Source organism: Streptomonospora mangrovi (assembly GCF_027604915.1).
GTDB classification, from domain to species: domain Bacteria; phylum Actinomycetota; class Actinomycetes; order Streptosporangiales; family Streptosporangiaceae; genus Streptomonospora; species Streptomonospora mangrovi.
Genome location: NZ_JAJAQC010000008.1, coordinates 57,672 through 114,986, shown reverse-complemented (window position 1 = coordinate 114,986; position 57,315 = coordinate 57,672). Strand labels below are relative to the sequence as shown.

49 protein-coding genes and 1 pseudogene (2 of these 50 running past the window's edge) are annotated in these 57,315 nt (G+C 74.3%); 23 read left to right on the top strand and 27 right to left on the bottom strand.

Translation table 11 applies throughout. The features are described 5' to 3' along the window. Positions 1–277: the final stretch of a PAQR family membrane homeostasis protein TrhA gene (trhA, locus tag LG943_RS06765; protein ID WP_270071409.1), read on the top strand. Its footprint begins 380 nt before the window's first position; 277 of the gene's 657 nt are visible here — the last part of the coding sequence; its start codon lies off the left edge, out of view; it ends in the stop codon at positions 275–277. Between the two features lie 388 nt (positions 278–665). Here the strand turns inward: trhA and LG943_RS06760 are convergent, their stop codons facing one another. From LG943_RS06760 to LG943_RS06750, 3 genes are all read right to left on the bottom strand, one after another. Continuing rightward, the gene (locus LG943_RS06760) at positions 666–2,057 is read right to left on the bottom strand and encodes a glycine--tRNA ligase (RefSeq protein ID WP_270071323.1); all 1,392 of its coding nucleotides are present in this window, start codon (positions 2,055–2,057) and stop codon (positions 666–668) included. Between the two features lie 191 nt (positions 2,058–2,248). Continuing rightward, the gene (locus LG943_RS06755) at positions 2,249–2,557 is read right to left on the bottom strand and encodes an antibiotic biosynthesis monooxygenase family protein (protein WP_270071322.1); all 309 of its coding nucleotides are present in this window, start codon (positions 2,555–2,557) and stop codon (positions 2,249–2,251) included. A 61-nt stretch (positions 2,558–2,618) separates the two neighbouring features. Further along, positions 2,619–6,386, bottom strand: coding sequence for a CDP-glycerol glycerophosphotransferase family protein (locus tag LG943_RS06750; protein ID WP_270071321.1), 3,768 nt, complete (start codon positions 6,384–6,386; stop codon positions 2,619–2,621). A gap of 295 nt (positions 6,387–6,681) precedes the next feature. On the opposite strand from LG943_RS06750, the gene LG943_RS06745 reads away from it, so the two are divergent. The 4 genes from LG943_RS06745 (at position 6,682) to LG943_RS06730 (ending at position 9,339) form a co-directional block, all read left to right on the top strand. Then, positions 6,682–7,071 (top strand): DUF6703 family protein, encoded by a 390-nt coding sequence (locus LG943_RS06745; RefSeq protein ID WP_408648553.1) that lies wholly within the window; start codon positions 6,682–6,684, stop codon positions 7,069–7,071. Between the two features lie 165 nt (positions 7,072–7,236). Then, a complete protein-coding gene (locus LG943_RS06740) occupies positions 7,237–8,067 on the top strand; it encodes a metal ABC transporter ATP-binding protein (protein WP_408648560.1) in 831 nt (276 codons plus the stop codon). Next, the gene (locus LG943_RS06735; protein ID WP_270071319.1) at positions 8,060–8,959 is read left to right on the top strand and encodes a metal ABC transporter permease; all 900 of its coding nucleotides are present in this window, start codon (positions 8,060–8,062) and stop codon (positions 8,957–8,959) included. Before LG943_RS06740 ends, LG943_RS06735 begins: the two co-directional genes overlap by 8 nt. Then, positions 8,956–9,339 (top strand): Fur family transcriptional regulator, encoded by a 384-nt coding sequence (locus LG943_RS06730; protein WP_270071318.1) that lies wholly within the window; start codon positions 8,956–8,958, stop codon positions 9,337–9,339. The genes LG943_RS06735 and LG943_RS06730 overlap by 4 nt, the downstream gene beginning before the upstream one ends. 45 nt (positions 9,340–9,384) lie before the next feature. Here the strand turns inward: LG943_RS06730 and LG943_RS06725 are convergent, their stop codons facing one another. The 4 genes from LG943_RS06725 to recO all read right to left on the bottom strand — a co-directional run bounded on the left by LG943_RS06725 (position 9,385) and on the right by recO (position 12,748). Beyond that, a complete protein-coding gene (locus LG943_RS06725) occupies positions 9,385–10,242 on the bottom strand; it encodes an SGNH/GDSL hydrolase family protein (protein WP_270071317.1) in 858 nt (285 codons plus the stop codon). Between the two features lie 75 nt (positions 10,243–10,317). Next, the gene (locus LG943_RS06720; RefSeq protein WP_270071316.1) at positions 10,318–11,184 is read right to left on the bottom strand and encodes an SGNH/GDSL hydrolase family protein; all 867 of its coding nucleotides are present in this window, start codon (positions 11,182–11,184) and stop codon (positions 10,318–10,320) included. Beyond that, positions 11,181–12,020, bottom strand: coding sequence for an isoprenyl transferase (locus LG943_RS06715; RefSeq protein ID WP_270071315.1), 840 nt, complete (start codon positions 12,018–12,020; stop codon positions 11,181–11,183). Before LG943_RS06715 ends, LG943_RS06720 begins: the two co-directional genes overlap by 4 nt. Beyond that, positions 12,017–12,748: a DNA repair protein RecO gene (gene recO, locus LG943_RS06710; protein ID WP_270071314.1), complete on the bottom strand. Its 732-nt coding sequence runs from the start codon at positions 12,746–12,748 to the stop codon at positions 12,017–12,019. The genes LG943_RS06715 and recO overlap by 4 nt, the downstream gene beginning before the upstream one ends. A gap of 277 nt (positions 12,749–13,025) precedes the next feature. On the opposite strand from recO, the gene LG943_RS06705 reads away from it, so the two are divergent. Next, positions 13,026–13,724 (top strand): CAP domain-containing protein, encoded by a 699-nt coding sequence (locus LG943_RS06705; RefSeq protein WP_270071313.1) that lies wholly within the window; start codon positions 13,026–13,028, stop codon positions 13,722–13,724. A 150-nt stretch (positions 13,725–13,874) separates the two neighbouring features. On the opposite strand, the gene leuA is transcribed toward LG943_RS06705, so the two are convergent. From leuA to LG943_RS06685, 4 genes are all read right to left on the bottom strand, one after another. Continuing rightward, on the bottom strand, positions 13,875–15,599 hold the full coding sequence (gene leuA, locus LG943_RS06700; RefSeq protein WP_270071312.1) for a 2-isopropylmalate synthase: 1,725 nt from the start codon (positions 15,597–15,599) through the stop codon (positions 13,875–13,877). 506 nt (positions 15,600–16,105) lie between these two features. Continuing rightward, positions 16,106–17,827 (bottom strand): glyoxylate carboligase, encoded by a 1,722-nt coding sequence (gcl, locus tag LG943_RS06695; protein WP_270071311.1) that lies wholly within the window; start codon positions 17,825–17,827, stop codon positions 16,106–16,108. 202 nt (positions 17,828–18,029) lie between these two features. Next, positions 18,030–18,917, bottom strand: a complete 888-nt coding sequence (locus LG943_RS06690) for a 2-hydroxy-3-oxopropionate reductase (protein ID WP_270071310.1) — start codon at positions 18,915–18,917, stop codon at positions 18,030–18,032. A gap of 212 nt (positions 18,918–19,129) precedes the next feature. Continuing rightward, positions 19,130–19,939, bottom strand: coding sequence for a hydroxypyruvate isomerase family protein (locus LG943_RS06685; protein ID WP_270071309.1), 810 nt, complete (start codon positions 19,937–19,939; stop codon positions 19,130–19,132). A 362-nt stretch (positions 19,940–20,301) separates the two neighbouring features. Here LG943_RS06685 and LG943_RS06680 point away from each other — a divergent pair, with 362 nt between their 5' ends. Next, positions 20,302–21,096: an IclR family transcriptional regulator gene (locus LG943_RS06680; RefSeq protein WP_270071308.1), complete on the top strand. Its 795-nt coding sequence runs from the start codon at positions 20,302–20,304 to the stop codon at positions 21,094–21,096. Positions 21,097–21,111: 15 nt separating this feature from the next. Here the strand turns inward: LG943_RS06680 and LG943_RS06675 are convergent, their stop codons facing one another. The 7 genes from LG943_RS06675 to LG943_RS06645 form a co-directional block, all read right to left on the bottom strand. Beyond that, entirely contained in the window at positions 21,112–21,858 is a 747-nt protein-coding gene (locus LG943_RS06675) for a hypothetical protein (RefSeq protein ID WP_270071307.1), read from the bottom strand. Positions 21,859–21,946: 88 nt separating this feature from the next. Further along, positions 21,947–22,915: a GTPase Era gene (era, locus tag LG943_RS06670; RefSeq protein WP_270071306.1), complete on the bottom strand. Its 969-nt coding sequence runs from the start codon at positions 22,913–22,915 to the stop codon at positions 21,947–21,949. 71 nt (positions 22,916–22,986) lie between these two features. Next, positions 22,987–23,337 (bottom strand): cytidine deaminase, encoded by a 351-nt coding sequence (locus LG943_RS06665; RefSeq protein WP_270071305.1) that lies wholly within the window; start codon positions 23,335–23,337, stop codon positions 22,987–22,989. Continuing rightward, entirely contained in the window at positions 23,334–24,752 is a 1,419-nt protein-coding gene (locus LG943_RS06660; protein ID WP_270071304.1) for a hemolysin family protein, read from the bottom strand. The genes LG943_RS06665 and LG943_RS06660 overlap by 4 nt, the downstream gene beginning before the upstream one ends. Next, positions 24,749–25,240 (bottom strand): rRNA maturation RNase YbeY, encoded by a 492-nt coding sequence (gene ybeY, locus LG943_RS06655; protein WP_270071303.1) that lies wholly within the window; start codon positions 25,238–25,240, stop codon positions 24,749–24,751. Before ybeY ends, LG943_RS06660 begins: the two co-directional genes overlap by 4 nt. 140 nt (positions 25,241–25,380) lie before the next feature. Next, on the bottom strand, positions 25,381–26,430 hold the full coding sequence (locus LG943_RS06650) for a PhoH family protein (protein ID WP_270071302.1): 1,050 nt from the start codon (positions 26,428–26,430) through the stop codon (positions 25,381–25,383). 194 nt (positions 26,431–26,624) lie between these two features. Further along, positions 26,625–26,981, bottom strand: coding sequence for a histidine triad nucleotide-binding protein (locus tag LG943_RS06645; protein WP_270071301.1), 357 nt, complete (start codon positions 26,979–26,981; stop codon positions 26,625–26,627). Between the two features lie 510 nt (positions 26,982–27,491). Here LG943_RS06645 and LG943_RS06640 point away from each other — a divergent pair. After that, complete coding sequence (locus LG943_RS06640) at positions 27,492–28,022, top strand: SigE family RNA polymerase sigma factor (RefSeq protein WP_179770492.1); 531 nt, start codon at positions 27,492–27,494, stop codon at positions 28,020–28,022. Next, a complete protein-coding gene (locus LG943_RS06635) occupies positions 28,019–28,759 on the top strand; it encodes a hypothetical protein (RefSeq protein WP_270071300.1) in 741 nt (246 codons plus the stop codon). Before LG943_RS06640 ends, LG943_RS06635 begins: the two co-directional genes overlap by 4 nt. Positions 28,760–28,837: 78 nt before the next feature. On the opposite strand, the gene LG943_RS06630 is transcribed toward LG943_RS06635, so the two are convergent. The 3 genes from LG943_RS06630 to hrcA form a co-directional block, all read right to left on the bottom strand. Further along, positions 28,838–29,590 carry a 16S rRNA (uracil(1498)-N(3))-methyltransferase gene (locus LG943_RS06630; protein ID WP_270071299.1) on the bottom strand — a complete coding sequence of 251 codons (753 nt, stop codon included), beginning with the start codon at positions 29,588–29,590 and terminating at the stop codon, positions 28,838–28,840. Positions 29,591–29,708: 118 nt separating this feature from the next. Continuing rightward, positions 29,709–30,851 carry a molecular chaperone DnaJ gene (gene dnaJ / locus LG943_RS06625; RefSeq protein ID WP_270071298.1) on the bottom strand — a complete coding sequence of 381 codons (1,143 nt, stop codon included), beginning with the start codon at positions 30,849–30,851 and terminating at the stop codon, positions 29,709–29,711. Beyond that, the gene (gene hrcA / locus LG943_RS06620) at positions 30,852–31,865 is read right to left on the bottom strand and encodes a heat-inducible transcriptional repressor HrcA (RefSeq protein WP_270071297.1); all 1,014 of its coding nucleotides are present in this window, start codon (positions 31,863–31,865) and stop codon (positions 30,852–30,854) included. 264 nt (positions 31,866–32,129) lie between these two features. Here hrcA and LG943_RS06615 point away from each other — a divergent pair, with 264 nt between their 5' ends. From LG943_RS06615 to LG943_RS06605, 3 genes are all read left to right on the top strand, one after another. After that, positions 32,130–32,978 carry a DUF3097 domain-containing protein gene (locus LG943_RS06615; RefSeq protein ID WP_270071296.1) on the top strand — a complete coding sequence of 283 codons (849 nt, stop codon included), beginning with the start codon at positions 32,130–32,132 and terminating at the stop codon, positions 32,976–32,978. A gap of 102 nt (positions 32,979–33,080) precedes the next feature. Beyond that, positions 33,081–34,421 carry a DUF4870 domain-containing protein gene (locus LG943_RS06610; protein ID WP_270071295.1) on the top strand — a complete coding sequence of 447 codons (1,341 nt, stop codon included), beginning with the start codon at positions 33,081–33,083 and terminating at the stop codon, positions 34,419–34,421. Between the two features lie 146 nt (positions 34,422–34,567). Continuing rightward, entirely contained in the window at positions 34,568–35,146 is a 579-nt protein-coding gene (locus LG943_RS06605; protein WP_270071294.1) for a DUF4870 domain-containing protein, read from the top strand. A 51-nt stretch (positions 35,147–35,197) separates the two neighbouring features. Here the strand turns inward: LG943_RS06605 and hemW are convergent, their stop codons facing one another. Genes hemW through LG943_RS06590 form a run of 3 tightly spaced genes read right to left on the bottom strand, consistent with a single transcriptional unit; the run spans position 35,198 to position 38,244 of the window. Then, entirely contained in the window at positions 35,198–36,430 is a 1,233-nt protein-coding gene (gene hemW, locus LG943_RS06600) for a radical SAM family heme chaperone HemW (protein WP_270071293.1), read from the bottom strand. A gap of 60 nt (positions 36,431–36,490) precedes the next feature. Further along, a complete protein-coding gene (locus LG943_RS06595; protein ID WP_270071292.1) occupies positions 36,491–37,150 on the bottom strand; it encodes an MOSC domain-containing protein in 660 nt (219 codons plus the stop codon). A 59-nt stretch (positions 37,151–37,209) separates the two neighbouring features. After that, entirely contained in the window at positions 37,210–38,244 is a 1,035-nt protein-coding gene (locus LG943_RS06590) for a LacI family DNA-binding transcriptional regulator (protein WP_270071291.1), read from the bottom strand. 170 nt (positions 38,245–38,414) lie between these two features. On the opposite strand from LG943_RS06590, the gene LG943_RS06585 reads away from it, so the two are divergent. From LG943_RS06585 to LG943_RS06570, 4 genes are all read left to right on the top strand, one after another. Then, positions 38,415–40,061, top strand: coding sequence for a glycoside hydrolase family 13 protein (locus LG943_RS06585; protein ID WP_270071290.1), 1,647 nt, complete (start codon positions 38,415–38,417; stop codon positions 40,059–40,061). 260 nt (positions 40,062–40,321) lie between these two features. Beyond that, positions 40,322–41,557: a sugar ABC transporter substrate-binding protein gene (locus LG943_RS06580; RefSeq protein ID WP_270071289.1), complete on the top strand. Its 1,236-nt coding sequence runs from the start codon at positions 40,322–40,324 to the stop codon at positions 41,555–41,557. Further along, a complete protein-coding gene (locus LG943_RS06575) occupies positions 41,554–43,176 on the top strand; it encodes an ABC transporter permease subunit (protein ID WP_270071407.1) in 1,623 nt (540 codons plus the stop codon). Before LG943_RS06580 ends, LG943_RS06575 begins: the two co-directional genes overlap by 4 nt. Next, the gene (locus tag LG943_RS06570) at positions 43,176–44,075 is read left to right on the top strand and encodes a sugar ABC transporter permease (RefSeq protein WP_270071288.1); all 900 of its coding nucleotides are present in this window, start codon (positions 43,176–43,178) and stop codon (positions 44,073–44,075) included. The genes LG943_RS06575 and LG943_RS06570 overlap by 1 nt, the downstream gene beginning before the upstream one ends. 63 nt (positions 44,076–44,138) lie before the next feature. Here the strand turns inward: LG943_RS06570 and LG943_RS06565 are convergent, their stop codons facing one another. After that, on the bottom strand, positions 44,139–44,654 hold the full coding sequence (locus LG943_RS06565) for a winged helix-turn-helix transcriptional regulator (RefSeq protein ID WP_270071287.1): 516 nt from the start codon (positions 44,652–44,654) through the stop codon (positions 44,139–44,141). Positions 44,655–44,748: 94 nt separating this feature from the next. Here LG943_RS06565 and LG943_RS06560 point away from each other — a divergent pair, with 94 nt between their 5' ends. After that, positions 44,749–46,161: an MFS transporter gene (locus LG943_RS06560; protein ID WP_270071286.1), complete on the top strand. Its 1,413-nt coding sequence runs from the start codon at positions 44,749–44,751 to the stop codon at positions 46,159–46,161. Positions 46,162–46,209: 48 nt separating this feature from the next. Here LG943_RS06560 and lepA read toward each other — a convergent pair whose 3' ends face one another. Further along, positions 46,210–48,051 (bottom strand): translation elongation factor 4, encoded by a 1,842-nt coding sequence (lepA, locus tag LG943_RS06555; protein ID WP_270071285.1) that lies wholly within the window; start codon positions 48,049–48,051, stop codon positions 46,210–46,212. 189 nt (positions 48,052–48,240) lie between these two features. On the opposite strand from lepA, the gene LG943_RS06550 reads away from it, so the two are divergent. From LG943_RS06550 to LG943_RS06540, 3 genes are all read left to right on the top strand, one after another. Further along, positions 48,241–49,248, top strand: a complete 1,008-nt coding sequence (locus tag LG943_RS06550) for a glycosyl hydrolase family 18 protein (protein WP_270071284.1) — start codon at positions 48,241–48,243, stop codon at positions 49,246–49,248. A 195-nt stretch (positions 49,249–49,443) separates the two neighbouring features. Further along, positions 49,444–49,713 (top strand): 30S ribosomal protein S20, encoded by a 270-nt coding sequence (gene rpsT / locus LG943_RS06545; protein WP_270071283.1) that lies wholly within the window; start codon positions 49,444–49,446, stop codon positions 49,711–49,713. 150 nt (positions 49,714–49,863) lie between these two features. Further along, positions 49,864–50,880, top strand: coding sequence for a phosphotransferase family protein (locus LG943_RS06540; RefSeq protein ID WP_270071282.1), 1,017 nt, complete (start codon positions 49,864–49,866; stop codon positions 50,878–50,880). A gap of 46 nt (positions 50,881–50,926) precedes the next feature. Here LG943_RS06540 and LG943_RS06535 read toward each other — a convergent pair whose 3' ends face one another. After that, positions 50,927–51,553 (bottom strand): TetR/AcrR family transcriptional regulator, encoded by a 627-nt coding sequence (locus LG943_RS06535; protein WP_270071281.1) that lies wholly within the window; start codon positions 51,551–51,553, stop codon positions 50,927–50,929. Positions 51,554–51,717: 164 nt separating this feature from the next. Here LG943_RS06535 and LG943_RS06530 point away from each other — a divergent pair, with 164 nt between their 5' ends. From LG943_RS06530 to LG943_RS06520, 3 genes and pseudogenes are all read left to right on the top strand, one after another. Further along, entirely contained in the window at positions 51,718–52,860 is a 1,143-nt protein-coding gene (locus LG943_RS06530; protein WP_270071280.1) for a hypothetical protein, read from the top strand. A 1,496-nt stretch (positions 52,861–54,356) separates the two neighbouring features. Continuing rightward, a complete protein-coding gene (locus tag LG943_RS06525) occupies positions 54,357–55,331 on the top strand; it encodes a ComEA family DNA-binding protein (protein WP_270071279.1) in 975 nt (324 codons plus the stop codon). Positions 55,332–55,446: 115 nt separating this feature from the next. After that, a pseudogene (locus LG943_RS06520) lies at positions 55,447–57,315 on the top strand (ComEC/Rec2 family competence protein) (its annotated part continues 243 nt past the right edge of the window); the annotation flags it as partial.

Genomic DNA, 57,315 nt, shown 5'->3' with positions numbered 1-57,315 from the left:
CGCCCCGCGCTGGCTGTCCACGGCGCTCTACCTGGCCATCGGCTGGGTGGCGGTGCTGTTCATCCCCCAGCTCGTCGGCGGCACCCACCCCGCGACCTGGATCCTGGTGCTGGTCGGCGGCGTGCTCTACAGCCTGGGCGCGGTCGTCTACGGCGCCAAGTGGCCCGACCCCGCGCCGCGCTGGTTCGGGTTCCACGAGGTGTTCCACTCGCTGACCATCGCCGCCTACATCTGCCACTACATCGCGGTGTCGTTCGTGGTCTACTCCGCGACCTGACGGCCCGGCCCCGGTGGGGGGCGGCCGGGGCGCTGGAACGCGTTCCGGGCGGCCCCGTCGCGGCGGGCGGCGGACGCCCGTGCGCGGGTGTCCCCGGAGTCACGATTGGCTTACGCGGTCGGACGTTTGGGTCGGAAACCCTCCCCCGGCCCGCCGCCCCCGACTACGGTGAGAACCGGTTCAACCGGAAGTGTGCGTCCGGTTGAACCAGTGAGGCGGCCGGAGACCATCCCCCCGGGTCCGGTCGCCTCTCCGCGTCTTCGGCCCCCCGCGCCCATGCCCCGGGCCGCCTCAGGCCGCCGCCGATGGTGCCGACCGCACCCAACGCGAAGGCCGGGGCGGGACTCCTCCCGCCCCGGCCGGGGCTCTGCTCTGCTCGGGGGCCGGATCAGCAGCCGGGCAGCCGCTCCACCAGGTACATCTCCACCTGGTCCAGCGACACCCGCTCCTGGGACATGGAGTCGCGCTCGCGCACGGTCACCGCGTGGTCCTCAAGGGTGTCGAAGTCGACGGTCACGCAGAACGGCGTGCCGATCTCGTCCTGGCGGCGGTAGCGGCGGCCGATCGCGCCGGCGTCGTCGAACTCCACGTTCCACCGCTTGCGCAGCCGCGCGGCGAGGTCGCGCGCCTTGGGCGAGAGGTCGGCGTTGCGCGACAGCGGCAGCACGGCGGCCTTGACCGGCGCGAGCCGGGGGTCCAGCCGCATCACGGCGCGCTTCTCCAGCTTGCCCTTGGCGTTGGGCGCCTCGTCGACGTTGTAGGCGTCGAGCATGAAGGTCAGCATGGCGCGGTCGACACCGGCCGCCGGCTCGATGACGTAGGGCACGTAGCGCTCGTTGTTCTCCTGGTCGAAGAACGACAGGTCGGTGCCCGACGCCTGGGAGTGGGTGGTCAGGTCGTAGTCGGTGCGGTTGGCGATGCCCTCCAGCTCGCCCCACTCCGAGCCCACGAAGTTGAACCGGTACTCGATGTCGACGGTGCGCTTGGAGTAGTGCGACAGCTTCTCCTGCGGGTGCTCGTAGAGCCGCAGGTTGTCCTTTGAGATGCCCAGGTCGACGTACCACTGCATGCGGGTGTCGATCCAGTACTGGTGCCATTCCTCGTCGTCGCCGGGGCGGACGAAGAACTCCATCTCCATCTGCTCGAACTCGCGGGTGCGGAAGATGAAGTTGCCCGGGGTGATCTCGTTGCGGAAGGACTTGCCGACCTGGCCGATGCCGAACGGGATCTTCTTGCGCGCGCTCTGCTGCACGTTGAGGTAGTTGATGAAGATGCCCTGGGCGGTCTCGGGGCGCAGGAACGCCAGCCCGGACTCGTCGTCCTGGACGGCGCCGAGGTAGGTCCGCAGCATGGCGTTGAACATGCGCGGCTCGGTGAACGACTTCTTCGCGCCGCAGTTGGGGCAGGCGAGGTCGTCCAGGCCGTTCTCGGGCGCGGCGCCGTGCTTCTCCTCGTACGCCTCCAGCAGGTGGTCGGGGCGGAAGCGCTTGTGGCAGGACTGGCACTCGGTGAGGGGGTCCACGAACGCCTTGACGTGGCCCGACGCCTCCCACACCTCGCGGGCCAGGATCACGCTGGAGTCGAGGCCGACGATGTCCTCGCGCTCCTGCACCATCGCGCGCCACCACTGGCGCTTGACGTTGCTCTTCAGCTCCACACCCAAGGGGCCGTAGTCCCAAGAGGCGCGCAGACCCCCGTAGATCTCGCTGGAGGGGTAGACCAGGCCCCGCCGCTTGGCGAGGTTGACCAGGGCGTCCATTGCCTCAGACTTGGCGGCCATAAGCTCTCTCGATTCTCCATCCGGCTGGCGGTCGGTGGATCGCGCAACGTTGTTGATCCGGTGAGTGCCCAGCTTAAGGGACTTCCCGAAGGGCGCGTGCACCATTGGCGATACCCGCGGCGGCCGGTGTCCGGGCGCCGTTTCGCCCTCGCCGCCGCCCCGCCGCACGGTCGGGGAGAGGGCCGGGGCGCTCAGCCCTGGGCCGGCCCCTCGGCGGTCCGGTGGGCGAGCACCTCGAAGGCGCTGGGCTCGTTGTGCGCCTGGGCCAGCAGGGGCACGGCGGCCACCCGCACGTCGAAGTTGGACAGCGCCCGGCGGTAGGCGCCCGCGCCCTCCCACTCGGTCACCACGGTCCACAGCCGCGGGTCGTCGGCGGCGCGCCCCACCCAGGAGCCGCGGAACCCCGGGCGGGCGGCCATGGCGGCCACGGCCGCCTCGGCGCGCGCGGTGAAGTCCTCGGCCTCGTCGGGGGCGACGGTGAAGCGGGTGATCACGACCACCGGGCCATCCTCTCACCTCCGGCCGGCGCGCCGGGCCGCCCGCGCCGGAGCCCCGGCGCGGCTAGTCGGCGCCGAAGACCCGGTCCACCACCCGCTTGGCGGCGCGGCCGTCGTCCAGGGGGCAGAACTGGTCGGTGAACGCCTTGTACTTGGCGCCGTAGGCGGCGGCGACCTCGTCGACGTCGCGCAGCGCGGCGATGACGTCGTCGGACTCCTCCAGCAGCGGCCCCGGCGCGGTCTCCTCGAAGTCGAAGTAGAAGCCGCGCAGGTTGTCGCGGTAGCTCTCGATGTCGTAGGTGAAGAACAGCATCGGGCGGCCGGTGTTGGCGAAGTCGAACATCATCGAGGAGTAGTCGGTGACGAGCACGTCGGTGATCAGGAACAGCTCCATGATCTCCGGGTACAGCGACACGTCGTAGACGAAGTCGCGGCCCACGATCGGCACGCTGTCGACCACCCGGGGGTGGCGGCGCACCAGCAGCACATGGTCGTCGCCCAGCTTGTCGTACATCCGCCGCAGGTCCAGGTGCAGGTCGAGCTTGTGCTTGCCGCGGGTGTAGTACTTGTCGTCGCGCCAGGTGGGCGCGTACAGCACGACCTTCTTGCCCTCGGGCAGGCCCAGCCGCTCGCGGGTGCGCCGGGCGATCGCCTCGCGCTCGGGCGAGAAGAAGATGTCGTTGCGCGGGTAGCCGGTCTCCAGGATCTCGCCGTCGAAGCGGAACGCCCGGCGCAGGATCGGGGTGGCCCAGGGGCTGGGCGAGACAAGGTAGTCCCACTGCTGGGTCTCCCACGCCAGCTTCTCGTGGTAGTCGCGGGACTTGCCGCGGATGTTCTCGATGTCGAACCCGATCCGCTTGAGCATCGAGCCGTGCCAGGTCTGCACCACGACCTGGCCGGGGCGGCGGGTGAACCACGCGGGCTGGCGGGAGTTGGTGACCAGGAAGGAGCTGCGCGCCAGCGACTCGTAGAAGTCGCGGCCGTTGTGCCGCACCCGCCGCAGGTCCTCGGGCAGGTTCACCTGGCCGTCCTTGACCAGCCAGGACATCGGGTAGTCGGCCCAGCGCCCGCCGCGCGCGCGCAGTTCGGCGTAGATGCTGTGCGGGCTGTCGGAGAACTGGCGCCCGGTGTAGCTGTCGAACAGGATCTCCTCGCGCCCGCCCTCCTCGCGCAGCGCGGGGTAGACGGTCTCGCGCAGCCGCTTCTGCGCGAAGGACCCCTGCTCCTCGGGGCGCAGGTCGCTGCCCACGCGCAGCACCGGGACCTCGCTGCCGGAGTCCTCGAAGGTGTAGGCGCGCTCGGCGGTCTCCATGCGCAGCGGCAGCCGGCGCAGCAGGTCGGGGGCGATCTCGGCGCTGATGTCGGTGAGGCCGCCGTCCTCGCGGCGGACCCGCGCCCACAACTGGTAGCCGCCGGCCGACAGCGGCAGGGTGCCCGAGAGGGTGGGGATGTCGGCGGGGGTGAAGACCGCGCGGAAGTCGGCGCCGTCGCGCTCCAGGGCGACCGGGTGCTCCTCGTCGCGGCCGCGCGCCTTGAACACCAGCTCGGCCTGGGCCTCGGCGGAGTAGCGCCCGCTGATCAGCAGGCGGCGGCCCGACCACTCCACGTCGCGCACCACCGGGTGCGCCCAGCCGCCGCGCAGCCGCAGCAGGCCGGTGGCGGTGCGCTGCACGGCGACCTCGTGGTAGCCGTCGCCGGTGCCGTAGGCGGCCGAGGCGACCTCGTCGGGCAGCACGACCTCGACGGCCTCGTCGTCGGGGGTGAGGAGGTGGGCGCGCCAGTGCTCCTGGCGCAGCAGCCGCGCGCCCTCGTCCACGGCGTTGTCGATGAGGTCGGCCACGGGCACCCGCGCGGTGAAGCGCGCGCCCACGACCTCCAGCGGGTAGGTCAGCCGGGCGGTGCCCGGGGAGCGGGTCAGCCGCAGGGTGCGGGTCTGGGCGGCGGGCGGCGCCACGAACTCGCCGCACAGCACCAGTTCGGGCCGGGCCCCGCCGAGGTTGACGCGGTGCTCGGTGACGCGGGCGCGCAGCGGCGCCACGGAGACGGTGAGCTGGCTGTCGCGGTTCCAGTAGGGCCGCACCCACACGTTGTCGGCGACCTGGTGGTAGGGCGGGCGCTCGGGCGGGCCGCCGACCGGGTTGCCGATGACGCGGCGCCGGACCAGGCCGCGGTTGACGACGATCAGCTCCAGCCGCCAGTCGGTGGAGCGCCACTGGCCCGACAGCCGCAGCCGGGCGGGGTCGACCGTGATCTCGAAGCCGCCGTAGTCGTGGCGGGCGGCGGTGAGCACGTCGGGCAGCCGGTACTCGGCGGCGCGGCGGACCTTCACCGGCACGGGGATGCGCCGGCCGGTCTCGGTGTTGACCGCGAAGGCCAGCAACTGCTGGTGCCAGCGCTTGGCGGCGCGCAGGTTGAGGATGCCCACGCGCCCGGCCACCACCAGCCGGCCCTCGCGCCACTCCACGCGCTCGGTCTTCTGGCGCACCTTCAGCTCGGAGTCCAGGCGGTAGACCTCGCGCGGCACCCCGACCTCGGGGTCCTCGAAGAACGGGTAGCGGATGAAGTAGTGCAGGCCGCGGCGGACCACGGGGGCCTTCTTCAGCTCCACGCTCTTCTGGAAGGTGATGGCCTCCAGCAGCCGGTCGTCCTGCCGCTTGCGCACCAGGTAGTAGTTGAGCCGGTGCAGCGGCGAGAGGCGGTCCAGGACCGGGCGGGCCACGGTGTCGAGGTAGGCGTTGGCCAGGTCGAGGAAGCGGGCGCGGGCGTCGTCGTCGGCGTCGTCCATGCGCAGCAGGACCACCCGCAGGTCGCCGCGCAGCACCCGGGAGTCCCACAGGTCGCGGTCGGCGCCGCTGAGGGCCGAGGCCAGCGCGGTGAGCGCGGTGAGGCGGCGGGTGAGGACCCCGATGCGGCTGCGGTCGTCGGCGGTGGTGCGGTCGCGGCGCAGGTAGACCGGCGCGGTGAGCACGTCGACGGACTTGGCGGCGAAGAGCGCGCGCACGACGTCGAGGTCGCCGTCGAGGTCGGGGTCGGGCGCGGCCGGGCCGGGCTCCCGGTCGGGCAGGTCGGCGACGTGGTGGGCGGGCAGTTGCGTCCAGAAGGAGCGCCGCCACAGCTTGTTGCCGTGCAGCCGGTCCGACAGCAGGGCGGGGGCGGCGTGGACGTCCACGCCGGTGCGGGTCTTGGTGAAGCACTTGCGGTGCGCCGAGGAGGGCCGGGTGCCCAGCTCGTTGAACCGGTAGACGTTGCCGGTGGCCAGGTCCGAGCCGGAGCGCTCCAGGCTGTCGGCGAGGTAGGCCAGGGCGTAGCCGGTGAGGGTGTCGCCGCCCTCGACGAACATCAGGTAGTCGCCGGCGGAGGCGGCGGCGCCGGCGTGCCGGGCGGCGCTGTGGGTGGGGCGGGTGTCCTCCACCAGCGCGGCGGACAGGCCGGCCGGCGGCGCGGCGGCGAACTCCCGCGCGATGGCCAGTCCCTCGGCGCGGGCGGTGTCGACCGACTCGTCGCCTTCGTCGGTCTCGGAGTCGCGCTCCTCGGCGGCGCCGGGTTCGGCGGAGTCCTCGGTGTCGTCGCCGTCGTCGGTGTCGGAGGCGCTCTCGGCGGCCTCGGCGTCGGCGGCCTGGCCGGAGGCGGGGTCGCCCTCGGCCGCCGACTCCCGCGCCAGTGCCTCCGCCCCGGCGGCGGCGCCGGCGGGTTCGGGGTGGGGGGCCACGGGCACCAGGACGACCTCGATGTCGCCGGGCGCGTGCTCCTGCTGGCGGGCCAGGGAGTCCAGGCTGTCCCGCAGGTGCGGCTCGGTGACGTCGAAGGTGACGATGACGCTGAACTTCGGCACGGAAAAACTACTCTCCCCGACGTGTCTGCATGCGGAGCGCGGGATCCGGACCGGCGGGGCCCGGCGCGACGGGGGGCCACCCTAGGTCACCTCGAGTAAGCGGCTGGTAAACCCGGATCCGGGAAGCGCGGCGCGACCGGCGGCCGTCCGCCCCTACAAAAATAACGGCATCGGCGAGTGCGCACCGCAAACGCCGCCAAACGCACCGCGCGCCGCGCCCGGCGCCGAAGGGCCTAAGCTTCGGGCAGGGGCACCGCAATGCCGCGCCGCGGCGGGATGAGGCCGGAGGAGACGCGTGTCAGCCAAGCCGAGGAAATCGCGCCCGAACCGATCCGCCGCCCCGGGCGGCGCGCCGCGCTCGCGCCCGCTGCCGGCGGGCGACTCCTTCTACACCCCGGGGGCCGGGCGGCTGCGCCGCGAGGTCGAGCGCCGCAGCGCGGTGCCGCTGGTGTGGCTGCACAACGCCCCCCGGCTGCTGCTGCCGGCGACCATGGCGGTGGTGCTGATCGCCGGGCTGGTGCTGCCGGGCGTCGCCGGCGCGCTGCTGCTGGCGCTGCTGGCGGCGTTCTTCGGCTGGCTGGCGTTTTTGGCGTGGCCCCGGCTGCGCGGCGGGGAGCGGGCCATGCGGGTGGGAGTCGTGGCGGTGCTGCTGGTGCTGGGCGTGCTCCAGAGCGGCCTGTTCTAGCCCGCCTGCTCCCGCCGGTCCGTCCGCGAACGGCGCTTGGCGGAGTGCGGGGGCGCGGGGTGCGGGGCGAGCCCGGTCACAGCGGGAATCCAGCCGCTGTCCTGGGTGTTTACGGATTTTGACAACCGTTTTCGTTATCCGCACACTTAAGAGGTGTCCACCTCCATGCTCGGCTCCCTCAGCGCCCGCGCCGCCGGTCACGGCGCCGCGGCGGGCGCGGCCCCCGCCGTCCGGGTCGCCGGCCTCACGGTGGCCTATGACCGCGCGCCCGTGCTGCGCGGCCTCGACCTGGACGTCCCGGTCGGCCAGACCCTCGCCGTCATGGGGCCCAACGGATCGGGCAAGTCCACGCTGGTGCGCGCCATGCTCGGCCTGGTGGCGCCCTCGGCCGGGCGCGTCGACCTCCACGGCGTCCCCCTGCGGCGCTTCCGCGACTGGGGCCGGGTGGGCTACGTCCCCCAGCGGCTGTCGGCGGGCGGCGGGGTGCCCGCCACCGTGCGCGAGGTCGTGGCCTCGGGCCAGGTGGCCCGGCGCCGGCGGCTGCGCCTGCCCACCGCCGCCGACCGCGCCGCCGTCGCCGAGGCGCTGGAGGCCGTGGGCCTCACCGACCGCGCCCGCGACTCCGTGCACGAACTCTCCGGCGGCCAGCAGCAGCGGGTACTCATCGCCCGCGCGCTGGCGGCCCGCCCCGACACCGTCTTCATGGACGAACCCATGGCCGGCGTCGACTCCGCCAGCCAGCACGCGCTGGCCGAGTCCATCACCCGGCTCAGCGCGCGCGGCGCGACGGTGGTGCTCGTCCTGCACGAGACCGGCCCGCTGGAGCCGCTGATCCAGCGCAGCGTGGTCCTCTCCGGCGGCACCGTGGTGCACGACGGCGCCCCTCCGGCGCCCGAGGGCGACTGCGCCCGCCCCGGCCACGACCACGTCCACCCGCACGCCGACCCCGCCCCGGCCACGGCAGTGCCCGACCTCGAGGTTCCCCGCCGTGGCTGAGATGCTCCAGCTCGACTTCATGCGGCGGGCGCTGCTGGCCGCCGTGCTGGTGGGCATGGTCGCCCCCGTGATCGGCACGTTCCTGGTACAGCGCCGCCTGGCGCTGCTGGGCGACGGCATCGGCCACGTGGCCCTGACCGGGGTGGCCATGGGCTTCCTCACCAGCACCTCGCCGATCATCACCGCCGCGATCGCCGCGGCGGCCGGCGCCGGGCTCATCGAGCTGATCCGGGCGCGCGCCCGCGCCAGCGGCGACATCGCCCTGGCGCTGCTGTTCTACGGCGGCATCGCCGGCGGCGTGGTGCTGATCGGCCTGGCCCCCGGCGGGGGTATCGCCACCCTCAACTCCTACCTGTTCGGGTCGGTCACCACCGTCAGCACCGAGGACATCGTGCTCGTGGTGCTGCTGGCCGTGCTGGTGCTGGGCGTGGTCGGCTACTTCGGCCGCGAACTGTTCGTGCTCTGCCAGGACGAGGAGGTCGCCCGCGCCCACGGCCTGCCGGTGCGGCTGCTGAGCCTGGTCATCGCCGTCACGGCGGCGCTGACCGTGGTGCTGGCCATGCGCGTGGTGGGGGTGCTGCTGGTCAGCGCGCTGATGGTGGTGCCCGTGGCCGCCGCCCAGCAGCTCACCCGCAGCTTCCGGGTCACCGTGGCGGTGGCCATGGCGGTCGGCACGGCCTCGGCCGTGGGCGGGCTGTCCACCGCCTACTACGTCGACGTCGCACCGGGCGCGGCCATCGTGCTGCTGACCCTGGCGGTGTTCGTCGCGGCGGTGGCGGGCGGCTACCTGCTGCGCGGCGCCCGGGGCGCGGCGCGCGCCGGCCGGGGAGGCGCGGAGGATCCCGCGCCGGGTACGATTCCCCAGACCGAGCAGGGGGGTGCAGCCACATGAGTACACGCCGCGAGACCGTCCGCCAGGCCCTCACCGAGAGCAGCGGGTTCCGCAGCGCCCAGGACCTCTACGCCGACCTTCGCTCTGAGGGCTCCAAGATCGGGTTGACCACCGTCTACCGCGCGCTCCAGGCGCTGAGCGACTCCGGTGAGGTCGACGTGCTGCGCACCGACGACGGCGAGGCCGTCTACCGCGCCTGCATCACCGACTCCCACCACCACCACCTGGTGTGTCGCGGCTGCGGCAAGGCCGTCGAGATCGAGGGCCCCATGGTGGAGCGCTGGGCCGACTCCGTCGGCACCCAGCACGGGTTCACCGACATCACGCACACCGTCGAGGTGTTCGGCACCTGCGCCGACTGCGCCGCCGCCAAGGGCTGACCCCGGCGGCGGCCCGCGCCGACGCGCCCGCGCCCGCCGCTCGGTTCACGCCCCGCGCTCGGTGTCGGCCGCCACGCGCCGCGCGGCGTCGCGCATGCGCTCCAGCGCCTCCACCCGCTCCAGGCGGGGACGCTTGGGCGCCAGGCCGTCCCCCGAGGACCGCCCGGTGAGCCGGCGGCCGATCCAGGGCACCAGGTACTCCCGCGCCCACGACAGGTCCTCCTGGCGGGCCGCCCGCCAGTCGCGGGGGTCGGCGGCCGGCCAGGGCTCGCGCCAGTCGCCGCCGCTCCGCACGCCCAGGGTCTCGCAGACCTTCAGCGCCACCCGGCGGTGGCCCTCGGGCGACAGGTGCAGCCGGTCGGCGCTCCAGGCGCGGCGATCCTGGAGCACCTTCATGCTCCACAGGTCCACCACGTCGCAGCCGTGGTCGTCGGCGATGGCGCGCAGGTGCATGTTGTAGGTGGCGATCTTGCCGCGCAGGTGGCGCATGACCGGCTGGAAGCCGGTGTCCATGCCGGTGAAGACGACGATGTGGGCGCCGGTGGCGCGCAGCCGGCGCACGGCGGCCTCGAACACCCGGGCCACCAGGTCGGGGTCGCCGCCGGGGCGGATGATGTCGTTGCCGCCGGCGCAGATGGTCACCAGGTCGGGCCGCCACTCCACCGCCAGCGGCACCTGCTCGTCCACGATCTGGCGGATGAGCTTGCCCCGCACGGCGAGGTTGGCGTAGCGGACCTCGGTGCCGTCGGAGCCGAGGTGCTCGGCGAGCCGGTCGGCCCAGCCGCGGTAGCGGCCGTGCGGCGTGCTCGCGGAGTCGGGGTAGGGGTCGTCCATTCCCTCGGTGAAGCTGTCGCCGAGGGCGACGTAGGAGATGATCTCGCGCCCGGTCTCAAAGCCGCTCATGGGTACCGATGATGCAACTCCACCCCTGGGTTACGCGACAGTAGGTTGTCGATTTCGTTGGTTTTGTAAGCCGGCTCACCCCGCACCCTGACCAGGTGCGGCGCCGTGCCGGCCGGCGTGGTCGGCGCCCTCGGCCGGCTCCTGGGGGCGCGGCGCGGCGAGGGGTTCCAGGCGCGGGCGCTTGGGTGTGACGTTGTCGCCCGAGGAGCGGCCGGTGAGGCGGCGCCCGATCCAGGGCACCAGGAACTCCCGGGCCCACCGGGCGTTGTCGCGGCGCTGGGCGCGGGGGTCGACGGGCGGCGGCGGAGGCCAGTCGCCGGGGCGGTCGGCCACCGGCACGCCCAGCACCTCGCACACCCGCACGGCCAGCCGGCGGTGGCCCTCGGGCGACATGTGCAGGCGGTCGAAGTCCCACGCGCGGGGGTCGAGCAGTTCGCGCATGGACCACTGGTCGACCAGGTGGCAGCCGGTGCGGTCGGCCACGGCGCGGATGTTGAGGTAGAAGCGGGCGAACAGGCCGATGCGCACCCGCATGTAGCCGGTGCTCCAGTTGACGCCGGTGAACAGCACGACCTCGGACCCGGCGCCGCGCAGCCGGCGCACCGCCTGCTCCAGGGTGGCGGCGAGCCGGTCGGGGTCGGCGCCGGGGCGCAGGAGGTCGTTGCCGCCGGCGGAGAAGGTGACGAGGTCGGGCGCCATGTCGAGGGCGGCCGGCAGTTGCTCGGCGACGACCTGGCGCAGCAGCTTGCCGCGCACGGCCAGGTTGGCGTAGTCCAGGCGGGGCACGCGCGCGGCCAGGTGCTCGGCGAAGCGGTCGGCCCAGCCCCGGTAGTGGCCGTGGGGGGTGCCGGCGGAGTCGGGGTAGGGGTCGCCGACGCCCTCGGTGAAGCTGTCGCCCAGGGCGGCGTAGGACAGCCGGTCGCGGGTGAGGTCGAGGCTCACCGGGGCTCCTCGGTGTGGGGAGCGGGTTCGACCGGGTTGGGCACGGCGCCGCCGTAGCGGCGGTCGCGGCTGGCGTAGATCTGGCAGGCGTGCCAGAGGTGGCGGCGGTCGAAGTCGGGCCAGAGGGTGTCGAGGAAGACCATCTCGGCGTAGGCCGACTGCCACAGCAGGAAGTTGGAGAACCGCTGCTCGCCCGAGGACCGCAGGAAGAGGTCGACGTCGGGGATGTCGGGTTCGTCGAGGTACTTGGCGAGCGTGGCCTCGGTGATGCGGTCGGGGTTGAGGCGGCCCTCGGCGGCGGCGCGGGCCATGGCCGCGGCGGCGTCGGTGATCTCGGCGCGTCCGCCGTAGTTGACGCAGAACTGGAGGGTGAGCGCGGTGTTGTGCTTGGTCATCTCCTCGGCGTCCTCAAGCTCGGAGATGACGCTCTTCCACAGCCGCCCGCGCCGGCCGGCCCAGCGCACCCGCACGCCCATGGCGTGCAGTTCGTCGCGGCGGCGGCGGATGACCTCGCGGTTGAAGCCCATGAGGAAGCGGACCTCGTCGGGCGAGCGCTTCCAGTTCTCGGTGGAGAACGCGTAGGCCGACAGGTAGCCCACGCCCAGCTCCAGCGCGCCCTCGACCACGTCGAACAGGGAGCTTTCGCCGGCCTTGTGGCCCTCGGTGCGCGGCAGGCCGCGCTGCTTGGCCCAGCGGCCGTTGCCGTCCATGACGACCGCGACGTGGCGCGGGACCAGCTCCTTGGGGAGTTCGGGCGGGCGGGCGCCGCTGGGGTGCCGCCCCGGCGGGCGGTAGCCCTGGATCGGGGCCGCGGGCGGGTTGTTGAACAGGCTCACGAGCGCTCCACAAGACGCAGGGATCGGATTCCGTTTTCCAGGTGCCACTGGAGGTAGGCGGCGACCAGCCCACTGCACTCGGCGCGGTGGCGGTCGGCGCTGGAGTCGGCCTCGGGCCAGTCGCCGCCGAGCAGCGCGACCATCAGCCGCAGGGTCTGGGGAGCGGGGTGGGCGCAGCCGTGGGGGCGGCACACCGAGCACACCGATCCGCCGGCGTGGACCGCGAAGGCGCGGTGCTCGCCGCGCGAGCCGCACTTGGCGCACTCCTCCAGCGCCGGCGCGTAGCCGGCCACGGCCAGCGAGCGCAGCAGGTAGGCGTCGAGGACCAGCCGGGGGTCGTGGGTGTCCTCGCCCAGGGTGCGCAGCGCGCCGATCAGCAGCAGGAACTGCCGCAGGGCGGGGTCCTTCTCGACCACGACGATCTTCTCGGCGGTTTCGAGCATGGCCGTGGCGGCGGTGTAGCGGGGGTAGTCGGTGACGATGGACTCGCCGTAGGCGCGCAGGGTCTCGGCCTGGGTGATGACGTCGAGCGTGCGGCCGGTGTAGAGCTGGAGGTCGACGTGGGTGAAGGGCTCCAGCCGCGCGCCGAAGCGGGACTTGGTGCGCCGCACGCCCTTGCCCACCGCCCGCACCAGGCCGGTGCGCCGGGTCAGGAGAGTGACGATGCGGTCGGCCTCGCCCAGTTTCTGGGTGCGCAGGACGACTCCTTCGTCGCGGTACAGGCTCACTCCCCCATTGTCGCGGATCGGCCGGGCCGCCGGTGCCGCCGTCCACAGCCCGTCTGCCTTGGGTGATGTGTCCGGCCCGTCCGAATCACGGTTGCTTTCTCCCCATGCGCCCCAATTTGCTCTACGATCGCCACCACCGAGACACCCGATGGGACAGGGGTTGGAGATGGCTCGCGGACAACGCAGGCGCGGGCGGCGGCGCGCCGGCACGCGCGCGCGGCGCCGTGCGGGCGCACCCCGCGGCGGTGCCTGGCGGCGCACCCTGGCGGGCGCCCTGGTGGCGGTGCCGGTCGGACTGGGCCTGGCCGCCGCCCTGATCGTGGCCGCCGGCGGCCCGGGCGCGGTGCCCTTCGCCGAGGACAGCGGCACCGGGGCCGCCGGGCTGCCCGACGACGCGCTGCCGCCCGCCGCCGACGACTTCTTCGACGACATCGGCGGCGCGGGCGGCGCACCCGCCGAGGCCGGCGCCGGAGCGGGCGCCGAGGACGCCGGCGGCGCCGGCGGCGGCACGGTCATCGAGGTCTCCCCCGAGCCCTCGGCGTCCGCCCCGCCCGAGGCCGGCCCCGAGCCCGAGGACCCCGGGCCGGACGGCGACGCCCCCGCCGAGCCCTCCTCCCTGGCCATGGCGGTCGTGGAGATCGCCAACGACGAGCGCGCCGACGCCGGCTGCGACCCGCTGCACGTGGACCCCCGGCTCACCGCCGCCTCCCAGGGCCACGCCGACGACATGGCCGCCCGCGACTACATGGCGCACGAGACGCCCGAGGGCGTGGGCCCCCAGGAGCGCGCCGCCGAGGCCGGGTACCAGGCGTGGTCGGGCGAGAACGTCGCGGCCGGGTACTCCTCGGCCGAGGCCGTCATGGACGGCTGGATGGACAGCCCCGGCCACCGCGCCAACATCCTCGACTGCGGCAACACCGAGATCGGCGTGGGCGTCACCGACGGCATGTGGGCGCAGAACTTCGGCGCCGAGTAGCACCGGGCGCGCCGGCGGCACCGGTGGGGGCAGCTCCCCCGCGCCGCCGCGCCCCCGCCGCTTCCCCCGCCCGCTCGCGCGGGCACCCCGCGAACGCGGCCGGGCCGCGCCGGCGTGCGGCGCGGCCCGGACCGGGCGGGACGGCGGGCCTCAGCCCTCCTGGGCGGCCTCGGCCTGGGCGCGGCCGATGGCGCTGCACACCGCCTTCAGCGACGCGGTGGTGATGCTGTGGTGGATGCCCACGCCCCACACGGTGCGGCCGTCGATCTCGGCCTCGACGTAGGCGGCGGCGCGGGCGTCGGAGCCGACGTCCAGGGAGTGCTCGACGTAGTCCAGCACCCGGACCTTGACGTCGACGTCGGTCAGCGCGTCGCAGAACGCCGAGATCGGGCCCTGCCCGGAGCCGGTGATCTCGCGGATCTCGCCGTGGGCGCGCACGTCGGCGCTGATGCGGTAGGTGCCGTCGGCGCCGGAGTCCGACCGGTGCGCCAGCACCGCCACCGGCCCGTTGTCGCGCAGGTAGGTGTCGGTGAAGATCTCCCAGATGCGCTCGCCGGTGAACTCACCGCCCTCGGCGTCGGTGCGGGCCTGCACCTTGTGGGAGAACTCGATCTGGAGGCGGCGCGGCGGGTCCAGGGAGTGGTCGCGCTGGAGGATGTAGGACACCCCGCCCTTGCCCGACTGGCTGTTGACCCGGATGACGGCCTCGTAGTTGCGGCCGACGTCCTTGGGGTCGATCGGCAGGTAGGGCACCTGCCAGGTGTACTCCGACACCGGTACGCCGGCCTCGGCGGCGTCGCGCTCCAGCGCGGCGAAGCCCTTCTTGATGGCGTCCTGGTGGGAGCCGGAGAAGGCGGTGTAGACCAGGTCGCCGCCGTAGGGGTGGCGCGGGGCGACCGGGAGCTGGGTGCAGTGCTCGACCACGCGGCGGATCTCGTCGAGGTCGGAGAAGTCGATCTGGGGGTCCACGCCCTGGCTGAACAGGTTCATGCCCAGGGTGACCAGGTCGACGTTGCCGGTGCGCTCGCCGTGGCCGAACAGGCAGCCCTCGACGCGGTCGGCGCCGGCCATGACGCCGAACTCGGCGGAGGCGATCCCGGTGCCGCGGTCGTTGTGCGGGTGAACCGACAGGCAGACGTGCTCGCGCCGGCTGAGGTTACGGCTCATCCACTCGATCTGGTCGGCGTAGACGTTGGGCGTGGCGCGCTCGACGGTGGCCGGCAGGTTGAGGATGATCTCGCGGCCGGGGCCGGGCCGCCACTCGTCCATGACCGCCTCGCAGACCTCCAGCGCGAAGTCCAGCTCGGTGTCGATGAAGATCTCGGGAGAGTACTCGTAGCCGACGTACTCGGAGTCGCCCAGGTAGCGCTCGATGCAGGCCATGACCTCGCGGGTGCCGTTGACGGCGATGGCCTTGCACGCCTCGCGGTCGACGTTGAAGACCACCCGGCGGAACTCCGGCGCGGTGGCGTTGTACAGGTGCACGGTGGCGCGCTTGGCGCCGACCAGGCTCTGCACGGTGCGGTCGATCAGCTCGGCGCGGGCCTGGGTCAGCACCGAGATCTGGACGTCGTCGGGGATCTTGTCGCCCTCGATCAGGCTGCGCACGAAGTCGAACTCGGTCTGGCTGGCGGCGGGGAACCCGACCTCGATCTCCTTGTAGCCCATGCGCACCAGCAGGTCGAACATCTCGTGCTTGCGCTGGGCGTCCATCGGCTCGATCAGCGACTGGTTTCCGTCGCGCAGGTCGGTGGAGAGCCAGCGGGGCGCGGTGGTGATGGTCTTGCCGGGCCACGTGCGGTCGGGCAGGTCCACGACCGGGAACGGGCGGTAGCGGTGTACGGGCATACCACTGGGTTGCTGCTGCGGCACCATGGAAAAGGCTCCTTGGGAGAAAGCTCGCGAATCACGGCCGACCGAGAACACGCCGAAGCCCCGCGGCGAGGGAGCCGACCTGGTTAACGACCCCCGCCGCGGCCGCTAAGGAGGAGCAGCTCGCGCAGCATAGTGGTTGCCACGTTAGCAGAGCCCGCCACCACCGCGCGCCAGTAGTCCCCCATCCGCGCCCCGCGCGGCCCTTCGCGCACGGCGCGCGGCGCGCCTCCGGTTCACCCGTTCGCAACCCGCCCACCCGCACAGACGCGGGCGCCCCGCGGCGGTTGCGGGCGCGGCCGGGCGCCCGGGCGCGGGTGCGGGTGAACGCGGGTTAACACTGGGCGAACGGCGGTGGGGGGGCGGGGGCGCCCCCCCGGGCGCCGCCCCCCCCCGGGCGCGGGGGGGCGCCCGGGTCACACCCGGGGCCGCCCGGCGGGCGCCCCCGGCGCCCCCCCCGGGCCCCCCACCGCACCCTGTTCGCCGGGGCGCCGGCCGGGACCGCGCGGCTAGGCGGCGGCCCCGGGCAGCGGCTCGAACTCCGCCACCGCGTCGATGGCCGGGCCGTGGGGGGTGTTGGCCTCGCGCTCGATCATGATCTCCACCAGCACCGGGCGGCTGGTGCGCTGGGCCTCCTTGCGCGCCCAGTCGATCGCCGGGCGGATGTCGCCGGGCTCGGTCACCCGGCGGCCCGCGCAGCCGTACGCCTCCATGATCTTGACGTTGTCGCTGCCGTACTCGTCGTAGTGGATGTCCACCTGGTAGTTGATGCCGTAGGGGATCTCGGCCTGGCGGATCAGCCCGAGGTACTCGTTGTTGAGCATGATGAGCACGAACGGGACCTCGTACTGCGCGGCCACCGCCAGCTCCTCCACGGTGTACTGGAAGCTGTAGTCGCCCACGATCCCCACCACCTCGGCGGCGGGGTCGGTGCGCTCCAGCGCCTTGCGCACGCCGATGGCCGCCGGGATCTCCCAGCCCAGCGGCCCCGCCTGGCCGCACACCTGGTAGTGGCGCGGCAGGTGGGCCTTCTGGTGCTGGCCGCCCCAGATCTGGTAGAGCCCGATGGCGGTGACGAAGTAGGTCTCGGGGCCGAACGCGGCGTTGACCTCCTTGTAGACGCGCGGCGCCTTGACGGGCACGGTGTCGAAGTCCTCGCGCCGGCCCAGCTCGGCCTTGAGCCGGTTGACGCGCGCCACCCACGGCCCGGGCGCGCGGGCGGGGCCGCGCCGGGCGGCGAGGTCGGCCAGCGCGCGCAGGAACAGCCGGGCGTCGGAGACGACGCCGAGGTCGGGCTCGAAGACCCTGCCGATCTGGGTGGGCTCGATGTCGACGTGGACGAACGCGCGCTCGCCCCGGTAGACGTCGAGCCGGCCGGTGTGGCGGTCGCCGAAGCGCGCGCCCACCGCCACCACCAGGTCGGACTCCAGGAACGAGGCGTTGCCGTAGCGCTGGGAGGTCTGGATCCCGGTCATGCCGGCGAACAGCGGGCTGTCCTCGTCGAAGGCGCCCTTGCCCATGAGCGTGGTCTGCACCGGCACCTGGAGGTACTCGGCGACCTCGCGCAGTTCGGCGGCGGCATCGGCGGTGACCACCCCGCCCCCGGCCAGCAGCAGCGGCCGCTCGGCCGCCAGCAGCATGTCCAGGGCGCGCTCGACCCGGGGCGGGTGCGGGCGCACCGGGTGCACGGGCAGCGGGGCGTCGATGGCGGGGTCGTAGGTGATCGTGCGCTGGGCGATGTCGAGGGGGATGTCGACGAGCACCGGCCCGGGGCGGCCCTCGCGGGCGATCCGAAACGCCTCGCGGAAGATCCACGGGGCCTGGCCGGCCTCCTTGAGCTGCACCGCCCATTTCGTGACGGGTGTGGCCACGGCCACGATGTCGACCGCCTGGAACGCCTCCTGGTGCAGTTTGGTCGAGACGTTCTGGCCGGTGATGCAGACCATGGGGACGGAGTCGGCGAGCGCGGTGTAGAGGCCGGTGATCATGTTGGTGCCGGCCGGTCCGGAGGTGCCGATGGCCACGCCGACCCGCCCGTTGGTGCGGGCCCAGGCGTCGGCCATGTGTGTGGCGCCCTCCTCGTGGCGGACGGTGAGGTGCTCGATGCCGCCGACCTCCTCCAGCGCCTTGTAGAGGGGGAGGATGGCGGCGCCGGGGCAGCCGAAGGCGACGTCGACGCCTTCGGACTTCAGCACCTCCACCACGGCGTTCATCGCGGGCATCTGTACCATGTGGGTGAACCCTTCAGTGCTAGGGGGGTTTGCCGGGTCCGCCGGCGGGACGCCGGGTGCGGCCAACACCCAGGCCCCGGTCGTCGCGCGGACTCACCTTCGGTCGCGACGGCCGAGGCCCGTCGCGTCGGCGGGCCCTTTTCGCTGTTCTCCTGCTTCCTCCTCGCCGTTTCGTGCGGGGGCGGGGCGGTGCCCGCCCGGCCTACGCGCGCTCGCCGGCCAGTCGCTCCACCAGCTTCAGCAGCGCGGAGTGATCGAGCCGGCCGTGGCCCTGGGCGTTGAGCGCCGCCACGAACTGGGCCACCAGCGCGCCCACGGGGATGGGCACCCCGGCCTCGCGGGCGGCGGCGGTGACGATCCCCATGTCCTTGTGGTGCAGCTCGATCCGGAAGCCCGGCTCGAAGCTGCGGGTGCGCATCGCCTCGCCCTTGCGGGTCAGCACGGCGCTGCCGGCCAGGCCGCCGTTGAGGACGCGCAGCGCGGCGCCGGTGTCCACGCCGTGCGCCTCCAGGAACACCAGCGCCTCGGCGACGAGCTGGATGTTGCCCGCCACGACGAGCTGGTTGGCGGCCTTGACGGTCTGGCCGGCGCCCGAGGGGCCGACGTGCACGGGGGTGCCCAGCGGGCCGAACACGGGCGCCGCCGCGGCGGCGTCCTCGGCGGCGCCGCCGACCATGATCGACAGCGCGCCCTCGACCGCGCCGGCCTCGCCGCCGCTGACGGGCGCGTCGAGCACGCGCAGGCCCCGCTCGGCGCCTTCGGCGGCCAGCGAGCGGGCGGTGTCGGGCCGGATCGTGCTCATGTCGATGACCAGCGTTCCGGGGGCGGCGGTGGCGAAGACCCCGTCGTCGCCGAGGAGCACCGCCTCCACGTCGGGGGTGTCGGGCAGCATGGTGATGACGACGTCGGCACCGGCGGCGGCCTCGGCAGGCGAGCCGGCGGCGGTGCCGCCGCTCTCGGCGAAGCGGGCGGTCTTCTCGGGGCCGCGGTTGTGGCCGCGCACGGTGAACCCGGCCTTGACCAGGTTGGTGGCCATGGGCAGGCCCATGATGCCGAGGCCGATGAAGCCGACGGTCTGCGGTTGGGGCATCGCGGTGGTGTCTCCCTTTCACGAAACGGGTGCTGCGCTGCGGACGTGCGGCCGGTCGGGGACCGGCCGTAGGCGGGGGTGCGGCGGCGCGCCGCGCGGGCGGTACCGGGACCGCGCCAGGGGGCGCACCGGCGGTCGGGGCCGCGCCGGTCAGGAGTCCGCCGGAGCCGGCCGGGGGCCGGCCAGGGGCGGGCGGTGCCGCGCGGCGCCGGTCAGGCCCGCAGCCAGGCGAAGCTGTCGGCCGAGGACCCGCTGGGACGGTACTCCAGCCCCACGTACCCGCTGTAGCCGCCCGCCTGGGCGGTGGCCAGCAGGTCCAGGAGCGGGAGGTCGCCGGTGCCGGGCTCGCCGCGCCCGGGGGCGTCGGCGATCTGGATGTGCCCGATCTCGGCGGCGCGCTCGGCCACCACGGCGGCGACGTCGTCGCCGTTGACGGCGAGGTGGTAGAGGTCGGCGAGCAGCGCGACGTTGGGCGCGCCCGCCGCGTGGGCGCGCGCCGCGAACGCCGCGCCGTCGGCGGCGGTGCGCAGCGGGTAGTCCTCGGCGCCGCTGATGGGCTCGATGAGCACCGTGCCCCCGACCTGGGCGAGCGCCTTGGCGGCGGTGACGGTGTTCAGCAGCGCGGTCTCGTCCTGCTCGGCGGCGTCCACCCCCTCCAGCCGCAGGCCGTAGAGGGCGTTGAAGGCGGTGGTGCCGGTGCGCTCGGCGATCGCCACGACGACCTCCAGGTTGTCGCGGACCTCCTGGACGCGCGCGGGGTGCGACAGCACGCCCCGGTCGGGGCCGGGCAGCCGGCCCGCGAAGAGGTTGAGGCCCGTGAGGCGCACGCCGGCCTCGGCGATGGCGGCCGTGAACGCGTCGACCTCGGAGTCGGCGGGGACGGCGCGCTCGAAGGGCCACCAGAACTCCACCGCGTCGAACCCGGCGGCCCGGGCGGCGGCCGGGCGCTGGAGCAGGGGAAGCTCGGTGAACAGCAGGGAGCAGTTCACGGTGTAGGGCAGGGTCGGCACGGTGGGGCTCACGGATCGTCTCCTCGGGCGCGAAGGCGTGGGCTGCGGCTGGGCGGGTGATGGGCGAGGAGCGCGGCGGCGCCGGGAAGGGCGCCCGCCGTACGCGCGTTCCACCCTGGACGGCACGTTTCCACTTGGCGGAATATGCTTTTCACTTGAAGGAATGGCATGAGTCTGTGCGAGCACCTGGGGCTTGTCAACCACCCCACCCTGGGTTCGCCGGCACCGGTCACCCGCCGGAATGCGGGGATCACCCACTTCTGTATGGCGGACTCCGACTTCTACAATCCGAAACACCGAATCAGCCCGCAGGCGCCCCCCGCCGGAACCCCCCGGCGCCGGGCGGCAGGCGGACGCGGAAGGGAGCAGTGCACGTGGCAACGTCATCGGCGGCGGCCGACGCCGGCACCCCGGCCAAGGCGCGCGGCGGGGGCGTGCAGTCGCTCGACCGCGCCTTCGCCCTGCTGGAGATCATGGCGGACGCGGGCGGCGAGATCTCCCTGAGCCAGCTCGCGGAGTCCTCCGGACTGCCCCTGCCCACCATCCACCGCATCATCCGCACCCTGCTGGGCAAGGGCTACGTGCGCCAACTGCCCTCGCGCCGCTACGCGCTGGGCCCCCGGCTCATCGGGCTGGGCGACAGCGCCTCCCGGATGCTGGGCACCTGGGCGCGGCCGCACCTGACCCACCTGGTGGACGAACTCGGCGAGACCGCCAACCTCGCGATGCTCGACGGCGACAAGGTCGTCTACGTCGCGCAAGTGCCCTCCCAGCACGCCATGCGGATGTTCACCGAGGTCGGCCGGCGCGTCCCCGCGCACTCGGCGGGGGTGGGCAAGGCGCTGCTGGCCCAGCTTCCCGACCGGGAGGCCATGGCGGTGCTGCACCGCGCGGGCATGCCCGCCGCGACCGACCGCACCATCACCACCCCGCACGCCTTCGCCGCCGAGATCGCCCGCATCCGCGAACGCGGCTACGCCATCGACGACGGCGAGCAGGAGGTCGGCGTGCGCTGCCTGGCCGTCCCGGTCCGGGGCGGCCCGGCGATGATGGCGGTCTCGATCTCGGGCCCGGAGTCCCGCGTGAGCTGGGAGTTCGTCACCCGGGCCGCCCCCATCGTCCAGCGCGCCGCCGCCGACCTGGCCGCCGACCTCGACCACCGCGAGTAGCCCCGGCGGGCGGGGCTAGTCCAGCCCCGCACCGCCCGCCCGCCGCTGGTCGGCCCGCCGCGCCTTGGCGACCCGCGCCCGCAGGGTGGGGGACTTCTGGGCGGGCGGATTTTGACGCCGCCCCCTGAGCGCGGCCTTCGACACCGCCGCTCCCACGGCCGGGGGCTTGCGGACGGGCTCCCGCGTCACCTTGGCGCGGAGGACCACGCCCTGGGGGCCGTACCGCAGGTCCGCGTCCGCCGTGGACGGCACCCAGGCGTCCCGGGCCTGCTGGACGTCGTGCAGCTCGTGGTCGCGGGCCAGGTCGGCGACGGAGTCCCCCTCCACCCTGCCCAGATTGTCGACCATGCCGGGCAGAAGCTTCGTGGCCGCCCACACCTGCGGGTTGGCGAGGATGCGCCGCGCGTCGTCCTTGGCCTGCTCACGGTCGATCCGCGCCTGCTGGGCGGCCTTCTCGACCACGCCGTGCGCCCAGTCCCGCGCCGTGCGCAGGACCGGCTCCATGGCGGTGGCCGCGTCGCCGCCCCGCTCCGCCATAAGGCGCTCGACCGCCGCCGGCCCCGCCTCGGTGATGACGGCCCAGTACTGCGCCACACCGCTGAAGGTGATGCCGACCGGCACGAAGGGCCGCCCGTCGTCGCTGACCTTGGTGAAGACTTCGTTCACGGTGGCGCCGAACATGTGGCCGACGACGGCGGTGGCCGCCGAGCAGATCGCCAGCCCGTCGTACTCCGCGCGCTGCACCTGGTCGTGGTCGGACATGGACCTTCCCTCCCTGCGACGGACGGCACGCAATCTAGCAGGACGCCTTTGCCCGCCCGCCGCGCCCTCCCCGGCGGCCGGGCGCGGCTCAGGTCTGCTGGTCGAAGCCCAGGCGGCGGAGCTGCTTGGGGTCGCGCTGCCAGTCCTTGGCCACCTTCACCCGCAGGTCGAGGAAGACGCGGGTGCCCAGCAGCGCCTCGATCTGCCGGCGGGCCGCCGAGCCGACCTCCCGGAGGCGGGCGCCCTTGGCGCCGATCACGATGGCCTTCTGGCTGGAGCGCTCCACATACAGCGAGGCGTAGATGTCGACCAGCTCGCGGCCGGGGCGCGAGTTCTCGCGCGGGGCCATCTCGTCCACCACCACCGCGATCGAGTGCGGCAGCTCGTCGCGCACGCCCTCCAGGGACGCCTCGCGGATCAGCTCGGCGACCAGCATCTCGTCGGGCTCGTCGGTGAGGTCGCCGTCGGGGTAGAGCGGCGGGCCTTCGGGCAGGTGGCCGCACAGCACGTCGGCGACCGTGTCCACCTGGAAACCGCTCTGCGCCGACACCGGCACGATGTCGGCCCACTCCCCCAGCTGCTCCACCGCCATGAGCTGGCGGGTGACCCCCGCGCGGTCGGTGCGGTCGGTCTTGGTGACCAGCGCGACCACCGGGGTGTCGCGCTGGGCGGCCAGCTCGCGGGCGATGTAGGTGTCGCCCCGCCCGATGGGCTCGTCGGCGGGCAGGCAGAAGGCGATCACGTCGACCTCGACCAGCGTGGAGCGCACCAGGCTGTCCAGGCGCTCCCCCAGCAGGGTGCGCGGCTTGTGCAGGCCGGGGGTGTCCACGATGATCAGCTGCGCGTCGTCGCGGTGCACGATGCCGCGCACGGTGCGCCGGGTGGTCTGCGGGCGGTCGCTGGTGATGGCCACCTTCTGGCCCACCAGCGCGTTCATCAGGGTCGACTTGCCCACGTTGGGGCGGCCGACGAAGCAGGCGAACCCGCTGCGGAAGCCCTCCGGGTAGGAGGGCAGGGGCAGCGGCGCGCGCAGCTTCTCAAGGTCGAGGTCGTCCATCTCTCCAGTCTCATCCGCACCCGGCGCGGTGCCCGCACCGCGCCGGGGATCGAGCGTTGACGCGCCGCCGGTCAGGACCGCACGGCGCGCACCGGGGTGCCGTCGAGGTCGGCGAGCACCACCAGCGGGGTCTTCATGTCGGCGGCCACCGAGGTGTCGGCCTCCGCCGGGGACGCGGCGGCGGTCACCACCGCCGCGGCCTCCAGGGACTCGGCGCCGCTGGACACCGCCGCGGCGACGGCGGCCTGGAGGGCCGACAGCCGCAGCGACGGCAGGTCCACGGTCGCCGCCGTATAGGTGCGGCCGGTCTCGTCGCGCACGGCGGCGCCCTCGGCGGCGCCGACGCGGGCGCGCGTGGCGCGGGCCAGGGTGATCAGCTTGTCGTCCTCGGGGCCGAGGTCTACCGCGGCCAACTCACTCACTGCTGTGCACTCTCCTCGTCGGGCGCGACGGGCTCCACGAGCACCGTGGCGGTCTGGTTGCGGCGCCCCACCGTGTCCTCGGCGGTCAGCCGCAACCCAGCGTAGACGGCTTGGGAACCGGTGATGGGCACCCGGCCCAGCGCGTAGGCCAGCAGCCCGCCGACCGTCTCGACGTCGGGCACGTCCAGTTCGACGCCGAACAGCTCGGCCAGCTCGCCCAGCGGGAGCCGCGCCGTGACGCGCGCCCGGCCCTCGCCCAGCCGCTCGATCGGCGGGATCTCGTCGTCGTACTCGTCGGTGATCTCGCCGACGATCTCCTCCACGATGTCCTCGATGGTGACCAGGCCGGCGGTGCCGCCGTACTCGTCGATGACCACCGCCACGTGGATCCGCCGCTGCTGCATGTCGCGCAGCAGTTCGTCGATGGGCTTGGAGTCGGGCACGAAGGTGGGGGTGCGCATGACCGTGTCGACGGTCGCGGCGGGCTCCTCCTGAGCCGCGCCGGCCGCCGCCCCGGCGTCGCCGCCGCCCTCCGGGCGCGCCCAGTCCCGGCGGATGCGGGCGACCAGGTCCTTGAGGTAGACGATGCCCACCACGTCGTCCTCGTCGGCGCCCAGCACCGGGATGCGGGAGAACCCGCTGCGCAGCGCCAGGGTCAGCCCCTCGTCCAGCGACGCGCCGCGCTCCATGAACACGATGTCGGTGCGCGGCACCATCACCTCGCGCACCGAGGTGTCGTCCAGCTTGAAGACCGAGTGGATCATCTGCCGCTCGTCGGCGTCGATCACGTGGCCGCGCTCGGCGAGGTCGACCAGCCGGCGCAGCTCGCTCTCGCTGGTGAACGGCCCCTCGCGGTCGCCGATGGTGGCCGGGGTGAGCGCCCGGCCCAGGCGGACCAGCGTGCGGGTGAGGGGCCGCAGCAGCGGCGCCACCGGCGCGAGGACGGTGACGCTGGCCCCGGCCAGCGCCGGCGCGAACTGCCGGCCCAGGATGCGCGGGGTGACCCCCACGAGCACGAAGTCCACCACCGACATCACCAGCACCGCGCTGACCACCGCCGGCCAGCCCGCGCCCAGCCACCCGGCGAAGCCGACGGTCAGCGCGACCGCCGCCACCACCTCGCAGAAGACGCGCAGCAGCAGGACCATGTTCAGGTGGCCGGCGGGCTCGGCCAGCACCGCGCGCAGCCGGCGGGTGCCGGGGCTGTCGTCGTCGGGGAGGTCGCCGGCCATCCCGGCGGCCCGGGTGACCGCGACCTCGGCGCTGACGAAGAACGCCGCCGCCAGCGCGAACACGGCGGCCGCCGGGAACACGTAGAGCGGCGCGAGCGCGGCCTGGTCGAAGGCCGCCGCGAGCGGACCGGGGGACGGCCCCGCCGCGGCCAGGGCGGGCGCGGCCGCCGTGCCCGGGATCATCTGGGGGTGTCCTCCCGCGTGTCAGCGCGGTCGCCGGTCTCGGCCGCCCGCCAGCCCGCCAGCAGCTCCCCCTGGAGGCCGAACATCTCCTTGTGCTCGTCGGGTTCGGCGTGGTCGTAGCCGAGCAGGTGCAGGATGCCGTGCGTGCACAGCAGGTCGATCTCCTCCTGCGCGCTGTGCCCGGCCTTCTCGGCCTGGCGCTGGGCGACCTGTGGGCAGATGATCACATCGCCCAGCACACCGGGCTCGGAGGGGCGGTCCTGGCCGCCGGGGCGCAGCTCGTCCATCGGGAAGGACAGCACGTCGGTGGGGCCGGGCTCGTCCATCCAACGGACGTGCAGCTCGGCCATGGGCTCCTCGTCCACCAGGACGACGGACAGCTCCGCCAGCGGGTGGATCCGCATGGCGTCGAGGACGAAGCGGGCGAGCCGCGACAGCCGCTCCTCGTCTACCGGGACGCCGGACTCGTTCGCGACGTCAATGCTCATGGGTCAGCGCGCCTTCGTGTCGTATGGGTGTCGGAAAGCGGCGGCGGGCCGCCCGGGCGGGCGGCCGCGGCGGGCGGCGCGCCGCCTGGGGCGCGCCGCCCGCCAACGCCGGCGGACGAATCATCCGGTCGAACGGACGGTCACTGGGCGGGGCCGGCCGCGCCGTTGGCGCGGGCCGATCCGGCGCGCCCGCGCACGCTGTGCGAGCCGTTCTGCCGGTTGTCATACCGACCATAGGCGTCGACGATGGCGCTGACCAGCTTGTGCCGCACCACGTCGTTGCTGTTCAGACGGCAGAAGCCGATGTCGTCGATGCCGTCGAGGATCTGCTCGATGGTGCGCAGGCCGCTGGAGGACCCGCTGGGCAGGTCGACCTGCGTGACGTCGCCGGTGACCACGATCTTGGAGTTGAACCCCAGCCGCGTCAGGAACATCTTCATCTGCTCGGGCGAGGTGTTCTGCGCCTCGTCCAGGATGATGAAGGAGTCGTTGAGCGTGCGGCCCCGCATGTAGGCCAGCGGCGCGACCTCGATCGTGCCCGCCGCCATCAGCTTGGGGATGGAGTCGGGCGCGAGCATGTCGTGCAGCGCGTCGTAGAGCGGCCGCAGGTAGGGGTCGATCTTCTCGTAGAGGGTGCCGGGCAGGAAGCCCAGCCGCTCGCCGGCCTCGACCGCCGGGCGCGTGAGGATGATCCGGTTGACCTGCTTGTTCTGAAGCGCCTTGACCGCCTTGGCCATGGCCAGGTAGGTCTTGCCGGTACCGGCCGGGCCGATGCCGAAGACGATGGTGTGCTTGTCGATGGCGTCGACGTAGCGCTTCTGGTTGAGGGTCTTGGGCCGGATCGTGCGCCCGCGCGCCGAGAGGATGTTCATCGTCAGCACGTCGGCGGGCCGTTCGCCGCCGTCGCCCGGGGCGCGCAGCATCCCCAGGGTGCGGTCGATGACGTCGGGGGTGACGGTGGTGCCGTTCTTGACCAGCTCCACCAGCTCCTCGATCAGCCGCACCACCAGCGCGGTCTCCTCGGGACTGCCGCTGATGGTGATCTCGTTGCCGCGGACGTGGATGTCGCTGTCGAACGCGCGCTCCACCGTGCGGAGCAGTTCGTCGCCCGAGCCCAGCAGGTGGACCATCATGTGCTCCTCAGGCACGACGATCTTCACCTGGGTGCTCTGCTGTGTTGACTCGACCATGATGTGGCCTTGCGGCCGTCTCGCCCCTGCCTCTCGAATATCCGGGTCACGGGTGTGGATCGCTGGTGCGGCGGTCCGCGCCGGGGGATGGGAGCACCGTGGCGACAGTGGCCTGAAGCGAACGGTGTCGTCCGTCCAAAGTCTACCAACGGCGCAGATCCCCACCCCAGGGGTTTATCGGCCCCCGCCGGGGCTCACCCGGGGGGCCACTCCAGGCCGCGCCCGCCCAGCAGGTGGCCGTGCAGGTGGAACACGGTCTGCCCGGCGCCCGAGCCGGTGTTGAAGACCAGGCGGTAGCCGGTGTCGGCGATGCCCTCGGACTCGGCGACGGCGTGGGCCTCGCGGGCGATCTCGTCGAGCAGGCCGGTGCCGGCGCGGGCGGCGCTGGCGGCGTCGGGGTGGTGGTCGCGCGGGATGAGCAGCACGTGGGTGGGGGCCTGGGGGTTGATGTCGCGGAAGGCCATGACGCGGTCGCCCCGGCGGACGACGTCGGCGGGGACCTCGCCCGCGGCGATCTTGCAGAACAGGCAGTCGGGGTCGTTGGTGGTCACCGGTGGGTCGTCCTCCGTGGCGTGTGCGCTGGTGGTGCGGGGTGGCGCCGGCACTGCCGGCGGCACCGGCTGCGGTCCGCGCGCGGGCGCCGGCCGCCGCCGGACTCCCATGATGCCCGAGCGGAGGGGCGGCGCGCCGCCCGCGCCGTGCGCCTGTGGACGACCGGGCCACCCGGCCCGCCGTGCCCGCGCCAACCCGGGCCGCAAGCGCTCGCCGGGTGAGGTCCTGCCCTCCAGGGGGTCCGCCCGCCCTCACCCGCCGGGGGCGTCCCCGGCCCGGCCGCGCGGGCTATTCTGTTGCTTCGCGTAACTACCCCCGCGCCGTCCTGTACTGTCGGCAACCCCGTCGCCCGTGGCGGCGGGGCTTGTGCGGCCGTGCCTTCGCCCCGGGGGCCGGTTCTCGCGCTCAGCGTCCGATCGCAGCAACAACGAGGCGGAACGAGAAGTACAGGTATGCCCTTTCGTAAACCCGGCGACAAGGGCGCGCGTCCTACGGACGTGACTGAAACAATGGTCGCAGGGGCCACGGCGGCGTCGATGACCGCCGAGTGGGACGCCGACAAAGCCGTCACCCAGCTCTACAGCGAGCAGTACCGCCCACTGGTCCGGCTGGCCACCCTGCTCGTTCGCGACTTCGCCACCGCCGAGGAAGTCGTGCAGGACGCCTTCGTCGCCATGCACGGCGCCTGGCGCCGGCTGCGCGACCCCAACAAGGCGCTGTCCTACCTGCGCCAATCCGTGGTCAACCGGGCCCGTTCGGTTTTGCGGCACCGCGCCGTGGTAGAAAAGCACGCGCCGAAGGCACTGCCCGACGCTCCCAGCGCCGAACACGGAGCATTGGGCGAACTGGAGCGCGCGGCGGTCATCGAGGCACTGCGGGCGCTGCCCACCCGGCAGCGGGAGGCGATCGTCCTGCGGTACTACGGTGACCTGTCCGAGGCGCAGATCGCCGACGCCATGGGGATCAGCCGCGGTGCCGTCAAGAGCCACACGGCACGGGGCATCGCCGCGCTCCGCTCTGTTCTGGAGCAGACGACATGACCGAACGACCAGACGACGCCTTCGAGGACCGGCTCCGCGCGATCCTGCGCGCCGAGGCCGACTCCGTCGACCCCTCCCCCGAGGCGCTGACCGCCATCCGCGCCCGCACCCAGCGCACCTCCCGGCTGTGGGCGCTGCTCGCCCCGTCGTGGCTGCGGCCCTCGCTGGCGGTGGGCGCCGCCGCGCTGATCGCGGCCTCGGTGCTGCTGGGCACCCCGCAGGTCCGCGACCAGATCCTGCCGCAGTCGCTGACCGCCCCCACCGACGACGGCGGGGGCGGCGCCGAACGCCCCGGGGGCGATTCCGGCGACGACGACCGGGTGGAGTCGGAGCCCACCGACCGCCCCTCCGCCGAGGCCCCGCCCGCCGAGGGCGCCAACCCCTCCACCGACGGCCTCGCGCCCGAGGCGTCGGCCGACCCCGCCACTCCGTACGGCCCGGCCCAGGCGTGCCCGCCCACCGGGTCGTCCACCACCGCGCCGCCCGCGCCCAGCGCCTCGCCCGGGGCCTCGGGCTCCTCGGTGCCGGCTCCCCCCGAGTGCGAGGAGCCCACCGACCCCGCGCCCGAGCCCGGCGGCGACCCCGGCGACACCGGCACCCCCGGCGACGGCTCCACCACCCAGCCGGAGCAGCCCGGCGGGGGCGACGCCGGCGGCGGTGGCGGCGAGGAACCCCCCACCACCCCGCCCAACTCCTCAGGCGAGGCCGACCCCGCGGCGGCGCTCCAGACGCACTGAGGCCGCCTGAGGTCCGCCCCGCGCCGGCCCGGCTTTACCGGGTGCCGCCCGCGCTCCGTGGCGCCTCCCGTACCGGGGTCACCAGCGTCCGCAGCGCGCCTGGAGCACCGCCAGCGCCGCCACCCCGGCGGTCGAGGTCCGCAGCACGGTCGGCCCCAGCAGCGCGCGCACCGCGCCGGCCTCGGCCAGCGCGGAGAGTTCGGCGTCGCTGAACCCGCCCTCGGGTCCCACCACCACCACGATCGTGCCCGGGGCGTCCGCGCCCGACCCAGCATCGGGCAGCGGCAGCACCGCCAGGCGCTCCCGGGCGGACTCGTGCAGCACCACGGCAAGGTCGGCGCGGCGCGCCAGGGCCGCCACGTCGGCGGTGCGCGCGAGTTCGGTGACCTCGGGGATCCGGCTGCGCCGCGCCTGCTTGGCGGCCTCGCGCGCCGCCGAGCGCCACTTGGCCAGCGACTTGGCCGCCCGGTCGGGCTTCCAGCGGGTCACGCACCGCTCCGCCGCCCACGGCACCACGCGGTCCACGCCCGCCTCGGTCATGACCTCCACGGCCAGCTCGCCGCGGTCGCCCTTGGGCAGCGCCTGGACCACGGTCAGCTCCGGGCTCGGCGCGGGGTCGGTGCCGCGCTCCTCGACCGCGCACACCACGGTGTCGCGGCCGACCTCGACAACCCGGCAGCGGGCGCGGGTGCCGGCGCCGTCGACCAGGTGGACGGTCTCGCCCGGCTCCAGCCGCCGCACCGCGGCGGCGTGCCGGCCCTCGGGGCCGGCCAGCACCACGGTGTCGGCGGCCAGGTCGCCCGCCTCGGCGAGGAACACCGGTGGGGTCACGTGCGCACACTCCTCAACGGGCGCCGGACCGCTGGGCGCGGCGCGGGAAGCGGGAAGGAAGAAAAGGTGACGGCCCGCCCGGGGCGCGGGCGGGCCGGCGGTGCCGGCGGCGGTGCCGTCAGCGGGTGAAGGTGTCGCGCAGCCGCGAGAACAGGCCGCCGCGTCCGGGGCTGAACTTGCCGGGCGGCTGGTCCTCGCCGCGCAGCTCGGCGAACTTGCGCAGCAGGTTCTCCTGCTCCTCGTCCAGCTTGGCGGGGGTCTCCACGTCGACCTGGATCATGAGGTCGCCGCGCCCGTGGTGGTCGAGGTGGCGGGTGCCCCGCCCGGGCAGCGTGATGACGTGCCCGGAGTTTGTGCCGGGGCGCAGGTCGATCTCCTCGGTGCCGTCGAGGGTGTCGAACGTGAAGGAGGCCCCCAGCGCGGCGGCGGTCATCGGCACGGTGATGGTGCAGTGCAGGTCGTCGCCGCGCCGCTCGAAGATCGGGTGGGGGCGCTGCACGATCTCCAGGAAGATGTCGCCGCGCGGCCCGCCGTTGGGGCCGACCTCGCCCTCGCCGGCCAACTGGATCTGGGTGCCGTCCTCGACGCCCGCCGGGATCTGGACCTTGCGGGTGACCTTCTCGCGCACCCGGCCCTCGCCGGCGCAGTCGGCGCAGGGGTCGGTGATGACCGTGCCCTGGCCCGAGCACTGCGGGCAGGGGCGGGTGGTCATGACCTGGCCGAGGAAGGAGCGGGTGACCTGGGAGACCTCGCCGCGGCCCTGGCACATGTCGCAGGTCTTGCGGTGGGTGCCCTTGGCGGTGCCCTCGCCCTGGCAGGTGGCGCACAGCACCGCCGTGGGGAAGGTGACGTCCTTGGTCACGCCGAACGCGGTCTCGGCGAGGTCGAGTTCGATGCGGACCTTGATGCTGCGGCCCCGGCGCACGCGGTCGCGGGCGCTGCGCCCGCCGCCGGCCTGCCCGCCGAAGAACGCGCTCATCAGGTCGTCGAAGGGGAACCCCGCCGCGCCGAAGCCGCCCGGGCCGCCCGCACCGCCGCCGCCGGGGGCGAAGGGGTCGGCGCCCATGTCGAACATGCGGCGCTTGTTCTCGTCGGAGAGGACCTCGTAGGCCTGGGTCACCTCCTTGAAGCGCTCCTGGGTGGCGGGGTCGGGGTTGACGTCGGGGTGCAGTTCGCGGGCGAGCCGCCGGTACGCCTTCTTGATCTCGTCCTTGGAGGCGTCGCGCCGTACGCCAAGGATCGCGTAGTAGTCTCTCGCCACTTACCGCCCCGCAAGTATCTGTCCGAGGTACCGAGCCACAGCGCGTACCGCTCCCATCGTTCCTGGGTAATCCATCCGGGTGGGACCCACCACACCGAGCTTGGCGAGCGGCTGGTCTCCGATGCCGTAGCCCGCCGACACGATCGATGTGGACTTGAAGCCCTCGTGCGAGTTCTCGGCGCCGATGCGCACCGTCAGCATGGCGGCGTCGCCCATCTCCCCCAGCAAACGGAGCAGGACGACGTTTTCTTCCAGTGCCTCCAGGACGTCCCGCAGGCTGGCCGAGAAGTCCATCGCGGCGAGGTTGGCCGTGCCACCGAGGACGATCTTCTCTTCGTGGCGCTCGACCAGGCTCTCCAGCAGCACCGAGAGCACGGCCGCCGCCAGCGGGCGGTCGTCGGGCGGCAACTGGGCGGGGAGGTCCTCGACGGCCCCGGGGACGTCGGTGAGCCACTTGCCGACCAGCGCCCGGTTGAGCATCTGGCGCAGGGTCTCCACGGAGTCGCCGCCGACGCGGTCGAGGCCGTCGATCACCCGCTGCTCCACCCGGCCGGTGTCGGTGATCAGCACCATCATCACCCGCTGGGCCGCCAGCGGCACGAGTTCGACGTGCTGCACGCAGGACCGGGTGAGGGAGGGGTACTGGACCACGGCGACCTGCCGGGTGAGCTGCGCCAGCAGCCGCACCGTGCGGGCCACGATCTCGTCGAGGTCGACGGCGCCGCCGAGGAAGGTCTCGATGGCGCGCCGCTCGGCGCTCGACAGCGGCTTGACGGTGGACAGCCGGTCGACGAAGAGGCGGTACCCCTTGTCGGTGGGCACCCGCCCGGCACTGGTGTGCGGCTGGGTGATGTAGCCCTCCTCCTCCAGCGCCACCATGTCGTTGCGGATGGTGGCGGGAGAGACGCCCAGGGTATGGCGGTCGGCGAGGGCCTTGGAGCCCACGGGCTCCTTGGTCGCCACGTAGTCCTCCACGATGGCACGAAGCACCGCGAGCTTGCGGTCGTCAAGCACGCGCTCACCTCCTGGCACTCCATGGTCCTAAGTGCTAATTCTATGCCGTTGCGCAAGGTCGGCGCGGAACGGGCACCGCGCCTGGGGACACCGGAGGGCGCCGCGCGACGCGCCCGGGCGCGGGAAGCGCGCCGGCGCGCGCCCGCCCTTCCCCGGCGGCGGGCCTGTGACCAGGGCGGGGACCGCGCCGCCGCGCGCGCACCGGCGTCGGGCCGCCCGGCGCGGCGCCGCGCGTCGACGGTCTCCGCCGCTACAATCCCCGCCGTGCATACCGACTCGGGCAACTCGCGCTCCAGGTACGGCCGCGACGTCCTGGCCGGCGACTGGCGCCGGCCCCGCAAGGGCGCCGTGCGCGAGGTCCCCCTGGAGCGGGGCCTGGTGCTGGAGTCGGCCGACGAGGGGTTCTGCGGCGCGGTGGTGGGCTGGGACAAGCACACCGTCACCCTGGAGGACCGGGGCGGCCGGCACCGCGTGTTCGACCTGGCGCCCGCCGCGTTCCTGGTCGACGGCGCGCCCGTGACGGCGGTGCGGCCCGCTTCGGCGCCCGCCGGGCCGCTGCGCAGCGCCTCGGGCTCGGTGGCGGTGCGCGGCGCGCGCTCCCGGGTGGCCAAGGAGAGCCGCATCTACGTGGAGGGCGTGCACGACGCCGAGCTGGTCGAGAAGATCTGGGGCCACGACCTGCGCGTCGAGGGCGTGGTCGTGGAGTACCTGGAGGGCGTGGACCACCTGCCCGAGATCGTCGCCGAGTTCGGGCCGGGCCCGGGGCGGCGGCTGGGCGTGCTGGTCGACCACCTGGTGCCCGGGTCCAAGGAGAGCCGCATCGCCGAGCGGGTGGCCTCGCCGCACGTGCTGGTGGCCGGGCACCCGTTCGTCGACGTGTGGCAGGCCGTCAAGCCGTCGGTGCTGGGGTTCGCCGCCTGGCCGCAGGTCCCCAAGGGGATCCCGTGGAAGGAGGGCGTGCTGCGGGCGCTGGGCAGCTCCGAGGAGCCGGGCGAGGCGTGGCGGCGCATCCTGGGGTCGGTGCGCTCCTACGCCGATCTGGAACCGGAGTTGCTGGGACGCGTCGAGGAGCTGATCGACTTCGTCACCGCGCCCCACGGGGTGAAAGACTAGGCTCGTCCGGAAGGGAAGGGTGCCCGCGGCAGCGACGCGCGGCGACCCGCCGGATGCCGGACGGCAGTCGGCCCAACGCAATCGGCACAGCCAAGGGACATGATGAGCGAGACCCCGCCCAACCGACCACAGCCCCAGGACCAGGAGGGGCCCTCCGCTGACCAGCCGGCCTCGGGCCGCACCCCCTCTGACGGCCGGCCCGGCGGCGGTGAGCCGGGGTACGCGCGACCCGCCTACGGCCAGCCGAGCGGCGGACAGCCCGCCTACGGCCAGCCGTCCGGAGAGCAGCCCGCCTACGGCCAGCCGGGCTACGGGCAGCCCTCCGGCGGCCAACCGGCCTACGGCCAGGACCCTTACCAGCAGGCCCAGCAGGGCTACGGCCAGGGCGGCTACGAGCAGCAGCCCGGCTACGGCCAGCCCAGCGGGGGGCAGCCCGGCTACGGCCAGCAGCCCTACCAGCAGCCGCAGCAGGGCTACGGCCAGGCCGGCTACGAACAGCAGCCCGGCTACGGCCAGCCCTCCGGCGGCCAGCCCGCCTACGGCCAGCCGTCCGGGGAGCAGCAGGGCTACGCCCAGCCCACCGGCGGGCAGCCTTCCTACGGCCAGGACCCCTACCAGCAGCAGGGCTACGGCCAGGCCGGCTACGGGCAGCCGGCCCAGCCGGGCTACGGGCAGCCCTCAGGCGGCCAGCAGGGCTACGGGCAGCCCTCAGGCGGCCAGCAGGGCTACGGGCAGCCCTCAGGCGGCCAGCAGGGCTACGGGCAGCCGTCGGGCGGCCAGCCCGCCTACGAGCAGCAGGCCCCGCAGGGGCAGGGATACGGGCAGCCGGGCCAGCCCGGTTACGGCCAGCCCTCCGGCGGCCAGCCGGGCTACGCCCAGCCCACCGGCGGGCAGCCCGCCTACGGCCCGCAGCCGGGCGCCCAGCAGCCCCCGCAGGGCTACGCCGGCGCGCCGCAGGACGCCCAGGCCCAGCAGCAGCCGTTCCCCGGGGCGCCCGGGCAGCCGGTGCAGCAGCCGGGCCAGCCCTACCCGCAGCAGGGCTACGGCCAGCCGGGGCAGCCGGGCCAGGCCGCCTCCGACGACCCCACCTGGGCGATGATCGCCCACCTGTCGGGCGTCATCCTGTCGTGCTTCGGCTGGGTGCCCGCCCTCGTGGTGTACTCGGTCAAGCGCACCCACTCCTCCTTCGTCCGCCACCACGCGGGCGAGGCGCTGAACTTCCAGCTCAGCCTGCTCATCCCCTACTTCGTGGCGTGGGCGGTGTTCCTCGGCCTGGGCGTGTTCGCCCCCGACCTCTCCTGGATCGGCTCGGTGCTGATCGCCCTGATCTGGGTCGCCTCCATCGTCCTGGGGGCACTGGCGGCGCTGGCCGCCAACCGCGGCCCCTGGTACCGCTACCGGGTGTCCACCCGCTTGTTGATGTTACGGTCGGTGACACGGTGAGACGACCGGCGCGGCGGCGCCGTCCGCAGGACCGCGCCGCCGCCGGCCGGAACCCCGGGGGCCGCGCCTCCGTCTCACCGGCAGAAGCCCATCGGCGGCCGGCGCTCCCCCGGGCGGGTCCCGGGACCGATCCGACAGAGGAGACCATGAGCTACCCACCCCAGCCGAACCCCCCGTACGACGGGCAGGGCGGCGGACACCAGAACTACCCCGGCGGCTACGGGCCGCCGCCCGGCGCCGACCCCAACTACGGCTACCAGTCGGGCCCCCAGCAGGGTTACGGCGCCCAGCAGGGGTACGGCACCGGCCACCAGCAGGGCTACGGCGCCCAGCAGGGCTACGGGGCCGGCTACCAGGGCGGCTACGGCCAGAACCTCCCGGTCCAGGCGGGGCAGTACGGCCCCGTCTCCTCCGACGACCGGACGATGGCGCTGGTCGCCCACCTCGGCGGCATCTTCACCGGGTGGCTGCTGCCGCTGGTGCTGTACTTCGTGAAGAAGGACGAGTCGGCGTTCGTGCGCCATCACGCCGCGCAGGCGTTCAACTTCCAGATCACGATGTTCATCGGCACCATCGTGTCGTTCGTGCTGATGTTCGTCCTGATCGGGTTCATCACGATCTTCGTCGTGCTGATCATGATCATCGTCTTCGGGATCATCGCCGCCATGAAGGCCAACCAGGGCGAGTGGTACAAGTACCCGATGACCATCCCGATGCTGAAGTAGCCGGCCTCCTCGCCGCTGGGGAGGGGGCCGGGGGCCGGGGCGCGCGCCTGCTCAGGTGAGGTCGCGCACCACGGCATCGGCCAGGAGGCGGCCGCGCCGGGTGAGAACGGCGCGGCCGTCGGCGTGTGCGGCGGGGTCGAGCAGGCCGTCGGCGACCGCGCGGGCGGCGGCCGCGCGGCCGCCGGCGTCGAGCAGGTCCAGCGGGCAGCCCTCGGCGATGCGCAGTTCCAGCAGGATCCGCTCGAAGCGGCGGTCGGCGTCGCCGAGCACCTCGCGGGCCTGGCCCGGCGAGGCGCCCTCGGCCAGGCGGGCGGCGTAGGCGGCGGGGTGCTTGACGTTCCACCACCGGGTGCCGCCGACGTGGCTGTGGGCGCCCGGCCCCACGCCCCACCAGTCGCCCCCGGTCCAGTAGAGCCGGTTGTGCCGGCTGCGCGCCTGGGTGCCGCGCGCCCAGTTGGAGACCTCGTAGGCGGTGAGTCCGGCGGCGGTGAGGATGTCGTCGGCCATGAGGTAGCGGTCGGCGAGCACATCGTCGTCGGGGGCGGGCAGCTCGCCGCGGCGGACCCGCGCGGCCAGCCGGGTGCCGTCCTCCACGATCAGGGAGTAGGCCGAGACGTGGTCGACCCCGGCCGCCACGGCGGCGTGCAGGGACTCCTTCCAGTCGGCGTCGGACTCCCCCGGCGTGCCGTAGATGAGGTCGAGGTTGACGTGGTCGAACCCGGCCTCGCGCGCCCAGGCGGCGCACTGCTGGGCGCGGCCGGGGGTGTGGGCGCGGTCCAGCACGGCCAGGACGTGCCGGCGGGCGCTCTGCATGCCGAAGGAGACGCGGGTGAGGCCCTGCTCGCGCAGCCGGGCCAGCACCCCGGGGTCGACGGTCTCGGGGTTGGCCTCGGTGGTGACCTCGGCGCCGGGCCGCAGCCCGAACTCGGCGTCGACGGCGGCCAGGATGCGGCCCAGGTCCTCGGGCGGGAGGAGGGTGGGGGTGCCGCCGCCGAAGAAGACGGTGTCGACGGGGATGTCGGCGGTGCCCAGCACGCGGCGGGCCAGGCGGACCTCGGCCACGGCGAGGTCGGCGTAGCCCTCGCGGGTGACGGCGGCGCGGCCGTCGCGGGAGCGCAGCTCGGCGGCGGTGTAGGTGTTGAAGTCGCAGTAGCCGCAGCGGGTGGCGCAGAAGGGCACGTGCACGTAGAAGCCGAACGGGCGGGTGCCGACGCCCTCGGCGGCGGCGGGCGGCAGGGCGCCGTCGGCGGGGACGGGCTCGCCGTCGAGAGGCACGGAAGGCATGTGTCCAGTGTCGGTGATGGCGCCGGGTGGACGCGCCGACGGCCTCGGCGGGCCGGTGCCTCACCGGGCCAGGGCGCGCTCCAGGTGGGCGGCGATGTTGCCCCACTCGGCGGCACGGCCGGGCAGGGCGGCGATGCGGCGCACCGTGTCGAGGTCGCGGTCGCGCTTGGCGGCGAACCCGGCGGCGACGGTGATGCCGTGGTCGGGGCGGTGCAGCACCCGGACCTCGTCGCCGGCGGCCAGGGTGCCCTCGGTGACGACGCGCAGGTAGACGCCGGTGCGGCCCTCCTGGGTGAAGGTGCGCACCCAGCCGGCCTGCGCCATCCACGCCTGGAACACGCCGCAGGGGGTGCGGGGCAGGACGGCCTCGAACTCGGCGGTGCCCACGGCCCAGCGTTCGCCGATGAGGACGGCGCCGAGGTCGAGTCCCTGGGTGGTGAGGTTCTCACCGAAGACGCCGTCGCGCAGCGGGCGGCCCAGCCGCTCCTGCCAGCGGTCCAGGTCCTCGCGGGAGTAGGCGTAGACGGCCTGGTCGGGACCGCCGTGGTGCTGGGTGTCGGCCTGCTGGTCGCCGGCCAGGCCCAGCGGCCCCACGGCGACGGGCCCCGGGGCGGGCCGCTTGTCGATGGCGGTGCGCCGGAGCCGGCCGGCCCAGTCGGCGGCGACCTCGCGGCCGGTGTTGACGGAGCGCACGACGCTGGTGGGCACGCTGGTGGGCATGGAGGGAGGATAGCCCAGCCGCCCCCGCGGCGGCCCGGGGCGGGGCGGCCGGGCGGGGGTCAGGAGGCGGTGGCGTGGTCCAGGGGCGCCCGGCGGGGCGCCGCGGCGGTGGAGCCGCGCACCACGAGTTCGGGGTCGAACAGGTACTCGGTGCGGGCCACCGGGTGGCCGGCGATCTCGTCGCACAGGCTGCGCACGGCGGCCACCGCCATGGCGTGCACGGGCTGGCGCACGGTGGTCAGCGGGGGGTCGGTGAAGGCGATGAGCTGGGAGTCGTCGTAGCCCACCACGGAGAAGTCGCCGGGCACCGACAGCCCCTGCTGGCGGGCCGCGCGCACCGCGCCCAGCGCCATGAGGTCGGAGCCGCAGACGATCGCGGTGACCCCGCGCCGCAGCAGCAGTTGCGCCGCGGCGTGGCCGCCCTCGACGCCGAACTGCGACAGCTCCACCAGGTCCTGGCCGTCGAGGCCGTGGGCGGCCATGGCCTCGCGGTAGCCGGCGAGCTTGCGCCGCACCGGGACGTAGCGCTCGGGGCCGCTGGCGAACCCGATGCGGGTGTGCCCGAGTTCGGCCAGGTGGTTGACCGCCAGCCGCCCGGCCTCGCGGTCGTCGCAGGAGACGAACGCCGCGGGGACATCCTCGGCGTAGCCGTTGACCAGCACGATGGGCAGCTTCTGGGAGATCAGCCGGTGGTAGCGGCCGTGGTCGGCGGTGGTGTCGGCGTGCAGGCCCGAGACGAAGATGATCCCCGAGACGTTGCGCTCCAGCAGGAGTTCGACGTACTCGTCCTCGACGATCCCGCCCAGCGGCCGGGTGCACAGCACCGGGGTGTAGCCCTGGCGGGCCAGGGCGCCCTCGGCCGCCTGGGCGAACATGGGGAACACCGGGTTCTCCAACTCGGGCACGACCATGCCCACCAGGCCGGCGGAGCGCCGGCGCAGGCGTTCGGGGCGCTCGTAGCCCAGGACGTCGAGCGCCGTGAGCACGGCGGAGCGCGTCTCGGCGCCGACACCGGGTTTGTTGTTGAGGACCCGGGAGACGGTCGCCTCGCTCACCTCCGCATGGCGGGCGACATCGGATAAGCGTGGACCCATGCGTGCACTCTAATGGAGCCGCGCGCCGTCTTTCGCGCAATGCACCGGTAACCTTGCGCAAGAACTTTCAGACAGCACCGCGCGCGGCCCGGCCGTGCTGCGCGCCGAGGCAGCGCCGGCACCGCACCGGCCTGCGCATCCCACGACGGCGGTTGGAGGACCGAGTTCACATGCCGAACCCCCCGGAGTCCGGGACCACGCAGCCCCACACGCCGCGCGGGCAGTGGTGGCGCCACGCGGTGATCTACCAGGTCTACGTGCGCAGCTTCGCCGACTCCGACGGCGACGGCGAGGGCGACCTGCGCGGCGTCCGCGCCCGGCTGCCCGAGCTGGCCGAGCTGGGCGTGGACGCCCTGTGGCTGACGCCGTTCTACGTCTCGCCGCTGGCCGACGGCGGCTACGACGTGGCCGACTACCGCCGGGTGGACCCCCGCTTCGGCACCCTGGCCGACTTCGACGACCTGGTGGCGGCGGCGCACGCGCTGGGGTTGCGGCTGATCATCGACATCGTGCCCAACCACACCTCCTCGGCGCACCCGTGGTTCAAGGCGGCGGTGGCGGCCGAGCCGGGCGACGCGGCCCGCTCCCGGTACGTGTTCCGGCCGGGCCGGGGGCCGGGGGGCGAGGAGCCGCCGACCAACTGGCGGTCGATCTTCGGCGGGCCGGCCTGGACCCGGCTGAAGCGGCCCGACGGCACGCCCGAGGAGTGGTACCTGCACCTGTTCGACCCCGAGCAGCCCGACCTGGACTGGACCTCCAAGGAGGTGCACGACGAGTTCGCCGACGTGCTGCGGTTCTGGCTGGACCGGGGCGTGGACGGCTTCCGCATCGACGTCGCCCACGGCATGGTCAAGGACCCGGCGTTCCCCGACGTGGACGACGGGCAGAGCCCCGAACTGCTCGACGGCGGCAGCCGGCTGCCCTACTTCGACCAGGACGGCGTGCACGAGATCTACCGGCGGTGGCGGGGCATCGTGGACTCCTACCCCGGCGACCGCGCGCTGGTGGCCGAGGCGTGGGTGCACGACGCCGACCGGGTCTCGCGCTACCTGCGGCCCGACGAGCTGCACCAGGCGTTCAACTTCGAGTACCTGTCGGCCGGCTGGGACCCGGCGGTGCTGCGGCGGGTGGTGGAGGGCTCGCTGGCGGCCAACGGCGCGGTGGGCGCGCCGACCACGTGGGTGCTGTCCAACCACGACGTCACCCGGCACGTGACCCGCTTCGGCGGCGGCGAGCGGGGGCTGCGCCGGGCGCGGGCGGCGGCGCTGCTCACGCTGGCGCTGCCGGGGTCGGCCTACCTGTACCAGGGCGAGGAGCTGGGGCTGCCCGAGGTCACCGACCTGCCCGAGGAGGCGCTCCAGGACCCCACCTGGGAGCGGTCGGGGCGCACCGAGCGCGGGCGCGACGGCTGCCGGGTGCCGCTGCCGTGGTCGGGCGCCGAGCCGCCGTTCGGGTTCGGCCCGCCCGGGTCCACCCCCTGGCTGCCGATGCCGGAGTGGTGGGGCCGCTACACGCGCGAGGCCCAGCGCGCCGACCCCGGTTCGGTGCTGGCGCTGTACACGGCGGCGCTGCGGCACCGCCGCACGTCGATCGACCCGGCCGAAGGGCTGGTGTGGGCCGCGGCGCCCGAGGGCGTGCTGGCGTTTCGCCGGGGCGCGGCCTTCGCCTGTGCGGTGAACCTCGGTGCGGAGCCGGCGGAGGTGGACACCGGGCTGGAGGATGCGCGGGTGCTGCTGGCCAGCGGGCCGGTGGAGCCGGCCGCCGGCGGGCGGGTGCGCCTGCCCGCCGACACCGCCGTGTGGCTGGTGGCCGGGTAGGGCGCAGACTCCGGTGGGTCGAGGGGCGGTCCGGCGCGGGTGGCCGGGCCGCCCTTTCGCGTGCCCGGGGGCGTCCCCCCGCTGCTGGGGCGGCGTCCGGCGCGGCGCACGGGTTTCGGCCGTGTTTCCACATCGTGACCGCGATTCTCTGCAAAGTCTTTCAGTTCCTGAAAACTCTTGCTAACGTCGCTGCACCTTCACCTTCCGACAGCCGGGACTGAACGGGGGCGTCCTGCGGCTCGGTCCAACAAGGGAGTGACATGAGAATCCGCAGAGTCGGCGCCCTCGCCGGCACCGCTGCCCTCGCCCTCGCCGCCACGGCCTGCGGCGGCGGCGCGGAGGGCTCCGGTCAGGACGAGGCCACGATGGTGATCTGGGCCGACCCCGAGCGCACCGAGGTCCTCCAGCCCTTCGCCGAGGAGTTCGGGTCGGCCAACGGGATCCGGGTCGAGGTGCGCGAGGTCGCCGTGGACACCATCCAGGCCGACTTCGTCACCGCCCACGAGTCGGGCACCGGCCCCGACGTGCTCGTGGGCGCCCACGACTGGATCGGCAACCTGGTGCAAAACGGCGCCATCGACCCCGTCGAGCTGCCCGAGGACCGGCTGGCCGCCTTCGACGAGGCCGCCGTGGAGGCCGCCACCTACGACGGCCGGCTCTACGGCGTGCCCTACGCCATGGAGAACCTCGCGCTGATCCGCAACACCGACCTCGCCCCCGAGGCGCCGGAGTCCATCGAGGACATGGTCGCCACCGGCACCCGGCTGCGCGAGGACGGCGAGGTCGAGGAGGCGCTGGGCCTCCAGGTCGGGCAGGTCGGCGACCCCTACCACATGCAGCCCTTCTACACCTCGGCCGGCGGCTACCTGTTCGGCACCGACGGCGAGGGCGGCTACGACCCGGCCGACCTCGGCGTGGGCTCGCCGGAGTCGGTGGAGGCGTTCGAGCGGCTGGCCGACCTCGGCGAGGAGGGCCAGGGCGTCCTCAAGCGCTCCATCGACTCCGAGAACGTCGCCGGGCTCTTCGAGCGCGGTGAGACCCCCTACTTCATCACCGGGCCGTGGTCGCTGGGCGCCGTGCAGGAGGCCGGGGTGCCCTACGACATCTCCCCGGTGCCCGGGTTCGAGGACGGCGAGGAGGCCAGCCCCTTCATCACCGTGCAGGCGTTCTTCGTGGCCTCGGGCAGCTCCAACAAGGTCCTGGCCGAGGAGTTCGTCGCCAACTACGTCGCCGACCCCGAACTGGCCACCGCGCTGTACGAGGCCGACCCGCGCCCGCCCGCGCTCACCGAGGTCCTGGAGGAGGTCAGCCAGGACGACCCCGACGTCGGCAAGTTCATCGACGCCGGCGAGAACGGGCAGCCCATGCCCGCCATCCCCGAGATGAACGCGATCTGGGACCCCTTCGGCAAGGCCCAGGCCGCGGTGATCGGCGGCGAGGACCCCGAGCAGGCCGTGCAGACCGCGGCCGAGGCCTTCCGCGACGAGAGCGGCTGACCGGGGCACCGGCACCCCACGCAGGCGCGGGCGGCCCCTCGGGTGCGCCCGCGCGCCCCCCGCTGCCCGGCGGGGCGCTGGCCCCCTCGGGGTCCCTGGCCGGGCTGGCGGCCAAGACCGGCCTGCTCGGCCTGGCCGCCGCCCTGGCGCTGTGGGCGGTGTTCCCGCTCTACGCAGCCGGCCAGTGGCTGGGCGTGGGCGTGGTCGCCGCCGCCACCGCGCTGATCTTCTACGTCTACCTGTCGCGGCGCGCCATCCCGGCCAAGTACCTGCTGCCGGGCACGCTGCTGCTGGTGGCGTTCCAGATCGTGCCGGTGGTCTACACGCTCAGCACCTCGGTGACCAACTACAGCGACGGCCACCGGGGCGCCAAGGAGCAGGCGGTCGACCAGATCGAGGCGTCCTCGGTGGTGCGCACCGAGGACGCCGCCGAGTACACGCTGACCGTCGCCGCGCGCGGGCCGGCCGCGACGGGCGAGCTGGTGTTCCTGCTGACGGCGCCCGACGGCACCGCCTACGCCGGCGACGCCGAGGGGCTGACCCGTCTGGAGGGCGCCGAGGTGGGCCCCACCGGCCGCATCACCGAGGCGCCGGGCTACACCGTGATACCGGCGGGCGAGGCCAACGCGCGCAGCGCCGAGATCACCAAGTTCGCGGTGCCCACCGGCACGGGCACCGGTATCCGCTCCAGCGGGTTCTCCTCGGCCTATGAGGGGCGCTCCACCCGGGTCTACGACGCCGCCTGCGACTGCGTGACCGACACCGAGACCGGCCGGGTCTACACCGCCGACGACGAGCGCGGCGCGTTCGTCGCCGGCAACGGCGACCGGCTGGCGCAGGGCTGGCAGGTCAACGTGGGGGTCGCCAACTTCACGCGCTTCCTCACCGACCCGGTCACCGGCACCTCGTTCTTCGGGATCCTGGCGTGGAACATCGCCTTCGCGGCGGTGAGCACCGCCGGGGTGTTCGCGGTGGGGCTGGGGGTGGCGCTGACCCTGCACACGCCGCGCCGCCTGGCCGGGCGCACCGCCTACCGGCTGCTGGTGGTGCTGCCCTACGCCATGCCGGCGTTCGCGATGTTCCTGCTGTGGCGGTCCATGTTCAACACCGACTTCGGGCTGGTCAACCGTCTGCTGGGCACCGACGTCGACTGGTTCGGCGAGCCGTGGGCGGCCCGCGCGGCGGTGCTGGCGATCAACGTCTGGATCGGGTTCCCCTACATGTTCCTGGTGGCCACCGGCGCCCTCCAGTCGATCCCCCGGGAGCTGGTGCAGGCCGCCCGCATCGACGGCGCGGGCGCCTGGCAGGCGTTCCGCTCCATCACGCTGCCGCTGCTCATGGTGGCCATGGCGCCGATCCTGGTGGCGACCTTCGCCTACAACTTCAACAACTTCAACGCGGTGTGGCTGACGACCGCGGGCGGGCCGTTCCCACCGGACAACCCGATGGCGGGGGCCACCGACCTGCTCATCACCTACACCTACCGGCTGGCGTTCGGGGTGGGCGGCGCGCAGTACGGGTACGCGGCGGCGCTGTCGGTGTTCATCTTCCTGATCGTCACGCTCATCTCCCTGGTCAGCCTGCGCAGGAGCGCCGCACTGGAAGAGGTGCACCGCTGATGGCCCCCTCCTCCCCCCGCCCCGCCTGGTCCCGCCCCTCGGCCGCCCGGCGCGCCGCGGCTTGGGTCGGCCGCGACGGCTGGCGGCACCTGGTCATGCTGGTGGTGCTGGTCTTCGCGCTGTTCCCGATCCTGTTCGTGGTCTCGGCGGCGCTCAACCCGCTGGGCACGCTCAGCTCCTCCTCCCTGGTGCCGCGCTCGGTGGGCGCCGACAACCTGGTCGAACTGCTCACCCGGACGCGGTTCGGCGCGTGGTACGCCAACTCGCTGCTGATCGCGCTGGCCAACTCCGCGGCCACGGTGTTCCTGTCGGCGATGGCGGCCTACGTGTTCAGCCGGTTCCGCTTCGCGGGGCGCCGGCTGGGGCTCTACGGGCTGCTCATGGTGCAGATGTTCCCGCAGTTCCTGGCCATCGTGGCGATCTACCTGATGTTCAGCGTGGTGGGCGAGCACTGGCCACAGGTGGGGTTCAACACCCGCACCGGGCTGCTGCTGGTCTATCTGGGCGGCGCGCTCAGCGTGAACACCTGGCTGATGAAGGGGTTCTTCGACACGGTGCCCCGGGAGCTGGACGAGTCGGCGCAGGTGGACGGCGCCTCCCACGCCCAGGTGTTCTTCCGGATCCTGCTGCCGCTGGTCACCCCGGTGCTGGCGGTGGTGGGGCTGCTGGTGTTCATCTCCACGGTCAACGAGTTCCTGATCGCCAGCGTGTTCCTGCGCGACCCGGGCGCCAAGACGGTGGCGGTGGGGCTCTACGGCATGGTCGCCGACCAGCGCGACGCCAACTTCGGGATGTTCTCGGCGGGCACCCTGCTGCTGGCCATACCGGTGCTGGCGGTGTTCTGGTACCTCCAGCGCTACATCGTGTCGGGGTTGACCACGGGAGCGGTCAAGGGCTGAGCCGGCGGCGGGCGCGCGCCCGGCGCCGCACCGGCGGGCCGGCTCGCCTCCCGGCGGCGGCCCTCAGTCGGCCAGCGGGGTGAGCAGGCGGCGCGGGACGGTGAGGCGGCGGCTGACCCGGTTGTCCCGGGCGGGGGCGGCCGGGCCGTCGTCCATCACCACGTCGGGTGCGGGGACCGCCGTGCGGCACCGCGGGCAGAAGCCGTGGGCGTCCAGGCCGGTGCCGCAGGCGGCGTGGCGGAAGACCCGGCGCGGCCCGCCCGCCGACAGGTGGGCCTCGCCCCACTGGGACATGGCGTAGAGCACCGGCCACAGGCTCACCCCCAGGTCGGTGAGGACGTACTCGTCGCGCGGGGGCTGCTCGGAGTAGCGGCGCCGGGCCAGGATGCCGTTGTCGACCAGGGTGCGCAGCCGGTCGGTGAGCACGGCGCGGGGGACCCCCAGGTGCTCGGCGAAGTCGGCGAAGCGGCGGACGCCGAAGAACGCGTCGCGCAGGATCAGCACCGTCCAGCGCTCCCCGATCAGCTCCAGCACGCGGGCGATGGAGCAGTTCTGGTCGGCGTAGTCCTTGGGCAGCACGCCCCCACCCTACCCAAGGTTCGGTGAATGAACCAACGATGCTAGGCTTCGCCGCGTTCCATCGGTTCAATCAATGAACTTACCGGGAGACGTGGTGTCCGAGACCGCTCCGCCCCACCCCGCGGCGGCCGCCCCGCCGGCGCCCTCGCGGGCCGAGGCCGCGCGCGCCCTGGCCGTGGCCTGCCTGGGCACGCTGCTGATCATGCTCTGCTACCCCATGCCCATGCTCAACCTGGCCGAACTGGCGGGCGACCTGGACGCCGGGCCCAGCGCCACCACCTGGCTGATCAGCGCGATCAGCCTCGGCCTGGGCGTGGCGCTGCTGCCGGCCGGCTCGCTGGCCGACAACCGCGGCCGCAAGGCCGTGTTCACCGGCGGCATGGTCCTCGTCGCCGCCGGGACGCTGGCCGACGGCCTGGCCACCGGCGCGGGCGCCTTCATCGCCGGCCGGGTGGTGCAGGGCGTGGGCGGGGCCGCGGTGCTGGCCACGGCGCTGGCCATCGTCGCCCACGCCAGCCCCACCCCGCGCGAGCGGGTGCGCGGGGCCGCCGCGTGGGGCGCGGCGATGAGCTGCGGCCTCGCGCTGGGCCCCGTGGTCGTGGGGGTCAACGACCTCGTGGCGCCCTGGCGGGCCGCCTACCTGGTGATCGCCGTCGCCGCGGCGGCCGTGGCCGTGCTCGGCGCGGTGTGGCTGACCGAGTCGCGCTCGGCCCACCCGCGCCCGCTGGACCTGCCCGGCGCGGTGCTGGCCATGGCCGCCACCGGATCGCTGATGGCGCTGCTGTCGCTGCGCGGCGCCTCGTGGACCACGGCGCTGCCGCTGGTGCTGGCCGCCGTGGCGGTGGTGGGCGCGGTGCTGTTCGTGCTGGCCGAACTCCGCTCGGCGCACCCGCTGCTGCCGCTGGACCTGTTCCGCCGCCCCCCGTTCCTCGCCTCGGTGTCGGCCGCCGGGATCACCGGGTTCGCCTCCGTGGGGCTGCTCAGCTACACCCCCGCCGTCATGCAGGGCGTGCTGGGCCTGGGCGTGCTGGAGACGGCGCTGTACTACCTGGCGTGGTCGGGTACCTCGGCGGTCGTGGCGGTGGCCACGCCCCCACTGTTGGGCGGGGTGGCGCCGGCGCGCCAGGTCGCCGTGAGCCTGGTGATGTGCGCCGTGGGCCAGGGCCTGCTGGTGCTGCTGGCCCCGGGCGCCTCTCCCCTGTGGGTGCTGCCGGGCCTGGTGGTGGCCGGTGTCGGCACCGGGCTGGGCGGGCCCAACCTGGGCCGGCTGGCCGTGGAGACCGCGCCCGAGGGCCGCAGCGCGCTGGGGTCGGGGGTCTCCAACACCGCTCGCTACCTCGGCAGCACCGCCGGCCTGCCGCTGACGATCGTGGTGGTGGGGCTGGGCGGCACCGGGCCGGCGGGCATGGCCGCCGGGCTGCACTACGCGGTCCGGGGCAGCGCGGTGCTGGCGGTGGCCGGCGCCGCGCTGGTGGCCGGACTGGCCGGGCGGCGCGCCGCCGCGTGAGGAGCGGGGCCGCCGCGCCGGGCCACCGTCCGCCCGGCGCGGCGGCCCTCAGCGCTTCTTGGCGTCCTTGTCGGAGGAGTCGTCGGTGGACAGCGCCGAAATGAACGCCTCCTGGGGGACCTCGACCCGGCCCACCATCTTCATCCGCTTCTTGCCCTCCTTCTGCTTCTCCAGCAGCTTGCGCTTGCGGCTGATGTCGCCGCCGTAGCACTTGGAGAGCACGTCCTTGCGGATGGCGCGGATGTTCTCGCGGGCGATCACCCGCGAACCGATGGCGGCCTGCACCGGGACCTCGAACTGCTGGCGCGGGATCAGCTCGCGCAGCTTCTTGGTCATCTCCACGCCGTAGGAGTACGCCTTGTCGCGGTGCACGATCGCCGAGAACGCGTCGACGGTCTCGCCCTGGAGCAGGATGTCGACCTTGACGAGGTCGGCGGCCTGCTCGCCGGAGGGCTCGTAGTCCAGCGAGGCGTACCCCTTGGTGCGCGACTTGAGCTGGTCGAAGAAGTCGAAGACGATCTCGGCCAGCGGCAGGGTGTAGCGCATCTCCACGCGGTCCTCGGACAGGTAGTCCATGCCCTGGAGCGAGCCGCGCCGCGCCTGGCACAGCTCCATGATCTGGCCGACGTAGTCGGCGGGGGCCAGCAGCGTGCCCTTGACGACCGGTTCGTGGACCTCGGCGATCTTGCCCTCGGGGAACTCGCTGGGGTTGGTCACCCGGTGCTCGGTGTTGTCCTCCATGACCACGCGGTAGACCACGTTGGGCGCGGTGGAGATCAGGTCGAGGTCGAACTCGCGCTCCAGGCGGGCGCGGGTGATCTCCAGGTGCAGCAGGCCCAGGAACCCGCAGCGGAACCCGAACCCCAGCGCGGCGGAGGTCTCGGGCTCGAACACCAGGGCGGCGTCGTTGAGCTGGAGCTTCTCCAGGGCGTCGCGCAGCACCGGGTAGTCGGTGCCCTCGATCGGGTAGAGCCCGGAGAACACCATCGGCTTGGGGTCCTGGTAGCCCGGCAGCATGTCGGAGGCGGTGCGCCCGGCCGAGGTGATGGTGTCGCCGACCTTGGACTGGCGGACGTCCTTGACGCCGGTGATGATGTAGCCGACCTCGCCCACGCCCAGGCCCTCGACCTTGGTGGGCTCGGGCGAGATGACCCCGACCTCCAGCATCTCGTGGGTGGCGCGGGTGGACATCATCTGGATGCGCTCGCGGGTGTCGAGCCGGCCGTCGACCACCCGGACGTAGGTGACCACGCCCCGGTAGGTGTCGTAGACGGAGTCGAAGATCAGCGCTCGGGCGGGGGAGTCGGCGTCGCCCTGGGGCGGGGGCACCTGCCGCACGATCTCGTTGAGCAGCTCCTCGACACCGTGGCCGGTCTTGGCGCTGACCTTGAGCACGTCGGAGGGCTCGCAGCCGATGATCCCGGCCAGCTCGGCGGCGTACTTCTCGGGCTGGGCGGCCGGCAGGTCGATCTTGTTGAGCACCGGGATGATGGCGAGGTCGTGCTCCAGCGCCATGTAGAGGTTGGCCAGGGTCTGGGCCTCGATGCCCTGGGCGGCGTCCACGAGCAGGATCGCGCCCTCGCAGGCGGCCAGGGAGCGCGACACCTCGTAGCTGAAGTCGACGTGTCCGGGGGTGTCGATGAGGTTGAGGACGTAGGTGACGTCGTCCAGGGCGGTGTAGGGCAGCCGCACCGCCTGGGACTTGATGGTGATGCCGCGCTCGCGCTCGATGTCCATGCGGTCGAGGTACTGGGCGCGCATCTGGCGGTCCTCGACCACCCCGGTCAACTGGAGCATCCGGTCGGCCAGCGTCGACTTGCCATGGTCGATGTGCGCGATGATGCAGAAGTTGCGGATCAGCGCGGGGTCGGTCCGGTTCGGCTGTGGCACCGTGCTCCTAGCTCGCGGGGAAAGGCCGGCAAGGCGTTGACGCCGGCCGCGGCGGCGCGGCCAGGCGTGGGGGTGCCGCCATGATCCCACTCCTGCCGTGGGCGCCCGGTCGCGCCGGTGCGCGGGTGCGGGCGGCGGGCACAATGGGTCCGGCGGCAGTATCAGGTTATGTGAGATCGGGAGACGCTCGTGAAGTGGTTCATCCAGCGGGTGCTCGCGGCGGTGGCGGCCGTGGCGGTGGTGGGCGCCGGCGGCGCGGTGGTGCTCCGCATGCAGTACTCCGGCGAACCCGAGGCGTGGGCGGTCTCCGACGGCACCAACGCGCTGTGGATGGGCCACGCCTGGGTTGACGGCCGCAAGGGCGCCGAGGAGCTGGCCGACCTGGCGCCGCGCATCACCCGGGGCGGCATCCGCGACGTCTACGTCCACGTCGGCCCGCTGGACTACGACGGCCGGCTCGACCCCGCCAAGCACCCGGAGCTTGAGGCGTTCCTGGACCTGATGGAGGAGCGCCTGCCCGAGGTGCGGGTGTCGGCGTGGGTGGGCCAGCGCGTCGAGGAGGGGGAGCTGGACCTGCTGGACGACGCCACGCGGGCGCGGGTGGTCGAGGCGGCCGACGCGATGGTGGCGGCCGGGTTCGACGGCGTGCACTACAACTTCGAGCCGGTGCCCAACAACGACCCGGGGCTGATCTCGCTGCTGGAGGAGACCCGCGAGGCACTGCCCGAGGACGCGCTGCTGTCCAGCTCGGTGCCCAAGATCGAGCCGCTGGGCGGGCTGGCCTTCACGCTGGGGCTGTTCTTGAGCAAGGACCCGTTCTGGTCGAGCGGGTACCTGGAGCGGGTGGCCGAGCACCTGGACCAGGTGGCGGTGATGGCGTATGACACCGGCATGCCCACCGAGGGGCTGTACGGGGGGATGGTGGCGCGCCAGACCCGCCTGGCGCTGGACGCGGTGCCCGAGGACGTCCACCTGCTGATGGGGGTGCCCGCCTACCCCGACGACCACTCCACCCGCAACCCCGAGGCCGAGACCACCCGCACCTCGGTCGAGGCGATCCGCATCGGGCTGTCGGACGCGGCGGAGCGGCGCGAGCGGTTCGGCACCGCGGTCTACGTCGACTTCACCGCCACCGACGAGCAGTGGCGCTCCTACCTGGAGGGCTGGGCGCGGCCCCAGGACGCCGACGCGGGGTAGCGGCGGCCCGAGCACTCGGGGCGGCGGGGCATAATGGATAGTCCCGTGTCTCGGACGTTCCACGTTCGGTTTTGAGCCCTTCGGACTCACACACCTGGCGTCGGCGGGCGAGGACCGGCCCCACCCGCGGAGCGGCTGCCCGCGGCGGGCCCCTGCCACCGGCGCGCAAGCGAAGTTACTGGAGCACGTTTTCGCATGGCGAACATCAAGTCGCAGAAGAAGCGCATCAAGCAGAACGAGCGTCGGCGCCTGCGCAACCAGTCGGTGCGCTCGTCGCTGAAGACGGCCGTCCGCAAGTTCCGCGAGGCTGCCGAGGCCGGGGACGTCGAGCAGGCCGCCACCCTGCAACGCGCCGCCGCGCGCCAGTTGGACGTCGCCGCGAGCAAGGGCGTCATCCACAAGAACCAGGCCGCCAACCGCAAGAGCGCCATCGCCAAGCGGCTGGACGCGTTGCAGAAGGCCTGACACCCGGCCAAGGGCAGCACCACGGGCGACGTCTGCCCGGGGCACGCGCCGGGCGGAGCCGCCCCCCGCGCTGCGGGGGGCGGCTCCGCTGTTTCCACAGGGCGAATATCCGTTCCGCCTCCGCCGCGCGGGAACACTAGCGTGGGTCGGGTGGACTTCACCGATGTACGCCTTCGGCTGTGGGAGGACCCCGCCCTCCGCGAGGAACTGCTGTCCTGGGTGCGCGACCGCCTCGCCGAGCGCGGCGCGCGGCTGCTGGCCGACCCCCCGCGGGTGCGCATGCGCCCGTGGTCGACCACCGCGCGCTTCGCCTCCACCCTCGGCCCGGTGTGGTTCAAGGCCAACGCGCCCGGCGGCGAGTTCGAGGCCGCCCTCCACGGCGCCCTGCACGCCTGGGTGCCCGGCCGGGTGGTGCCGCCGCTGGCCGTGGACGTCACCCGCGGCTGGACCCTGATGCCTGATGCCGGGCCCGCGCTGCGCGAACAGACCGCCCCCGACGACTTCACGGTCTGGGAGGCCATGCTCGGTGCCTACGCCGAACTCCAGCGCCGCCTGGTGCCCCGGGTGCGCGACCTCCTGGCGCTGGAGGTCCCCGACCTGCGGCCCACGGCTCTGGGCCGGTGGCTGGACCACTTCCTGGCCGACCCCGACACCGCCGACGCCCTGGGTGACGGCCTCGACCTGCTGCTGCGCAACCGGTCGGTCTTCGACGCCGACTGCAAGGCGCTCGACGACACCGGCATCCCGGCGTCGCTGGACCACGTCGACCTCCACCTGGGCAACGTGTTCGTGCTGGAGGGCGGCTACCGCTTCGCCGACTGGGGCGACTCCGTGGTCGCCCACCCCATGGCCAGCCTGATGGTGCCGCTGTCGATCGCCCGCGACCACTTCAACGCCGACGCCCGCACCCGCCGGCGCCTGCGCGACGCCTTCCTGGAGCCGTGGACGGCACTGCGCCCGGCGGCCGACCTCCGCGCGGCCGTCCCCCGCGCCACCCGCCTGGCCGCCCTCAGCCGCTGCCTGGCCTGGGCCCGGACCTTCCCCGAAACCCGCGCCCCCCTGTCGCGCCACCGAGCCACCGAAACCGCCCGCCTGTTGCGCGGCCTTCTCGCCGAGGCCCCTCACGACACGGAGACCGACCTGGGCGGCCCGCCACCGACCGGGTAAGCCGGGTCAGCCGGGACGGACGCAGCGGACAGGGCGCGCCAGCCACTCACCCACCGCCGGACGTTCCGGCCCCGGCCTCGGCCCGCAGGAAGCGGCGCACGATCAGGTGCAGCGTGGGCAACTGCTCGGCCGGTACGAACGCGGGGTCGGTGGCGGCGCTGGTGTAGAGCGCGCCGATCAGCGTCTGGATCCAGGTGGCGGTGTTGCGCGGGTCCAGCCCCGGGTCGACCTGGCCGGCCGCCACCGCCCGCGTCAGCAGGTCGGTGAGCGCGGCGTGCTCCTCGTCGTTGTCGGCGCCGAGGCTCTCGGCCAGTTCGGGGTCCCGGTAGGCCATGACCATCGCCTCCATGACCAGCGGGGGCGACAGCGGGTCCAGGGCGGCCTCGGCGAGCAGGTCGACGGTGTCGAACAGCGCCGCCAGCGGGTCGGCGGCGGTGCGCGCGGCCGCCAGGCGCCCGCTCCTGTCGCCGCCGTCGTCGTCGGTCAGAACGGCCGCGAAGATGGCGCGCTTGCTCGGGAAGTAGTGGAAGAGGTTGCCCGGGCTCATCCCGGCCGCCCGGCAGATCTCGGCGGTGGTGGTGCGCTCGAACCCCTTTTCCGCGAAGAGCCGGGCGGCGGCGCCCAGGATCTGGCGGCGGCGCTCCCGGTGCTTGGCGGGATCGACTGTCCTCACGCGGTTTCCCTTCCCGGCCGGTGGTCGGCGACCGCTTGCGGCCATTAATAGACCGATCGCTCGGTCTATGATTATGCCACGGGCGGCTTGCCGCGAGCGCGGGCGCCCGCCCGCCGACCGCGCCCGCCACCCGGGCCGGTTCCGCCGACTCGCCGGGAGAGCCCATGACGCCCGATTCCGCACCGCCCCAGAGCCGCCCGCGCGGCTGGGGCCGCCTGGTTCCCGTCGTCGGGCTCCTGCTGCTGTCGCCGGTCTGCGCGGAGTACCTGATCGGCTACGACGCCTCGATCGGCAGTCCCCTGGCGATGCTGGCGGGGCTGCTCGTCCTCGCGCCGCTGTACGGCGCCGTGGCCGTCCTCATCCGCGAGGCGACGCGGCGCACCGGGCGGGGGTGGCCGACCGTGCTGCTGCTGAGCACGGCGTTCGGGCTGGTGCAGGCAGGGCTGATCGACCAGAGCCTGTTCGCCCTGGAGTTCGACAGCGGCGACCCCGACTGGGCGAACGAGCAGCCGCCCACGGTCATCCCGGGGTTGGAGATCGACGCCCGCCACCTGCTGAACTGGGTGGGCGGCCACGTGATCTGGAGCTTCGCCGCACCGATCGCCGTGGTCGAGACGTGCACCCCGCGCCGCGCCGACCGCCCGTGGCTCGGCCCGGTCGGTCTGGCCGTGATGGCCCTGCTCTACCTGGGCGCCGCCGCCCTGATCGCGAGCGACGTCTACGCCACCGACCGCGCCGCCGCCCCGGTGGAACTCCTGGCCACGGCGGCGGTCGTGCTGACCCTGGTCGCCGCCGCCTTCCTCATCCCCCGCCCCCGGACGACGACCGCACCCCGGGCGCGGGCGGAGTCGACGGAGACGGCCCAGACCGAGGCGGCGCCGGCGGAGACGGCCCAGGCCGGTCGAGGGAAAGCGCCGGGCCGCGCCCCCTCCCCGTGGGCGTTCGGCGTCGCGGCGTGGCTGATCCTGCTGGCCGAGCAGAGCCTGCCGACGACATGGACCTGGTCGGCCGTTGCGGCCGACGTCGCCCTCCTGGCGCTCCTCGGCGCCCTCGTCCTGTGGGGCTCACGCCGCCCCGGCTGGTCCCGAGCCCACACCCTGGCTGTGGCCGGCGGCGCCCTCCTGGTCCGCGCGGGCCTGTCCTTCCTGGTCGAACCCCTCGGCGAGCCCGACTACACCCTGAAGTACGTCTCGAACACGGCCATCACCCTGGGGGTAACCCTCCTCCTCGCCTGGGCCGCCCACCGCCTCCCCCGCACCACCCCGCCCCCTCCTCACGCGGAGACAACGGCTCGCAACCGGGTGTAGCGGCTGACAACCGCAACGGGCGCCCCGGGACGGGCGGGGAACAGGCGATCAGCAGACCGCCGGGCGCATGGTGAGGGGTGGCGGTGTCTCGGTTCGGCGGCCGTGTGCTGGGGTTCGCGGTGGCTGAGGCGGTTCGGACGGCCGGTTATCCACAGGCGGGGAATTCGGGCGGCGGGGGTGGGGGCGGGGTTTCTAGCTTCTTAGACATGACACCGGCACCCCGCATCCGTCGTCCGTCTGCTCCTCGCTTCGATCCCGAGGCCACCGCTGCAACCCTTCGGCTGTTGCGTGCTCTCTCCACGGAGAGCACCCGCGCCCCCGATCCACCGCCCGCTTCGCCCGAACCACCCCCGCACGGTTCCGCCCCGGCATCGCCTCCGAGCCCGGTGCCGCCGCCCGCCACCGGTGCGGACGCGGCGCCTCCCCCGCCGTACGCGGGACCGCCCGGGACCGCCCCGCGAACCCAGCGCCTGCGGGCCGCCGCCGGCCTCCGGGGCGGACACCGGTCCGGCGCCGCCGGGTCCGGCGGCCCTGTCCTTGGCCAGGAGCGGGGTGCCGCCCCTGCCATCCCCGCAGTGCCCAGCCTCCCCGGGCACGGCCTGGTCGGCGACACCGCCGGGGACACCGCGGCATCCCTGGCCGCCTCCGGTCCCCCGCCCGCGCCGTCCGTTTTGGACCTGGTGCCGAGCCCGCCCTATGCCACCCCGGTCCCCGACCAGGCCGCGCTCCAAGGGCGCCATGCCGACGCCCGCCCGCCCACCGCCCGCGATCCGCACGCGCCCCCGCCTCTTCCGGCCGCCTCCGAAGAGCACGGCCCCGACCGTGGTTCCACGCCCGGCACCGCCGCGTCCGCCCACCGGGACGGCCATCACGAGCGTTCAGCGGCCGCCCGCACCCCTCTGACGGGCGCGCCCAGCCTCGCCGAGCGGCGGCGGGCGTTCCACGTCCGACAGGCAGCCGCCCTGGCGCGCTCCCAGGCCGACGCCGCCGCACCGGGCGGGCGGGGCGCGGGCACGCCCACGTCCCACCTCCCGTCCATCGATCCGGCTGCGCCGCGCTCCGGACCCGAAGGACCCGGGCAGCGCAGCGCCAACCGGCCGGTGGAGGGCCGTGCCCGCCCCTCCACCGCGTCGGCACGGCACCGCCGTACCGACAGCCTGCCCTCCCCCCGAAAGAACCGGGCGGCAGCCGCATCACGCCGGAACGACCAGGAGGCCGCCATCCGCCTGGAGGACGCGGCGGAGACCACCCGGCGGGGGAACCGGGTGCCCGCCGCACCGCGCCGGAACGGCCAGGAGGCCACCGTCCGCCCGGGGGACGCGGCGACCACCCGGCGAGAAGGCCGCGCCACGCGCTCCCGCCGCGAGGACGCGGCGGCCACTCGGCGGGTGCGCGACCGATCCGCTGGGCCGTCTTCGGCCGCCGATTCCGGTGCCGGTTGCGGTTCCGGTCGCCAGGGCAATGGCGGCCCCTCGGCCTCCCTACTCGATGAATCCGTGTCCGTGGCCGCAGACCGCACCGAGACGTGGAGCACCCCTCCTCCCGGCTTCGACGGCGACGTCGTCGGTACCGCCCGGTGGGGCGGGCAGGACCCGGCCCGGTACCGTGCGAAGCCCGGTGCCGAGGGCTCCTCAGACGAGGACGGAACGCGCTCCGATGACCTCGCCCGCCGATGGGCGACCGCGCCGCCCCGGGGATACGTCGAGGTGGAGCCCGACCTCGTGCGCCCGTCCCGGTGGGCGGCCCTGATCGAGCGGTTCGCTCCCCGGCTGGCCGACCAGCCCCCACTCGGATCCTCCGGGCTGCTGGTCCTGGTCTGCGTGTGCGTCGTCGCGGTGGGGGTCACCGGCTGGTTCCTGCTCCAGTCCCGGCCCGCGCCCGATGCCGAAGCCATGCCCCGGCTGGAGGCGGGAGCGTCCCCGGTCGCGGCGTCCGCCGACGGCCGCCCCGGGCCGGTGCCCTCGGCCGCCGCGCCCTCGCCTCCCTCCGGCAAGGTCACCGTCCACGTCGGCGGCGACGTGGCCGCCCCCGGCGTCTACACCCTCCCCTCCGGGGCGCGGGTGGCCGACGCCATCGAGAAGGCGGGCGGCACCGCCGAAGGCGCCGACACCGGGACGCTGAACCTCGCGCGCGTCCTGGTCGACGGCGAGCAACTGCTCGTCGGCGAGACACCCGCCCCCGTGCCGCCGGTGCCCGGGGCCTCGGCCGCGCCCGCGCCGGGAGCGGGCGGCGCGCCCGGTGGCGTGCCGGGCGCCGCGACCGGCCCGATCGACCTCAACACCGCCACGGCCGACCAACTCCAGCAGCTCCCCGGTGTCGGCCCGGTCCTGGCCGAGCGCATCATCGCCTTCCGCACCCAGAACGGCGGCTTCACCGCCGTCGAGCAACTCCAGGACGTCAGCGGCATCGGCGAGAAGCGCTACGCCGAACTCAGCCCGCTGGTGCAGGTCGCCGGGACAGGGGCGGGCTGATGGCCGTGCCCGCGCCTTCCTCGCCGACTCCGCCCGCCCGGCTGACGGCTTTGCCTGCCCGGCCAACGGTTCCGCCGGGCGCGTGCCGCCGCCACGCGCCCGGCGGTGGGCCGTGATGTACCTGGGCACCGACTCCCCCGGCGGTGCCGAACCTCCCGACCTGCGGCTGGCGCTCCCGGCGCTGGCGACCTGGGCGTGCGCGGCCGTCCTGCTCGGCGGTACGGCACACGCGGCCTGCGCGGTGGCCGCCGCGCTGGCGGTGGTCGCCGTGGGTGTGTGGGCGCTGGGCCGCCGGGAGCGGTTTCCGCGACTGCCGATCGCCGCCGTCGCGGTGTGCATGGCGGCGGGCGCGCTCGCCACCGCCGGCCGGTTGGCGGCGGTGGAGTCCAGTCCGATCACCCACCTGGCCAGCGAGGAGGCGTCGGCGACCCTCGACCTCGTCATCACCGACGACCCCCGCCCCCGCGCCGACCCGCCGGCCCCCGGCCGCCCCCGCCTCATCATCGAGGCCCGCGCCGAAGCCGTCCTCCCGGACGCCGCCGTGCCCGCCGACACCCCCACGCGTCGAGGGGGCACGGCGGCCACCGCGCACACGGCCCACCCAGTCCGCACGGCCGACGCCAGCCCCGCCGCCGACCCGACGAACGTCCCCACCCCGGCCAACGCGGAAGGGACGGCGGGCACCGCGGGCACGGCGGTCTTCGGCTCGCCCGATGCCTCACCGGCCGCCGAGGCGGGGGCGGTCCGTACCCGGGTTCCCGTTGTCGTGCTCACGTCCGGCGCGGAATGGCGGGACCTGCTGCCCAGTCAGCGGGTCCGTGCCGAAGGCACCGTCCTGCCCGCCGAGGGCGACCCCCTCGTCGGGGGCTTGTTCGTGGTGCGCGGGCCGCCCGAGCACGTCGGTGCGCCCTCGTCCGCTCAGGAGTGGGCCGGGCACACGCGGGCCCGGCTGCGGACGGCCGCCTCGGGGCTGCCCGCACCGGCCAACGGCCTGCTGCCCGCCCTGGTCGTCGGTGACACCAGCCGCGTCCCGCCCGAGACCGCCACCGCGTTCCGCGACAGCGGCATGACCCACCTGCTGACCGTCAGCGGTTCCAACCTGGCCATCATGACCGGGGCCGCCCTGGGCGCCATGCGGTGGCTCGGCCGCACCGGCGTGCCCGCCGCCGCTGTCGGCGCCGCCACCATCGCGGTGTTCGTGCTGGTGGCCCGGCCCGAGCCGAGCGTGCTGCGGGCGGCGTTCATGGCCGCGATCGCGCTGCTGGCGGTCGCGCTGGGCCGACGGCGCATGGGGGTCGCCGCCCTCGCGGCCGCCACCCTCGGGCTGCTGCTGTTCGAGCCCGGGCTGGCCCGCTCCTTCGGCTTCGCGCTGTCGGTACTGGCGACCGCCGGCATCCTGGTGCTCGCCCCGCGCTGGCGCGATTCCTGGTCGGCGCGCCTGCCGACCTGGCTGGCCGAGGCGGTGGCGGTGGCCCTCGCCGCCCACGTGGCGTGCCTGCCGCTGCTGGCCGTGCTCACCGCCGAGGTGAGCTGGGTGGCCGTGCCCGCCAACCTCCTGGCGGCCCCGGCGGTGCCCCTCGCCACCGTCGGCGGGTTCGCGGTGGCGGCTTTGGCGCTGGTCTGGCCCACGGCGGCAGCCGCCGTGGTGTGGCTGCCGGGCACGGCCGTGCTGTGGATCGGGACGGTGGCCGCGACCGCCGCCCGGCTGCCCGGGCGGGCGCTGCCCTGGCCCGCCACCGCGCTGGGCGCGGTGCTGCTGGCCCTGCTGCTCGCCGCCGTGCTGGCCCTGCGCGGCCGCACCGCCCGCGTCGTCGGCGCGGCCGGTCTCGCGGCGGCGCTCACCGCGCTCGTGCTGACCTGGGTGGCGCCGGGCTGGCCCCCGGCGGGCTGGGCGCTGGTGGCGTGCCGGATCGGCCAGGGCGACGCCCTGGTCCTCACGGCCGAGGGTCGGGGCCGCGCGGTCGTCGTGGACACCGGACCCGAC

What these genes read in the sequence shown, in the direction of transcription:
- LG943_RS06595 (WP_270071292.1), bottom strand. Translation starts at nt 37,150, where the DNA reads ATGCCCACCAGCGTGCCCACCAGCGTCGTGCGCTCCGTCAACACCGGC.
- LG943_RS06585 (WP_270071290.1), top strand. Translation starts at nt 38,415, where the DNA reads ATGCCGAACCCCCCGGAGTCCGGGACCACGCAGCCCCACACGCCGCGC.
- LG943_RS06605 (WP_270071294.1), top strand. Translation starts at nt 34,568, where the DNA reads ATGAGCTACCCACCCCAGCCGAACCCCCCGTACGACGGGCAGGGCGGC.
- LG943_RS06730 (WP_270071318.1), top strand. Translation starts at nt 8,956, where the DNA reads ATGAGTACACGCCGCGAGACCGTCCGCCAGGCCCTCACCGAGAGCAGC.
- hemW (WP_270071293.1), bottom strand. Translation starts at nt 36,430, where the DNA reads ATGCCTTCCGTGCCTCTCGACGGCGAGCCCGTCCCCGCCGACGGCGCC.
- LG943_RS06725 (WP_270071317.1), bottom strand. Translation starts at nt 10,242, where the DNA reads ATGAGCGGCTTTGAGACCGGGCGCGAGATCATCTCCTACGTCGCCCTC.
- LG943_RS06590 (WP_270071291.1), bottom strand. Translation starts at nt 38,244, where the DNA reads ATGGGTCCACGCTTATCCGATGTCGCCCGCCATGCGGAGGTGAGCGAG.
- leuA (WP_270071312.1), bottom strand. Translation starts at nt 15,599, where the DNA reads ATGGTGCCGCAGCAGCAACCCAGTGGTATGCCCGTACACCGCTACCGC.
- LG943_RS06570 (WP_270071288.1), top strand. Translation starts at nt 43,176, where the DNA reads ATGGCCCCCTCCTCCCCCCGCCCCGCCTGGTCCCGCCCCTCGGCCGCC.
- LG943_RS06530 (WP_270071280.1), top strand. Translation starts at nt 51,718, where the DNA reads ATGACGCCCGATTCCGCACCGCCCCAGAGCCGCCCGCGCGGCTGGGGC.
- LG943_RS06760 (WP_270071323.1), bottom strand. Translation starts at nt 2,057, where the DNA reads ATGGCCGCCAAGTCTGAGGCAATGGACGCCCTGGTCAACCTCGCCAAG.
- LG943_RS06740 (WP_408648560.1), top strand. Translation starts at nt 7,237, where the DNA reads ATGCTCGGCTCCCTCAGCGCCCGCGCCGCCGGTCACGGCGCCGCGGCG.
- LG943_RS06580 (WP_270071289.1), top strand. Translation starts at nt 40,322, where the DNA reads ATGAGAATCCGCAGAGTCGGCGCCCTCGCCGGCACCGCTGCCCTCGCC.
- rpsT (WP_270071283.1), top strand. Translation starts at nt 49,444, where the DNA reads ATGGCGAACATCAAGTCGCAGAAGAAGCGCATCAAGCAGAACGAGCGT.
- LG943_RS06675 (WP_270071307.1), bottom strand. Translation starts at nt 21,858, where the DNA reads ATGTCCGACCACGACCAGGTGCAGCGCGCGGAGTACGACGGGCTGGCG.
- LG943_RS06650 (WP_270071302.1), bottom strand. Translation starts at nt 26,430, where the DNA reads ATGGTCGAGTCAACACAGCAGAGCACCCAGGTGAAGATCGTCGTGCCT.
- ybeY (WP_270071303.1), bottom strand. Translation starts at nt 25,240, where the DNA reads ATGAGCATTGACGTCGCGAACGAGTCCGGCGTCCCGGTAGACGAGGAG.
- era (WP_270071306.1), bottom strand. Translation starts at nt 22,915, where the DNA reads ATGGACGACCTCGACCTTGAGAAGCTGCGCGCGCCGCTGCCCCTGCCC.
- LG943_RS06640 (WP_179770492.1), top strand. Translation starts at nt 27,492, where the DNA reads ATGGTCGCAGGGGCCACGGCGGCGTCGATGACCGCCGAGTGGGACGCC.
- LG943_RS06690 (WP_270071310.1), bottom strand. Translation starts at nt 18,917, where the DNA reads ATGCCCCAACCGCAGACCGTCGGCTTCATCGGCCTCGGCATCATGGGC.
- gcl (WP_270071311.1), bottom strand. Translation starts at nt 17,827, where the DNA reads ATGGTACAGATGCCCGCGATGAACGCCGTGGTGGAGGTGCTGAAGTCC.
- LG943_RS06660 (WP_270071304.1), bottom strand. Translation starts at nt 24,752, where the DNA reads ATGATCCCGGGCACGGCGGCCGCGCCCGCCCTGGCCGCGGCGGGGCCG.
- LG943_RS06610 (WP_270071295.1), top strand. Translation starts at nt 33,081, where the DNA reads ATGAGCGAGACCCCGCCCAACCGACCACAGCCCCAGGACCAGGAGGGG.
- LG943_RS06635 (WP_270071300.1), top strand. Translation starts at nt 28,019, where the DNA reads ATGACCGAACGACCAGACGACGCCTTCGAGGACCGGCTCCGCGCGATC.